A 57,286-nucleotide genomic window follows, 5' to 3' on the forward strand; every position below is an offset into this window, starting at 1 on the left:
ATTTTCACTTGTTTCATATAAAAAATGTGGTATAATAAAAATAACCAACACGGAGGTGTGATTGATGCAGTACGAAAACGAGCGCATGGAATATAAATCTCAACTGACGGACGACATTTACAAGGAAGTCATCGCCTTTACGAATACTGACGGCGGTGTGATCTATATCGGCATTGACGATCAGGGAAATGTGACCGGCATTGACAATGTGGACGAGACCTACACGCGGCTGACGAACGGTATCCGCGACGCCATTCAGCCGGATGTGACAATGTTCGTGCGCTATGTGCTGCAGGAGAACAAGGTCATCCGCATTGAAGTCGGTGAGGGCAGCTATAAGCCGTATTATCTGAAGGGCAAAGGACTGAAGCCCGCTGGCGTTTACGTCCGGCAGGGCGCGACGAGTGTGCAGGCGTCGCCGGAACAGATCCGGCAGATGATCAAAGATTCGGACGGCGACGTGTTCGAAGAAATGCGCTCCGTACAGCAGAATCTGACCTTTGATGAAGCTGCGGCTGCGTTCAAGCGGTACAAGGTGGATTTTTCAGAGGACAAGTATATTGAGCTGGGGCTTCGGAACATCCACGACGATCAGTACACCAATCTGGCGCTGCTTCTGTCCGATCAGTGCCAGCACACGACAAAAATCGCCGCATTCAACGATGAATCCTGCACAGAGTTCCGGGACAGCAAGGAGTTTGGCGGCTCGATCTTCAAGCAGTTTGAAAACTCGATCAACTATCTGGCGCTGTGCAACAGGACAGTCTCCACCATCAAGGGCGTCATCCGCACGGATAAACAGGACTATCCCGAGGAAGCCATCCGCGAAGCGCTGCTCAATGCGCTGGTGCATCGGGACTACAGCTTCAGCGGCAGCATTATCATCAACGTGAACGACAGCAAAATGGAATTTATTTCTCTGGGCGGCCTCCTGCCCGGCCTTTCCACGGAGGATATCCGCCTCGGCGTTTCTCAGCCGAGGAATAAGAAGCTGGCGGAGATCTTTCATCGTCTGCGCCTGATTGAAAGCTACGGCACCGGCATCCGCCGCATTTTCAAGCTCTATGCAAACTGCCCCGCCCAGCCCAGCATTGAGGCAACGACAAATGCATTTAGAATCGTGCTGCCGAACATGAACGCTGTTTCTGCGGGCGCAGAAATTGCGGCAGAATCAAAGCCCGCCGCGCCGGTCATTACGTCGCAGATGAAAATCGTTCTGGACTACCTCAAGGAATACGGTGAAATGCGCGACGAGGAGTTGCAGGAGCTGCTGCATATCAAAAAGACCAGAGCCTATCTGCTGACCCGCCAGATGAGCGAGGAAGGGCTGATCGAGGTCGTCGGCAGAGGGGCGGAAAAGAAGTATAGATTGAAGTAACGAGGAGGTGCGCTATGGCACTGGAAAATAAATTGGGGCTGACGAGTTCTGCAGACCTTGCGCGGGAGGAGGAACGGATCAGCAAGAAAAAGGCCGTGTGGCTGTTTGAAAGCGGCACGCTGGACAAGCTGCCTGTCGGCACGTTCGCGTCGCTCAAGGCAATTCATAAGTACCTTTTTGATGACATTTATGACTTTGCGGGTGAGCTTCGCACTGTAAATTTGGCGAAAGGCAATTTCCGCTTCGCGCCGCTCATGTATCTGGAAGCGGCGCTGACCAACATCGAGAAAATGCCGCAGAGTACATTCGATGAAATCATCGAAAAGTATGTGGAAATGAACGTCGCTCACCCGTTCCGCGAGGGTAATGGGCGCAGTATGCGCATCTGGCTCGATTTGATGCTGAAAAACGGTATCGGACAGGTCGTGGATTGGAGCAAGGTCGATAAGGAGGACTATTTGCTTGCGATGGAGCGCAGTCCAATTAAGGATGTGGAGATTAAAGTGCTGCTGAAAGCCGCACTGACGGATGACGTGGATAGCCGTGAGGTCTTTATGAAGGGCATCGACCACAGCTATTATTACGAGGGGTATACGACGTTCAAGACAGAAGAACTGTAGGTCAATCTAAAGAGTCAGCACGAACAGCGGATGACGTTCCGCTTGTTCGTGCTGACTTTCTTATACGCTGATCCGCACTATGTACCGCACCGCCTGTATATGCCCCTCCATGATCCGGTTATTTCTTGTAAATCTCGCGGTTCGTATGGGGCACACGTTCTTGACCATCTGGCCGCCGACGGAGCCGGCCTCACGGGAGGTCAGGTGACCGTTGTAGCCCTGCTTCAGGTTGACGCCGACTTCGTTGGCGGCTTCCATCTTGAACTTGTCCATGGCCTCGCGAGCTTCCGGGATATTGATCTGGTTCGTATTTTTCATTGCGTACATCTCCTTGAAATGTGATTTTGGGTACCGCAGTCATAGCATTGCCCGAAAAAGATCGAATATGCCGGAAGTCTGTCAGGGAATTTCCGGCCGTTCTTCTGAAAATTGGGCGGCGGAAAATGCTGTCAAAAGCAATTGACAAATTCCGGACGGCTCTCTATAATGAATTAAAGTGATGAACAAAGGCGCGGCTTGCGCAGTGTTTGCCGCGGCGGGCCGATACTCTGTTTCAGAGCACAAGGATACCGGCAAGACTGGCAGCGATTTCTGCTCGCTGAAAACAGGAGAGTGAATCATGAAAGCAGTACGATTAAAAACGGAATATCTGCAGGACCCTTTGGGCATTGATATTCCGCATCCGCGGCTGTTCTGGACTTGTGAGGACGGGATCACGCAGAGCGCATTCCAGATCCTTGCAGCGACGGACGGCCGTACGGTATGGGACAGCGGGAAGGTGCCCTCCGGCTCCATGCACGCGGATTATCCAAACGCGCTTGCTTCCCGGCAGCGCGTCAGCTGGCGCGTGCGGCTCTGGGATGAGAACGACGATCCCGGCGCGTGGTCGAGCGAGGCCTTTTTCGAAATGGGGCTTCTGAATGCTTCGGACTGGAGCGCCCTGTGGATCGCGGGGGACTATCCCGTCCGTAAAAAGCAGCGCTACCCGGTGGATTGCTTCCGCAAGGTGTTTTCCGCGGGACAGGTTCAAAAGGCCCGGCTGTATCTTACGGCCTGCGGCCTGTATGAGGCGCGGCTCAACGGCCGGCGCGTCGGGGACGCGCTGCTGACGCCCGGCTCCACGGACTACCGCAAGCGCATCCAGTATCAGGTCTACGATGTGACGGACCTGCTGCGGGGCGGCGAAAACGCCCTGACCGTCGAGCTGGCGGACGGCTGGTACCGCGGCTCCAACGGCGGCGCAGGGCAGACGAACACCTTCGGCACGCAGACAAAGCTGCTGGCGCAGCTGGAGCTGACGCTGGCGGACGGAACGACGCAGACCGTCTGCAGCGACGGGAGCTGGGCGTGGAGCAATGACGGCCCCATCCGCTTTGCCGACCTCAAGGACGGCGAGATCGTGGATGCAAATTGCGAGCCCTCCTATTCCGGCAGTGTCCGCGTCGTGGAGGAGCATGCGCCGCTGACGGCATCCGACAACGTACCGGTCCTCGAGCGCGAGCGCTTTGCCCCGGTCGAACGGATCACAACGCCGTCCGGCAAGACTGTCCTCAAATATGCGCAGAATCTTTCGGGCTATGTGTCCTTCCGTGTGACGGCACACAAGGGCCAGCGAGTCCACATCACGATGGGCGAAACGCTCGATGACAGCGGCGAACTGACGCTCCGGAACATCCAGTGCATTACCAAAGGAAGACCCTCACCGCTGCAGGAGCTGGATTACACCTGCAGGGAGGGCGTGAACGAATACACGCCGAAATTCTATTACGGCGGCTTCCAGTATGCGCAGGTCGACACGGACGTCGAATTCCGGACAGAGGATTTTACGGCAGTTGCCGTCTACAGCGCCTTTGAGGAAACTTCAAAATTCGAGTGCTCCAATCGCCTGATCAACCAATTTTACCACAACACTCTGTGGTCCCTGAAGAGCAACTCCACCGACGTGCCGACGGACTGCCCGACGCGTGAGCGCATGGGCTGGACGGGCGACAGTCAGGTCTTCTTCAACACGGCGTCCTATCTCACGGACTATGCGGCCTTTGCCCGCAAGCATGTGCGCGACATTTTTGACCGCCAGTGGCGCAGCGGCCGCCTGCCGCAGATCGCGCCGTTTGCAAACGAGTCGCCGAGCATCAACAAAATGAACGGCTCCGTCGGCTGGGCGTGCGCAGGTGTCTATATCCCGTACTATTTCTATCAGAAATACGGCGACGACCGCCTGCTGCGTGCGTATTACGACAACATGCTGCGCTATGCGGACTTTATGATCCGCCGCGCGGGGAAATGGGGCGGGATCTTCGCCAAGCCCATGCATCTTTCCCACAAAAATCGAAAGTATGCTGTTAACTGCGGCAAGTCCTACGGCGAGTGGGCCGAGCCGAATGACGTCATGGCCTTCCACGGGATCGACTTTTTCATTCCGCACCCGGAGGAATCCACGGCCTATACATATTTTACGCTCAAGCGTGTGCTGGAGATCGCCTCGATCCTCGGCAAGCCGGAAACGCCGCAGCTGGCGCGCATCCGGGAATACAGCGAGGGCGCGAAACGCGCCTATCAGGAACTCGTTACGAAGGACGGCTACTCGCTGGATACCGACCGGCAGGCCAAGCTCGTCCGGCCCTTGTATATGGGGCTGCTGACGCCGGAGCAGGAGGCCTTTGCCAGAAAGCGCCTCATTGCCGCGCTGGACCACTATGGCTGGCGTCTCGGGACCGGCTTCCTCTCCACGCCGATGATCCTGGACGTTCTGGCGGGGCTGGATATCAGCTATGCCTACCGTCTGCTGGAAAACGAGGAAATGCCCGGCTGGCTCTTTATGCCGAAGTCCGGCGCAACAACGATCTGGGAGGCCTGGGAGGGCAACCAGAAGGACAAATGGATCGCCTCGCTGAACCACTATTCCAAAGGCGCGGTCTGCGAGTGGCTGATGAACACGATGTGCGGCATCCGGATCACCGGAGAAAACCATGTTACAATTGCACCGAAGCCCGGCGGGGACATCACCTTCGCACGGGCTAGTTATTGGAGCATTTGTGGAAACGTTACGACAAGCTGGGAGCGGACGGAGAACGGCTATCGGCTGACCGTGGGCATCCCTGCGAACACAACGGCGGAGATCCTCCTGCCGGACGGAACGGGCCGGACCGTCGGAGCCGGACAGCATCGGTATGAATGGAAATGAAACGATATTACCTTGCCATTGACATCGGCGCGTCCTCCGGGCGGCACATTGTGGGCTGGCGGGAGGACGGCGAAATCAAAGCAAGAGAGGTCTACCGCTTCCCCAACGGCGTACAGGAGCAGAACGGCCATCTCGTCTGGGACGTGGATGCGCTGCTTTCCCATGTGAAGGCGGGCATCGCGGCGGCGAAGGCCGAGTTCCCGGAGATCGTCAGCCTGTCTGTCGATACCTGGGCCGTGGACTATGTGCTGCTGCGCGGCGAGGAAGAAGTCCGTCCCGTCTATGCCTACCGCGACAGCCGCACGGAGGCGGCCATTCCCAAGGTTCACGAAATTCTGCCGTTTGCGGAGCTGTACGCCAAAACCGGCTGCCAGTTCCAGCCCTTCAACAGCATCTACCAGCTCTATGCCGATCAGCTGGCGGGGCGGCTGGAGGGCGTGACGGATTTTCTGATGATCCCGGAGTATCTCCTCTGGAAGCTCTGCGGTGTGAAGTCCAGAGAGTACACCAACGCCACTACCACCGGCATGGTAAACGCAGAAACGGGCAAATTTGACCCGGAGATTATTTCAGCGCTCGGTCTGCCGCCCATCTTCCCCAAACTCCAAAAGCCGGGGACGGTGCTGGGCGAGTATGAGGGGATAAAGTGCGTCCTCTGTGCCACCCACGACACCGCCTCGGCGGTGGAGGGCATCCCCATGGAGGAAAACGCGCCCTATATTTCCAGCGGCACATGGTCGCTTTTGGGCGTCAAAACGCCGAAGCCCATTACAATTACCGCCAGCCGTGCCGCCAATTACTCCAACGAGGGCGGCGTGGGCTATAACCGCTATCAGAAGAACATCATGGGCATGTGGCTGGCCAACGAGCTGCAAAAGGAGCTTTGCAGCGGGCTGGGCTTTGCGGAGATCGTGAACGCCGCAAAGGAGAGCCGCTGCGATGCCCTCATCGACGCCAACGCCCCGGAATTTCTGGCTCCCAAGAGTATGAAGGCCGTCTTTGACACGGCGACCGGCGGAAAGCTCATCAGCATCGGCGATTATTTCCGCTGCGCCTATCGCAGCCTTGCAGAGAGCTATGCGAAAGCCCTTGCAGAGCTGGAGCGAAACACTGGAAAGCAATACGACAAGCTGTACATCGTGGGCGGCGGCGCGAAAAACGACTTGCTAAACCGCCTGACGGCACAGGCCACCGGCAAGCGGGTCGTTGCCCTGCCCATCGAGGCGACGGCGCTGGGGAATCTGAAAATACAAATGGAGGCAGACCTATGAGCTATACGGAAGCAAAAGAAAAATACGCCGCCCTCGGTGTGGATACCGAAGCGGCGCTTACAAAGCTGAAAACTGTGCCGCTATCCCTGCACTGCTGGCAGGGGGACGATGTGCGCGGTTTCGACACCGACCCCACCAAGCCCCTTACCGGCGGCATCCAGACCACTGGCAGCTATCCCGGCCGCGCGAGGACTCCGCAGGAGCTGATGGCGGACATCGAGGAGGTGCTCAAGCTGTGCCCCGGCACAAAAAAGCTGAACCTCCACGCAAGCTATGCCATCTTTGACGACGGCGAGTGGGTAGATCGGGACAAGCTGGAGCCCAAGCACTTCGCCCCGTGGGTGGAGTTCTGCGAAAAGCACGGCCTCGGCGCGGACTTCAACCCGACGTTCTTTTCCCATCGCAAGTGTGATCCGCTGACGCTCAGTTCCCCCAACGAGGAGACCCGCCGCTTTTGGGTGGAGCACGGCAAAGCCTGCGTGCGCATTTCGCAGTATCTGGCGGAGGCGCTGGGGCAGACCTGTACCATGAACATCTGGACAGGGGACGGCTTCAAGGACATCCCCGCCGACCGTCTGGGGCCGCGTATGCGCTACAAGCAGTCCATCGACGAAATTCTCTCGGAGCCCTTTGACTTTACCAAGGTCAAGCCATGCGTCGAAAGCAAGGTTTTCGGCATCGGCGTGGAGAGCTACACCGTGGGCAGCGCGGAATTTGCCCTGAGCTACGCCGCCATGAACAGGGATAAGTGCATCCCCCTGATGGACAACGGCCACTATCACCCCACCGAGGTGGTCAGCGACAAAATCCCGGCACTGCTGACCTTCTTCCCGGAGATCGCCCTGCACATCACCCGCCCGGTGCGCTGGGACAGCGATCATGTGGTGCTGTTCGATGACGAAACGAAGGAGCTCTGCAAGGAGATCGTCCGCTGCGGCGGCTTGGACGGCCGGGTGTATCTGGCGCTGGATTACTTCGATGCCTCTGTCAACCGCATCGCCGCGTGGGTCACGGGCTTCCGCAATGTGCAGAAGGCCCTGCTGAACGCCCTGCTGACGCCGGATATGACGGCTGAACAGAACGCGGGTAATTTTACCGATCTGCTCGTTCGGCAGGAGGAACTGAAGACCATGCCCTTCGGCGAGGTCTGGGCAGAGTATTGCCGCCGCTGCGGCGTGCCGGAGGACGGCGCGTGGCTGCCGCTGGTGTGGGCGTATGAAAAGAACATTCTGGAGGCGAGAGCATGAAAAATATTCTGACAGCCCCGTGGATGGTGGAGATGATCCGCACCGTGACGAATATGTACGACCACGGCTGGGACGAGCGCAACGGCGGAAATGTGAGCCTGCTGCTGGAGGAATCGCAGGTCAACGATTATGTGGACGGCGCGGTTCTGCGGGAGATTCCCACGGGCTTTTCCTGTCCAGAGCTGGACGGCAAGTACTTCCTCGTCACCGGCACAGGCAAGTATTTCAAGAATGTGCAGTACGCCCCGGAGGTCAATCTGGGTCTGGTGCGGCTGACAAATGGCGGCGAGACGGCACAGCTTCTGTGGGGCTTTGCGGACGGTGGGAAATTCACGTCCGAATTTCCGGCACACATGATGAGCCACGCCGAGCGTTTGAAGGTGGATCCACAGAACCGTGTGGTCATGCACTGCCATCCGGCAAACCTGCTTGCCATGACCTATGTCCACATACTCGATGAAAAGCAGTTCACCCGCACGCTCTGGCAGATGTGCACGGAGTGCATTGTGGTGTTCCCGGACGGCGTGAATGTGCTGCCGTGGATGCTCTGCGGCACGAACGAGATCGGTGAGGCCACCGCTGAGAAGATGCGCACCGCCCGGCTTGTTGTCTGGGCGCAGCATGGCATCTACGGCGCAGGCAAGGACTTGGATGAGACCTTTGGCCTCATTGAAACCGCCGAAAAGGCAGCGGAAATTTACATGAAGATCGCCCACCTGCCGCTGGTCAATACCATCACCGACGAGCAGATGCACCAGTTGGAGGCCCATTTCGGCGTGAAGGCAAGAGAGGGCTATCTGGCCTGAATCCTGTTTCTGTTATAGACCAAACCGGCAGCCGGAAACGCATCCGGCTGCCGGTTTGGCCTGTGCTCAGGCACAGAGGTCGAAGAACAGGAAGTGCTCCGGGTCGATGAGGTCGATCGCAAGGATGCTTGCCTCGGGACAGATCCTGTCGAGATCCAGCCGGGCGTCGGTCTCGTCATAGGTGGCGGGCTGCGGCTCGGCGGCGAAGATCAGGCCGTCGTAGTCCTCGGGCACATAGACGATGTAGCTCTTCGTAAAGAGCCGCCCACCGTCCGCGGTGTCCTCCCACTGCGTGGAATAGAAGAATTCGATCTCGTAGTCCGTGCCGTTCCAGCTGACGGTGTGCAGGTAGTGATTCTCGCCACGCTCTGTGTCGTCATAGGCGGAGGAGGCGGTCAGCCACATGCCCGTGTAGTAGTCATAGAGCTCGCTGCTCAGGACCGTCTGAAAATCCTGCTCGAAGTAGGGGATCGACTCGGCCGGGATGTAGCACACGGCGTCAAAGGCGATCTCGCGCATGCCGTCGTGGACATTGTCGTCCTGCTTCGTCACCTGCCACAGGCAGGGCGCGGTCTGGTAGCCGTCGCCGCCCTCTGCGTAGAAGCAGACGCCGTCCTCCAGCTCATATGGGCCGCCGCCCACGTCGCAGTTGATCATCAGATCGCCGTTTTCAAAGGCGGAGCGCAGCACGATCGCGCTGACCTGCCGCAGAACGCCGCCGTTTGCGGGATCGAGCAGTTCGCCGGACGGGGAATACTCCAGCACGAGCCTGTCGTCGGAATCCTCATAGCCCAGCTCCACGCCCGCCGCGCCGGCAGTGGCAATGCCGGATTCCAGCACGGTCTCCTCGGAATTCAGAATGTCCCATGTGCCGTCCTCGTGGATGCGGATCCAGAAATTCTGACCGACGTATTCCCAGAGGCCAACATAAGCTGCGAGGTATTGCGTGGAGTCTGAGGCGTAGGGACCGTAGGAGGCGTCCGGCTGGAACTGGAAGCAGTCCTCGCCCTCCCAGTACCAGACGAGCACCGTTTCGGTGCCGTCCTCCTGCCGGAATTCCAGCCGGATGTCGCTGCTGCCGTCGCCGGTCACATCGTCAAAGGAGATGCTCCAGTAATCGGACGCGGCGTTCGGGATTTCAACGGGATAGGTGACGCTGTCAAAGCAGATCTGTTCCGCCTCGTCGTAATAAAATGTCGCCCATTCGCTGCCGATGCAGACGCAGACCGGCGTTTCCACGCCGTCCTGCACGATCGTGCCCCGGTCGTTTACCATGCCCGTGGTGCGCCAGTCCTCGCCCGGCAGCTCCTCCGTCGGGGCCTCCTCTCTGCCGCAGGCGGCGAGGGTCAAGAGGAGTGCAAGGGCCAGAAGCAGGGAAAATGCTCTTTTCATGATTCGATCCTTCCTTTCCGTTTTCTGCCGGGTAAAAAATTCCACCGTACAGAGACATTGTACGGCGGAATGTTCAGAAAGTCTATTAACCAAAGGTTAACCAGGCTGCTTTAACAGGACTGCAAGCTCCTGCCGTTTCCGGCGGGTGTCGCCGTCGATGTGGAGCTTGGCATAGAGCTGGTTCAGATACTGCTTGACGCTGCCCTCGGAGAGGCCGAGCCGCCCGGCGATCTCGCGGTTCGTCAGGCGCTGCGCAAGCAGGTCGGCAAGCTCCAGCTCCCGCGGGGTAAGCCCGGCGAGGGCCGCAGGCCGGGTGCGGCGCGCCTCAGACAGCCTGCCCAGTTCCGCGATCGCCTGCGTGTCCGGGCGATTTTCCAGCAGCGGCGCAAGATAGCGGTAATTCTCCGCAAACGGCAGAATCAGTCCGTCCGGCGCGGCATCGGCCAGAGCCTGCTCCAGCAGCGCCTCGGCCTCGGCGCGTTTGCCGAGCTGCGCATAGGCGGCAGCCGTCTGGATGCGCACATGGAGGGCGACAAGGGCATAGGGGAATCGCGCGCAGGCGGCCAGAAGCGCCTCGCTCCGGCCGATGAGCCGGGCATACTCTCCCTGCGCCAGCCAGACCTGATTTTCGATCATGTCATACATCGGCCGTCCGGGGGCCAGAATGTGGACGGTGTCGAGCCGGTGCAGGCGGAACAGCTCCGGAATGCGCTCCGTATCTCCGCGCAGCGCATCATAATAGGCGCAGATGGCGTAAAAGATCGGGAGCCATGCGGCGTTGTGCTGCCGCACCAGCCCGGCGTTGCGCTGCTCGCGCGTGTACGGCAGGGAAACGTCCCGGAAAAGCGACAGCCGCAGCGCCAGAAGGTCGCAGCACAGGGCCATGCTCTCCTGCAGAGGCCCGGTGCTCCGGTCGCGCTCCAGCGCAATATGGGCGTCGGCAAAGCGGCACTGCAGAAGCAGCGCCTCCGCACGCATGATCTGCTCCGCCCCGCGGCCGTGGCCGTTCGTGACGCGGTAATAATGCGGCATGCACTCGTCCATCTCGGACAGCTCTGCCTCCAGCGCGCCGGGCGTCCGGTGGAACATCATCAGCACGGAGGGCGAGCCGAACGTCCAGCCGCCGCTCCGGCGGATGGTGATGGCCGGACGGGTCATTTTGCTGCTGGCGCTGCGGTGCAGGCGGCTCATGGCCGAAATATCGTTGTAGGATAGGAAGCTCAGGATGAGGTCGCATTCGCCAAGCAGATTTCCGCGCTCGTTCGGCGGCAGCTCCGGGTGCGCGTCCAGCGCGCTCTGCAGCAGCTCGCGCAGCTCCAGCATCTTCGGGATACGGCTCCAGTTGAACATGCAGCGCATCAGCACCAGAATGGCAAGCGGATGCGCCAGCAGCGCGTCTTTCGGGCATTCCTCCAGCGCAGAAAGCACCAGAGCGGGGTCCAGCGTGGAAAGCAGAATGCCGGCGTCCTGCGTCACAGCGTCCAGCAGGGAAGCATAGTCGCCGCAGCGCCGGAAGGAATCCATGGCGTGGAGCATCTGCCCGTGCGCGGCGTACCAGCGCCCATAGCGCGCCCGGCAGGCCCGCTGCCGGGGCTCCGGGAGCGTGCGGAAGACCTGCGCGGCGCAGGCCTTCATCATGTGGTGGAAGCGATAGGTCACGCCGTCCGGAAGAAGGCTGGCAAAGGCGTTCTGCGCAGTCAGCGCGCCCAGCAGCTGCTCCGTTTCCGGCTCTTCGGTGACAAAGCGCGCCATTTCCGCCGTGAATTCATCGGCAAGACCGAGCACGGCCAGAAATTCCTGTGTGCGCTGCGGCAGCGGGTCAAGCATGGCGGCCGTGAACATGGCGTAGATATCCGAATTTCCGTCGGCCAGCGTTCCGCGCTCGGCCAGCGAGCGCAGATTGAGGTAGACGGCGGAGAACCAGCCCTCCGTGGAGGTCAGAAGCGCGGTCAGCTGCGACTCGGACAGCGCGGCGCCGCAGCGGCGGGCATAGATGGCCAGCTCCTCGCGGCCAAGCCGGAGCTGCTCCGCGCCGATCCGGTGCAGGCGGATGCCCAGACGCAGCTGCGCGTCGGCAGGCAGAAAGCGGTCGCGCCCGGCAACGATGAGGTGGACGTTTTCCGGCAGGCGGTTTGCAAGCGTGCACAGGAAATCCGCGACGCGCGCATCGGCCAGCAGGTGAAAATCGTCGAGGAAGAGATAGCACGGCTCCGGCCCGGCCAGCCCGCGGCACAGGCCGTCCGCCAGAAGCCCTGCGCCCGCGGCATCGACAGGGCAGTCGTAGTCACGCAGGAACGGGAACCCGGCGTGGGCAAAGGCCTCCTGCGCGCTTCGCCAGAGAATGGCAAGGTGGGCGGAATAGACGCTGATGCGGATACAGTGTGGCGGCGCCTCTCTGGCGAGAAACCAGTTGACGGCCGTCGTCTTGCCGTAGCCCATGGGTGCAACGATCGCCGTCAGTGCGCAGTGGGAGACCGGCCGCAGGCTCTCCTGCAGCCGCCCGGAAATATAGATCGTGTTAAGATCATGCCTGATGCGCGCCATCCGCTCACCTCCGGAAATATCGTGTCTGCAGGCATTATAGCATATGTCGCATTTTGGCGCAACTGGCCGCACGATGCGGCGGGAAAACATGCATTGATTTCCGAAAAGTGATGTGCTATACTATTTAATATAGATATCAAACCAGAGGAGGGTCTCCCGAATGGAGCGTATCACAAGCAGTCACAATCCGCTCGTGCAGCACATGCGGAAGCTGCAGACCTCGCGCGCCTATCGCGAGAGCTGCGGCGAATTTGTGGCGGACGGCTGGAAGCTTCTGGAGGAGGCACTCAAGTGGTATCCCGAGGTGACGGCCGTTCTGACGAGCGAGCCGGAGCGCTGCCCGGCACTCCCATCGTCGGCACGTCTGGTCGAGGTCCCTGCGTCATTGATGCAGAGCGTTTCGAGTATGCGCACGCCGCAGGGCGTTTTATTCTCCCTGCGCCTGCCGCAGGAGGGCGCGCTCCGGGTGCAGCCCGGCATGCTCCTGCTCGACCGCATCCAGGACCCCGGAAACCTCGGCACGATCCTGCGCACGGCCGACGCCTTCGACCTGCCGGTCCTGCTGACGAACGGCTGCGCCGATCCGTTTTCCGAAAAGACGGTGCGCGCCTCCATGGGCGCGGTGTTCCGCCGTCCGCCGCAGAGCGCACCGATGGAGGACGTCCTCCGTGTCTGCCATGCCGCCGGGATCCCCATTGCGGCGACGGCGCTGTCCGACACGGCGTGCGATCTGCGCGAGGTCGATCTGAAGCGCCATCTTGTCGTCATCGGCAGCGAGGGGCAGGGCATTTGCCCGGAGCTGCTCGCCGCCTCGGACCGGCAGATCATCATTCCCATGCAGCCGCGCTGCGAGTCGCTCAATGCGGCCGTCGCGGCGGCGATCGTGCTGTGGCAGATGCGGCCGTAGCGCGGGAGAACACGGAAGGAGGGCGCGCAGATGCAGAAGCACTGGGTTTGGCTGGCAACGCGAAGCGGCATCGGGGTCCGGGGCCGCGCGGAGCTGCTGCGCCGGTTCGGCACGGCAGAGCGCATTTATGCCATGGACCGGGCCGCGCTGCAGGCGGAGGAAGGCCTGCGGCGGAGCTGGCTCGAGCCGCTGCTCGACAAAACGCTGGACGGCGCGGAGCGCATTCTGGCGCAGTGTGACCGTTTTGACATCCGCCTTCTGACCTATGCGGAGCCTGCCTATCCCGAGCGGCTGCGCAACATTGCAGACCCGCCCGCTCTTTTGTATTATCAGGGTCGTCTGCCGGATTTTGACCACGAGGCCGCGATCGCCGTTGTCGGCTCACGCCGGTGCAGCGCCTACGGCCTGCTGCACGCCAAGCAGTTCTCCCGCCTGATCGCCGCAAGCGGCGGGCTTGTGATGTCCGGCGGTGCACGCGGCATCGATACCATGGCGCTGCAGAGCGCGATGGACCTGCCGGAGCCGGTCGTTTGTGTGCTGGCCTGCGGGCTCGACATCGCCTATCCGCCGGAAAACGGCCAGCTGTTTGCGCAGATCGCGTCGAGAGGCTGCCTCCTGAGCGAATACCCGCCGGGGACGAGCCCGATGCGCGGCAATTTCCCGGTGCGCAACCGTATTCTGAGCGGCCTTTCCGTTGGCGTTCTCGTGGTCGAGGCCTCGGCGCAGAGCGGTGCGCTCATCACGGCGCGGCTGGCGCTGGAGCAGGGCAGGGACGTATTTGCCATTCCCGGCAATCTCGGCGTCGCCTCGTGCGAGGGGACGAATCGCCTGCTGCGCGAGGGTGCGCTCATGCCCGAAAACGGCTGGGAGCTGCTGCAGGAATACACGCACCTGTTTCCGGGCAAGCTGGCGGACGGTCGCCGCCGCGAGGTGATGGAGCAGCGCTTTGGGTCGCATTACGCAGCGGCCGTCCCTGCGCAGCCCCTGCCGGAGAGACCGGCAAAACCGGCCCGCCCGGCAGCGTCTTCACCGGAAAAGTCCCCAGCCCTCGACAAAAAAGACATTGACAATCCGCCTGCAAGGCCTTATAGTGACAGAAAGAAAGCACCGCCCGCCCTGTCCGGCGACGAAGCGGCGGTCTATGCCGCCCTGACGCCGGAGCCGATCCTTGCGGATCTTCTCACGGAGCATACGGGCCTTCCGCCGCAGCGCCTGCTTGCGGCCATGACCATGCTCCAGATCAAGGGGCTGGCCAAAAAGCTTCCCGGCAACCGCTATCAGCGCGCCGGAGGATAATGGATATATGGAGGTTCCCTTCATGACAAAGGGATCGAATCTGGTGATCGTCGAGTCACCGTCTAAAGCAAAGACCATTGGAAAATATCTCGGCCCGGATTATCGCGTCGAGGCCTGCATGGGCCACCTGCGCGACCTGCCCAAGAGCAAGATGGGCGTCGATCTGGAGCACGATTTTGAACCGGACTATCAGCCGCTGGCCAGCAAGGCCGCGATCATCTCCGAGCTGCGCAGCGCATCCAAGGCTGCAAAGCACATCTACCTCGCGACCGACCCGGACCGCGAGGGAGAGGCGATCTCGTGGCATCTGAAGGAGCTGCTTGAGCTGCCGGACGACAAGACGGAGCGCGTGACGTTCAACGAGATCACGAAAAACGTCGTAACGCGCAGCATTCAGGAGCCGCGCAGCATCGATTATAATCTGGTGGACGCCCAGCAGGCCCGCCGGATCCTTGACCGCATCGTCGGCTACCAGCTCAGCCCGCTGCTGTGGAAGAAGATCCGCCGCGGCCTGTCCGCCGGGCGCGTGCAGTCTGTTGCCACGCGTCTTGTCGTGGAGCGCGAGCAGGAGATTGAGGCCTTCGTGCCGAAGGAATACTGGACGATCGACGTGCTGCTGCGCTGCCTGAACAAGCCGGGCAGCTTCACGGCGCACTATTACGGCGAGGAAAAGAAGCGCGAGCTGCACAGCGAGGCCGAGGCCGACGAGGTTCTGCGCGACATCGCCGGGCAGGAATTCACCATTGCGGGCATCAAGCGCACGGAAAAGCGCCGCTCGCCGACGCCGCCGTTCATCACCTCCACGCTGCAGCAGGAGGCCTCCCGAAAGCTCAATATGACGCCGCGCCGCACGATGGCCGTTGCGCAGCAGCTCTATGAGGGCGTCGACATCAGCGGCGAGGGCACCGTCGGCCTCATCACCTATATGCGTACCGACTCCCTGCGCCTGTCCGAGGAGGCGCTGGCCGCTGCGCGTGATTTTATCACCGATCGCTACGGCCCGGCCTACTATCCCGGCCAGCCCCGCCATTTCCGCAAGAAGGAGGGCGCGCAGGACGCGCACGAGGCCATTCGCCCCAGCAATGTCCGGCTCGACCCCGAGACCATTCAGGCAGACCTGACGCGCGAGCAGTACCGGCTGTACAAGCTGATCTGGAGCCGCTTCGTCGCCTGCCAGATGTCCGATGCACGCTATGACGCCGTGCAGATCGACGCGCGATGCGCGGGCCATGCCTTCCGCGCCAGCGACCAGATCCTGAAATTCTCCGGCTTTACCGCCGTGTATGAAGAGGGCCGCGACGACGAGGCCGAGGAGCGCTCCTCCTCGCTGCCCGATCTCGACGGCTCCGAACGCCTGACTGCCGAAAAGCAGGAAAAGGCCCAGCATTTCACCCAGCCGCCCGCGCGCTACACCGAGGCGACGCTCGTCAAGGCGATGGAGGAGCGCGGCGTGGGCCGCCCGTCGACCTATGCGTCGATCGTGGCAACGATCCAGGACCGCGAGTACGTCATCAAGAAGGACAAGCGCCTCTGGCCGACGCCGCTCGGCCGTGTCGTGACCGAGCTGATGATCGAGCGCTTCCGCGACATCATCGATGTCGAGTTCACGGCGAATATGGAGCACCAGCTCGACGAGGTCGAGGCCGGAAAGGTCGGCTGGAAGACCGTCCTGCGCGATTTTTATCAGGATTTCCACCGCGAGATGGAGGATGCCGAGAAAGCTCTCGACGGTGTGCGCATCAAGGTGCCGGATGAAGAGACCGATGAGGTCTGTGAGCTGTGCGGGCGCAAAATGGTCATCAAGAGCGGCCGCTTTGGCCGGTTTTTGGCCTGCCCCGGCTTCCCGGAGTGCAAGAATACCAAGCCGCTCGTCGAGCGTATGCCGGGCCGCTGCCCGCGCTGCGGCAGTGGGATGCTCAAGCGCAAGTCAAAAAAGGGCTATGTCTACTACGCCTGCGAGCGCGGCGCGGAGTGCGGCTTTATGACGTGGGACGTGCCCACGGCGCAGGATTGCCCGAGCTGCGGGCAGACGATGTTCAAAAAGTCCGGCCGCGGCCAGATGAAGCCGTTCTGCATCAACGAAAAGTGCCCGGACTTCCTGCCGGAGGATAAGCGCGGTTATAAGCGCCGCATGCCGAAGGCCACGACGGACACCGTCGAGAATGCCGAGGAGATCGCCCCGGCTGCGGAGGAGACCGAAAAAAAGCCCGCCAAAACGGCCAAGACATCGAAGACCGGGAAGACGGCCAAGGCCGCCAAGGCCGCAAAAACTGCGAAGACCACGAAAAAAGCGGCGGAGAAAAAGCCTGCCGCACGCAAAAAGACAAAAACGGAGAGCGAAGCATGACCGAAGTACGCGTGATCGGCGCGGGACTTGCGGGCAGTGAGGCCGCATGGCAGCTTGCCGAGCGCGGCTTTGCCGTCCGCCTGTCCGAGATGAAGCCGGTAAAAATGACCCCTGCGCACCACTGCACGGATTTTGCGGAGCTTGTCTGCTCCAACTCCCTGCGCGGCGACCGGCTGGAAAATGCCGTCGGCCTGCTCAAGGAGGAGCTGCGGCGGCTCGGGAGTCTCATCCTGCAGTGCGCCGATGCCACGCGCGTCGAGGCGGGCGGCTGCCTTGCCGTCGACCGCTACGGCTTTTCTGGTATGGTGACGGAGCGCATCCGCAGCCACCCGAATATCACGGTCATCTCCGAGGAGGTGACCGAGGTCCCGGCGGGGCCGGTCATCATCGCGACGGGCCCCCTGACGTCCGACGCCATGAGCGAGGCCATCGGCCGCTATTTCGGCCAGACGGATTATCTGCATTTCTTTGACGCGGCTGCGCCGCTCGTCACGCTGGAGTCCATCGATATGACGAAGGCGTGGTACGCCTCCCGCTATGACCGCGGGAGCGCGGATTACATCAACTGCGCCATGACGCGCGAGGAATATCAGGCCTTCGTCCGGGAGCTGGCCGCCGCCGAGGAAGCGGAGGTGCACGGCTTTGAGGACAAAAACGTCTTTGAGGGCTGCATGCCGGTCGAGGTCATGGCTCGCCGCGGCGAGGACACGCTGCGCTACGGCCCTCTGAAGCCCGTCGGCCTGCGGGACCCGGCAACGGGCCGCGAGCCCTATGCCGTTGTGCAGCTCCGGCGCGACAATGCGGCCGGAAACATCTACAATCTCGTCGGGTTCCAGACGCACCTGCGTTTTCCGGAGCAGAAGCGCGTGTTCTCCATGATCCCGGCGCTGCACGATGCGGAATTCGTCCGCTACGGCGTGATGCACCGCAACACGTTTCTGAATTCACCGAAGCTGCTCGACGCGTGCTACGCAGACCGGCGCGACCCCATGGTCGCCTTTGCCGGGCAGATGACGGGCGTGGAGGGCTATGTCGAATCGTGCGCCTCCGGCTATCTTGCCGCCGTCAGCATGGCGGCGCGGCTGGAGGGAAGGCCCGTGCCGGACTTCGGCACCGTGACGGCCATCGGCGCGCTGGCGCACTATGTCAGCGACAGCACCGTGGCATCGTTCCAGCCGATGAATGTGAATTTCGGCATCATCGCCCCGCTCGAGCAGCGGGTGCGTGGAAAAGCAAACAAGAATCTGGCCATTGCCAACCGGTCGCTTGCGCACCTGGAGGCCATGGAGAAATGAGGGAACAGGCATGAAAATCATTCTGGATGCAATGGGAGGCGACAACGCCCCGGATGCCGTGGTGCGCGGTGCACTGGAGGCGGCAAAGGAGTTCGGCGTGCAGATCGTTCTGGTCGGCCGCGGCGCGGATATCCTTGCCAGCATGAAGGCCCAGGGCTGGGATACGCTCCCGGACGGCGTGGAGCTTGCCAATGCCGAGGATGTGGTGGACATGCACTGCGATCCCGCCGCGGTCGTGAAGCAGCATCCGAACTCTTCGCTCGTGCTGGGCGCAAGAATGCTGGCGCAGGGCGGCGGTGATGCGTTCATCTCGGCCGGCAATACCGGCGCGCTGCTCACGGCGGCCACGCTGCTCGTCAAGCGCATCCGCGGTATCCGCCGCGCGGCGTTCTCGCCGGTCCTTCCGACGAAGGACGGCCACGCCATTCTCATCGATGCGGGCGCGAATGCCGAGTGCACGCCGGAATTCCTGCTGCAGTTCGGCTGCATGGGCTCGTTCTACGCGCAGAAGGCGCTCGGCATCGAGTCGCCGCGCGTGGGCCTTCTGAACAACGGCGCGGAAGATACGAAGGGCGACCCGCTCCACCGCGAGGCCCATCAGCTTCTGAAGCGCGCCGCGGAGCAGGGGACCATCCACTTCGTCGGCAATGTCGAGGCGCGCGATGTGCCGTTCGGCGCGGCGGATGTTATCGTGGCGGACGGCTTCTCCGGCAACGTCCTGCTCAAGACCATGGAGGGCACGGCCATGTTCATGTCCGGCATGATGAAGCAGATGTTCTACCGCAATCCGCTGACGATGCTCGGCGCGCTGCTGTGTAAAAAGGGCCTGAACGGCATCCGCAAGACCATGGACTACCGCGAAACGGGCGGGTCCATCGTCATCGGCATCAGCCGCCCGGTCATCAAGGCGCACGGCTCGTCCGACGCCGCCGCTGTCCGCGGCGCGATCCGGCAGGCCATCCGCGCGGTCGAGAGCGGCTTCTGCGAGGAAATTCGTGCCAATATCGGGCAGATGATCCTGCCCAGGGGGGAAGAACATGCTGAATAAGCTGGAAAAGGCATTGGGCTACAAGTTCCGCGATCCGGAGCTTCTGCGCATGGCGCTGACACACACCTCCTGTGCAAACGAGATCTATCAGGACCCGCTGCGCAGCTATGAGCGGCTGGAATTCCTTGGGGATTCCATTGTCGGCTTCGTGACGGCGGAGTATCTGTACCGGACTTTCCCCAAAAAGCTCGAAGGCGATCTGACGCGCATCCGCGCGGAGCTCGTCTGCGAAAAGAGCCTTGCCGCCGTGGCGGAGCGTCTCTCGCTCGGCGAGCATCTGCTGCTCGGAAACGGCGAGGATCAAAGCGGCGGCCGCCGCCGCCCGAGCATCCTCTGCGATGTTATGGAGGCCGTTGTGGCTGCCAGCTATCTGGACGGAGGCTTTGCCGTGGCCAGCGACATCGTGACGCGGCTCATCCTGCCGCAGCTCGCCGAGGCGGAAAAGACCCACGATTATAAGACGGAGCTGCAGGAGCTCGTGCAGCGCAAAAAATCGCAGCAGCTGAGCTATGAGCTCATCTCGGAGACTGGCCCGGACCACTGCAAGGAATTTAACGTTCATGTCCTGCTCAACGGCAGGGAGGTCGGTACGGGCTCCGGCACGAGCAAAAAGCGCGCCGAGCAGGCAGCGGCGGCGCAGGCCATTGTGCGGCTCTTCCCGGAACAGAAATAAAACGATTGGGACCACCGGCGGCAGCCGATGGTCCCAATCCTGTTTTATAGCGTGCGTTCGCGGGTCGAGCGGCGCATGGCGTTGGCCAGCTCCGTGATGCACAGCAGCGTTGCCACAAGGAACACACCGGGGATGACGATGATCCACCATGCGTCCGTGAGCAGAGCCTTTTCGGACAGGGAAAGCATGCTGCCCCACGAGACGACCTCGATCGGCAGGCCGATGCCGAGGAAGCTCAGCGTTGATTCTGCCGTGATGGCGCTGCGGATGTTCATAACGACCATGAACGAGATGGACGAGAAGAAATTCGGCGCAAGGTGCTGCCGCAGGACGTGGAAGAAGCCGCCGCCCATGCAGCGCGAGGCCAGCACATATTCGCTGCTGCGCAGCCTGCGCACCTCCGTGCGAACGACCTTGGCGATGCTGGCCCAGCTCGTCAGCCCGATGACGAGCGAGAGCGTGAGCACATTTGCCGTGCCCAGAATGGCCTGCAGCAGCACGACGAGCAGCAGGTTCGGCACGCTCAGCAGAATTTCCGTCAGCCGCATCAGGAGACGGTCCAGCCAGTCCGGCGCGCAGCCGCTGACCGTGCCGAACAGAATGGCGATGGTTGTGGACAGCAGCGTGGACAGAACGCCGATGGTCAGCGAAATGCGCCCGCCGTACCAGATCATGGAGAAAATATCGCGGCCCATCGGGTCCGTCCCGAAGAGAAATTCCCGCGACGGCGCTTCATTGCAGTGCGCAAGGTCGAGATAGGTCGGATCGTGCGTCAGGAGCACCTCGCAGAACAGGCAGCCGAGCACGATGAGCGTCAGAACGGCGGCTGAAAAAATCGGCTTGCCGCGGTACCACGGCGCGCGGCGTACCGGTGCTGCGGGCGACTGCGGCCGGACGCCGACCAGACGAAAGCGGTCGTCTGTCATTTTGAAGTCACCTCCCGTTCCGTCGGGCGAAGGCGCGGGTCGAGCCGCGCGTTCATGGCCTGCGCCAGCAGACTGCATGCGATGACGACCGCGCCGGAGAGCAGGCACAGCACCATCAGCAGGTTGTAGTCCTTGTAGCGCGCGCTCTCGTAGGACAGTGTGCCGAGGCCGGGATAGGAGAACACGGCCTCCACGATATAGGTCCCGCCCATCACATGCGGCACGGAGATGGCCATGAGGCTGAGATAGGACGGAAGCACATTGCGCAGGCACTGCCGCAGCACGATGTGCGCCCGGCCCATTCCCTCGCTGCGCGCCAGCAGCACATAGTCCGCGCGCAGCTCCTCCACCAGCCGGTTGCGCACGAGGTAGGCATAGTACCACAGGTGGCTCAGCACGACAACGGACATCGGCAGGATCAGGTGCACGATCCGGTCGCCGACATCGTCCGCGTGGCCGACGCTGTAGGCCCCGGAGCTTGGCAGCCAGCGCAGCGTGACGGAGAACAGCAGGATCAGCATCAGTGACAGCCAGAATTCCGGGATGCAGCTCGTCACCGTGCCAAGCTTGCAGAGGATGCGGTCGAGCGGCCGGTCCTCCTTCCATGCGCACAGCGCGCCGAGCAGCAGAGCCAGCACGAACAGCAGCACGAAGCCGAGCCCGCCGAGCAGCAGGGTGTTGCCAATGCGGTCACCGATCAGCTCCAGCACGTCCATCTTGTATTTATAGGAGATGCCGAAATCGCCGTGCAGCGCGCGGCTGAACCAGCGGGCGTACTGCGTGGGCAGGGGATCATTCAGGCCGAGCTTGTCCTCAGCCCATTCGCGCTCGGCGGGGGACATTTTTTCCACGCGGTCGCCGTAGTAGGAGACAAGCGGGTCGCCCGGAGCGAGGCGGGAGATATAGAACGTCAGAACGGAGAGCAGCAGCACGCTCAGCACGAAAATGCCGAGGCGCGGCAGCAGCCGCAGGAAAAACCGGCGGACCTTCATACGGCGCCCCCTCCTTCCAGCAGAACGTAATGCTCCGGTGCGACCTCCGTCCATGTGCCGCCGTCCGGCAGCGGCCCCTCAAAGACGAGCGGCCTGCGGGCGCGCTCGAGGCGCGGGTCCGGGATGGGGATGGACGAGAGCAGCGCGCGCGTATAGGGGTGCTGCGGCGCGGCGAACAGCGATGCCGTCGGGGCCAGCTCCACGAGCCTTCCCTGATACAGCACGCCGACGCGGTCACAGAGGAATTCCACGACAGCCAGATCGTGGGCAATAAACAGGAAGGAGAACCCGTGCTCCTCCTGCAGATGGCGAAACAGATTGATAATCTGCGCCTGAATGGAGACGTCCAGCGAGGCGACCGGCTCGTCCGCAACGAGCAGCTCCGGCTCCATGGAAAGGGCCCGCGCGATCGCAACACGCTGGCGCTGCCCGCCGGAAAGCTCACCGGGGTATTTGTCCAGATAGCCCGCGTCCAGACCAACATAGCGCATCTGGAATTCCGCCTCGGCGCGGTAGCTGCCGCGCGGCGGGCGGACGTGCTGGATGCGCATCGGCTCTGCAATGATATCGCACACGCGCATGCGCCCGTTCAGGCTCGAGCCGGAGTCCTGAAAGATGATCTGCCGCTCTGCCTGCAGCGTGCGGCGGTTCGCGCGGAAGGCGCGGCGGTCACAGATGTCGATGCCGCGATAGAGGATCTGCCCGCTCTGCGGCCGCAGCAGATTCATCACGCAGCGCGCGATGGTCGATTTGCCGGAGCCGGATTCGCCGACGAGACCGAGAACCTCGCCGCGCCGGAGCGTGAACGAGACGTGATCCACAGCGCGGAGCATGGCCCTTCGCCCGAGCGGGAAGGCGTGCGTCAGACCGCGCACCTCGAGAAGCGGCTCAGCCATGGCGCTCGCCTCCGATCGGCGGCGTGATGTGCGGGGCCCGGGGGTCGAGCAGCCACGTCGCGGCAAAATGGGTGTCGGAAATGCGGAACATCGGCGGCTCCTCCTCATAGTCGATGGCAAGGGCATATTTGTTGCGGCAGGCGAAGGAGTCGCCCTTCGGCGGGTCGATCAGCGTGGGCGGCATGCCGGGAATGGTATGCAGCCGCGGCTTTCCACGGGACAGCGCCGGGAGCGACTGCAGCAGACCCCAGGTGTAGGGGTGGCGCGGATCGTAGAAGATATCCTCCGCCGTGCCGAGCTCCACGATCTTCCCGGCGTACATGACGGCCACACGGTCCGCCACGCGCGCCACGGCACCGAGATCGTGGGTGACGAAAACGGTCGCCGTGCCGAGCTTCTGCTGAATTTCGCGCAGAAGATCGAGAATTTGGGCCTGAATGGTCACATCCAGCGCGGTCGTCGGCTCGTCGGCAAACAGGATCGACGGGTCGCCCGCCAGCGCAATGGCCAGCACGACGCGCTGGCGCATGCCGCCGGAAAAGTGGTGCGGATACAGGCCACGCCGCTCCTCCGGCCGGTCGATGCCGACAAGGCGCATCAGCTCGAGCACGCGCTGCTCCAGAGCCGCGCCGCGCAGGCGGGGCGCATGGACGCGGACAGCGGCCGCCAGCTGCGCGCCGACGGTCATGCTGGGGTTTAGCGCAGTCATCGGGTCCTGAAATACCATGGAAAACAATGAGCCGCGCAGCTTCTGCAGCTCACGTTCCCGCAGCTGCGTGATATCACGGCCATTTACCGCGATCGTGCCGCTCTTGCGCCGCGCGCTTGGCGGCAGCAGGTGCAGGATGCTCTTGCACAGCACGCTTTTGCCGCAGCCGGATTCGCCCACGATGGCGAGGACCTCACCCGCGCGCAGCGAAAAGCTGACGTCGCGCACGGCCTGGACCTCTCCAGTCGGGGTGAAAAAGCTGACGGACAGATTTTTTACTTCCAGTAGCTCTGCCATAGGATCACCTGTTAAAACGTACATGCGGGAGGCAGCTTGCCAAAAAAGTCTTTTAGAACTTTTTTGGCAAGCTGCTTTCAAAATTGCAAAATATGATTTTGCAAGATTGTTTTGCAATTTTGCCGCTGCGGCGGGTTATTGAACGCGAAAGAGAACCCTGACGGTTCCCTTTCACACTATCCTTCCCTCCGAAATTTTCGGCCGGGCAGTTTTTTCAACAGTCTGGGAGGCTCGATCCGCGAGCCTCCCGATGCTTTTTCTTGTTATTTCTCGATCGTCCATTCCTGAACATTCCAGAAAATGCCGACGCCGTGGTGGCCGAGTACGGTATCCGCCGCGATGCCCTGCAGACCGTCGACGGCGACATAGTTCGCGTCGATGTAGCAGATGAAGGCATAGGCAGGATCGGCGGCCAGCGCCTCCTGGAACTTGGCGTAATACTGGCGGCGCTGCTCCGGGTCGGAGGTCTCGCGGGCCAGCTTCAGGTAGCTGTCCACGGCGGCATTGGAGTAGCCGGAGTAGTTTGCACCCTTGTCCGTGCCGAACACCTTATAGGTGTGGTCGTCGGCGTCGAATGGGCTGCCCCAGCCGATGAGGCAGGCCATCTGTCCGCCCCAGTCCATCTGCGCGGGAATGTCGACCGTGCAGTTGATGCCGATATCGCGCAGCTGCTGTGCGGCAGCCTGTGCAATGTCGATGCGGTCCTGCTCACCGGCCATGACGCTGATGACAAAACCGATCTCCTTGCCGTTTCGCTCGTAGAAGCCGTTTTCACTCATCGTGCAGCCCGCGTCCTCCAGAATGGTCTTTGCCTTTTCCGGGTCATAGTCGTAGTGCTCTACATTGGAGTCGTTATAAATGTTGCGCTGCAGGGGACTGTAGGCGGCCATGCCCTGCCCGAGCAGGACGGAGTCGATGATGGCCTGCCGGTCAATGCCGTAGCAGATGGCGGGGATGAGGTCGCGGTTCTCCGTCCAGTAGTCGTTCCAGAAGTTGAAGAGAATGCCGCGGTAGTCTGCCGTCGTCATGTCATAGCAGGTATAGCCCTCCTTGTCCGTAAAGTCCTTTGCGTTTTTCGGATCGAGCAGGGCCAGATCGATCTCACCGGACTTCAGCTGCAGAGCCTGTGCATTGTCGTCCGTGACGATCTTGAAGATGATGCGGTCGATCTTCGGCGCACCGAGGTAATAATCCTCGTTTTTGACCAACACGATGGACTGCCCGGCGTCCCAGCTCTCCAGCTTATACGGGCCGGTGCCGACCGGATGGCGGAAGAAGTCCGACTCCTGCATGTCCTCGCCCTGCAGCAGGTGCTGCGGCAGAATGGCCATGGTCATATAGTCGAGGAAGGCCACGTTCGGTGCGGACAGGCGGAACACGACGGTCTTGTCGTCGGGAACGGTGATCTCCTCCACGTCTTCGAAGTTCGGCGCGTTCTCCGAGCCGTTTTCGGGGTCCATGATGGCTTCGATCGTGAATTTTACGTCCGCAGCCGTGAACGGCTCGCCGTCATGCCACTTCACGCCGTCGCGCAGGTGGAAGGTGTAGGTGCAGGCGCTCTCATCGTATTCCCACGATTCAGCCAGACCGGCAACGACCTCGTTGCTGCCGTTGTGGGCGGTCAGACCGCTGAAGAGCAGCACGTTGATCTCGCCGTGCTCATCCATGGCGGGGTTGATGCGGGTGTAGTCGCCGCTGCCGTAGACGAGCGTCGTGCCTTCGTCTTTGGTCACTGCCGGGCTTTTGCTGCATGCGGCCAGCGCCAGAACGGCGCTCAGCACCAGCAGCAGTGCAAGAATTCGTTTCATTGGGGGTGGTCCTCCTGTCATTTCGGGCCCTTTCGCCCGTTCTCGTGATGCATTTTAGCATACGAAATTCGGTTCCGGAAGCTCCCCCGGGGGATATTCGATGCAAAAAGATCGAAAAAAGTTGTGCCGGCTTTGCCTCGTGAAAAAGTGGCCATAGTCGCTTTGGCCTATGTTCGGAAACAAAACCGGACCGGTATCTACCGGATCTGGTCCACACCGGGACGGTCCGCCAGCACCTGGCGCACCTGACGCCGCCGCAGAAATACCGTCAGCCAGCACACCGCCATGGTGATCAGACCGCAGACGGTCATGCAGAGACGGTAATCCAGCACCTCTCCCAGTGCGCCGATGGCCAGAGAGAGCGCCGCTCCCGCCGCTGTGCAGAGCATGGACTCATAGGCATTGAGCCGGGCGCGCAGCCGGTCGGGGATATAGCGCTGGACTGCCGCCTGACGGATGGTGGCGCTTTGAATGCCCAGAAAGCCGCAGATCGCCCGATTCACCAGCATCAGGGGATATGGCAGCCACAGCAGGCAGGTGTCCATCAACTCATAGGTCTGATATACACCGAACAGAAAGCCAAAGCGCTTTTTCTCCGGGAGAGAGTAGCGGTAGCGGATGGCTCCGCCGATGGTGCGCCCGGCAAATTCCGCAACGGAGAAAAAGGAATACATGGCGGTAGTGAAGCCCGGCGCCGTGCGGAAAAAGGCGATGAGCAAGGGAGAATAGCCCGAGGCCATGCCGTTGGTGACAGACATGTACGCATAGAGCCCGTGCAGGCCGTGCTCCTGCCGCAGATAGGCGGCTGCTTCCCGGACATCCCGCCACCATGTTTTCAGTGACAGCAGCGGCTCCTGATCCCGGCGGCTTTCCTGCACGCGAATGCGACTTTCCAGGAAGGCCGCCAGTACCGAAAGCGCGGCCTGTATCAGCAGCAGCCGTCCCACGCCCAGCTTATCGTACAGCACCGCCGCCAGCGGCATCATCAGAACCTTCAAAATGGGATAGAGCATGGCTGAGACGGTGTAGGCCCGCTCTTCCTGCCCCTTCGGCAACAGCAGGGGATAAAAGCTGTTATAGGCCAGCTCGTCAAAGGCCCCAAGGCACGACACAAGCAGGGAAAAGGCCAGATAAGCAATATAGGAAAAGGAACTGTGCAACAGAAACAGTCCTGCTCCGGCGTAGCACACACCGTTGAGCAGGTCGCCCCACACCAGAAAAGGCTTACGCGGCAGACGATCCATCATGGGAGCGACGACCAGCGGCAGCAGCACCATCGGGATCAGCTGGATGGCGACCACCAGCGCCGCTGCCAGCGTGCTGCCGGTTTCGTCAAAGACCAGAAACGATAGGGCAAACTGACTGATGATGCCGCCTGCTGCGCCCAGTGCTGTGGCGGCAGTAATGCGGGTAAATTCCCGCGTCCAGAGTGTTTGTTTCATAGTGTTCACCTCGCGGCTATCATTATCGCACAGCTCCTTACAAAAAGAAAGCATGTCATCATGGGAAAATTATTCCCAGAATGACACGCTTAGATTGGCAAAAACACTATATTACAGGAAACTCCTCCAGCAGGCGGCAAGCTTGGCGGTACTGGCGGTTCGCCTTGTACCATGCCAGCACCCACTGCAGGTGGAACCGGGTGAAGCCCATGGGGTATGTCTCCTGCAGCTGCCGGAAGCAATCCAGCAGCTGCGCGCCGTAGGCGCTGTCGTGAAGGTAATCCGCATGCTCCAGCCGATAGCGTACCAGCGCCAGCATCTGCCGCTCTGTCTCGCAGGCGGTCAGAGACTCCGCCTGTTGGACGGCTGCCAATGCCTGCTCCCGGTGCCCTAACTGTTCATGGCAGATGGCGAGCTTGTGCAGGTCCAGAAAGCTGGGATGCGGGAGGGCGGAAAAGTAGGGCAGGGCTTTTTCCGGCTGGCCGAGCTGCAGCTGCGTGGCAGCGGTATTGTAGCGGAGGGATGCCAGACTGTCCGTGTCGCCAAGAGCCTCTGCCAGATGCTCCGCTACAGAAAAATGGGTCATCATTTCCTCCATGCGGCCCAGATCCGAGTAGCAGTTTCCTATAAGAATACGGCAGGAAAGCATCATATGGGGATAACCTGCGTCTGCCGCCGAGCGGTAGGCGTCTCGCAGCACCTCAATGGCGGTTGTATACGCCCCCTTTGTGTAGAGGGCTTTCCCGTGGAGCGAGGACAGCAGCGGCAGCGGTTCCAGCCGCGCGGCCTCGTCCCACCGCCCCTGCAGAGCACGCTGCAGAGCCAACTGCCGGGTGGAGAGAAACGGCTCCCATTCCTCCGACAGGGGCTGCATGGTATCTGTGTAAAAGGCAGCCAGCAACAGGATGTCTGCCGCCAGCGGACTGCAGGCAAGTCTCTCCTGCTGGGGCAGTACCAGCTGCTCATAGCAAAGGAAAAAGCCGGGACTGCCGGAAAGCAGGGCGTTCCAGCAGGGCTTCAGATCCTCCGGCTCCGGTATCCAGACAAGGCCCAGACGACGAAGCAGAAGCTCCGTCACCTCCGGAGAGGGCTCTGCCTTGCCCTGCTCGATCTTGGACAGGTAGGAGGGAGTGCAGATGCCCAGGCACAGGCCGTCCTGACTCCAGTCCCGCCGGAGACGGGCCTGGCGAATCAGCAGCCCGGCGATCCTTGCGCCCCTCATCCGATGAGACCCCGCAGAATGCATGCAGCCGAATGGAGGGCAAAGAGTCTGCGCCCGATGTTGGCAGCAGGCCCCGCCTGCCGGATTGTTTCTTTTTTCATTTTTTGCTTCCTCCAGAAAATCAAATTGCGGATCGTCTCGACCGGAACACCGATTAGCCCCTCCCACGTCATACTTCTGGGCTTCTGCACGCGGAGCCCCGTACTCCGGAAGGAATACGGGGCCAATACGGTTCGGTCAGAGATCGAAATAGCGGTCGAACTCCGCTGGGTGCGGGATGCGGCTGATCTCCTGCGCGTCGGCGCGGAGCGTTTTGACGAGCGTCTCGAGCAGCGGCATCGGGAACACGCCGTCGCGCGTGAGATAGTCGTGATCCGCTTCCAGCGCGTCGAGCGCTTCGTCGAGGCTGGCGGGCAGGTGGCCGAGGCGCTTGCGCTCGTCTGCCGGGAGGTCGAAGAGATTGAAGTCAAACGGCCCCCAGCCACGTCCTGCCGGATCAATCTCGCGCTCAATACCGTCGAGGCCTGCCATCAGAATGGCAGCGTAGGCAAAGTACGGGTTGCACATCGCGTCCGGGTTGCGGAGCTCGAAGCGTTTCTTGTCCGGCGATTTAACATAGGCCGGGATGCGCACGACGGCGCTGCGGTTCGCCATGGCATAGCCGATGGTGACAGGAGCCTCGAATCCGGGGACGAGGCGCTTGTAGGAATTCGTGCTGGGGTTCGTGATGGCGCAGAGGCTGCGGGCGTGCTTCAGCAGGCCGCCGATGAAGTGCATGGCCGTGCGGCTGAGCTGGCCATAGCCATCCGGATCGTAGAACACGGGCTGCCCGTTCTTGCGCAGGAGCATGTGTACGTGCATGCCGTTGCCGGCCTCGCCGTAGATGGGCTTCGGCATCAGTGTGGCCGTCATGCCGTTCGCGGCGGCCGTATTGCGGATGACGTATTTCGCGGCCATCGTGGCGTCTGCCAGACGGGTCATCTCGCCCAGCTCGACCTCGATCTCCAGCTGGCCGGAGCCGCCGACCTCGTGGTGGTGATACTTGACGTCCACGCCCCACTTGGCAAGCTCCAGACAGATCTGGTTGCGCAGGTCAAACGTGCGGTCGCCGGGCAGATCGGCGTGGTAGCCATCGTGCGGGCCGGTGTGAAAGCCGTTGTTCGGGAATTCCCCGGCGGACCAGACGGACTCGCTGCACTGCAGGCGGTAGCCGACGGCATCCGGGCGCAGGGTGCGCGTCATGCCGTCAAAGACATGGAATTCATACTCCGGTCCGATGATCATCTCGTCCGCGACGCCGAGAGCCTGCATGTGGGCGATGGCGCTCTTGGCGACATTGCGCGGATACTGGTCGAACGGGCGGTTTGCCGGATGGTCGATGACCATGACATTGCCGATCATCGTGAGCGTTGGTGCCTTGACGAACGGGTCGACGACCGCCGTTGTGATGTCCGGCAGGAAGACCATGTCACTGCGCTCAACCTGGGCATAGCCGTAGTTCGAGCCGTCGAAGCCGATGCCGTGCGTCATGATGTCCTCGTTGAAGCGGGCTGCGGGGATGGACAGGTGCTTCCACCTGCCGCGAAGGTCGATCATCTTGAAATCGAGAAATGCGATGCCGTTCTGGCGGATAAAATCCTGGATCTGCTGTACATTCTGAAACATGAAGGTTCCTCCTGCTCACATAGTTTCCGCGGGGATGTTCCGAACTCGGAAAGAGTGCGATTGGTAAAAATGACGGAGATTCTGGATTTGCGCTCGCTTGCATTATAGTAAATTCACGAAAGAAAAGCAAGCCCATTCCGGGCTCTGCAGAAAATTTTGTATATCGCGATGAATATACACGGACGAATGTCCGCGGGCGGTGTAATTTCCGGAAAAACCTTGACACCGCAGGCCCTTGATGGTAATATAATAGCAATGAAATAGGCGTTATGACCGGGAAGAGTAGCCGGCCCGTCTGCCGCAGAGAGCGTCCGCCATTGGCTGAGAGCGGGCGCGGCGGACTCCGTGTGAAGCGTGCGCCCGCGAGCGCCGGGGAGACCCCGTTGGCCGCGTCAAGGCCGGAGCAACAAATCAGAGTGGAACCGCGAGCACTGCCCGCCTCTGGAGCGATCCGGGGCTGGCAGTTTTTTGTTTGGAGGCGAAAGAATGCGGTTAAAAGAAACCATAGAGGCATACCGCCGCAACGATCCCGCAGCGCGCAGCGGCTGGGAGGTCTTCTGGTTATATAACGGCCTGCACGCCACGATGTATTACCGCGTGGCGCACTGGCTCTATGAACACCGGCTGCGATTCCTTGGCCGTTGGGTCTCGCAGTTTGCGCGGCGGCGGACGGGCATTGAGATCCACCCGGCCGCCAAGATCGGCAGACGGCTCGTCATCGACCACGGCACCGGCATCGTCATCGGCGCGACAACGGAGATCGGCGACGACTGCCTGCTCTATCAGAACGTTACGCTCGGCGGCACGGGCATGACGAACGGCAAGCGCCACCCGACGCTCGGCAACAACGTCATGGTCGGCAGCGGCGCAAAGGTCCTTGGTCCGTTCAAGGTCGGCGACAATGCCCGCATTGCGGCGAACTCCGTCGTACTGCACGAGGTGCCGCCGGATTCCACCGTCGTCGGCGTGCCCGGCCGTGTCGTTCGGCGCAACGGCGAAAAGCTCGATCATATCCACACGCCAGACCCTGTCCGGCTGGAGCTGGACGCCCTGTATGCGCGTATCGAAAAATTAGAAGAAAAACTGAAACAGGAGGATCAAGATGTATCTCTATAATTCCCTGAGCCATAAGAAGGAGCTCTTCACCCCCATCGACCCGAAGCTCGTCAAAATGTATACCTGCGGCCCGACGGTCTATCACTTCGCCCACATCGGCAACCTGCGCAGCTATATTATGGAGGACGTGCTCGAAAAGAGCCTGCGCTACATGGGCTATCCCGTCAAGCGCGTTATGAACATCACGGACGTCGGCCATCTGGCCTCGGACGCCGATACCGGCGAGGACAAGATGCTCAAGGGCGCGCGCCGCGAGCACAAGACCGTCATGGAGATCGCAAAGTTCTACACCGACGCCTTCTTTGCCGACTGCGCCAAGCTGAACATCAAGCGGCCGGACGTCGTGGAGCCCGCCACGAACTGCATCCCGGAATACATTCATATGATCCAGACGCTGCTGGACAAGGGCTATGCCTATCTTGCAGGAGGCAATGTCTACTTTGACACGTCCAAGCTGGAAAAATACTATGTCTTCAACGACCATAAGGAGGAGGACCTTGCCGTCGGCGTGCGCGAGGGCGTCGAGGAGGATTCCAACAAGCGCAATCAGAATGACTTCGTTCTCTGGTTCACGAAGTCCAAGTTCGAGGATCAGGCCCTGAAGTGGGACTCCCCGTGGGGCGTCGGCTATCCCGGCTGGCACATCGAGTGCTCGTGCATCAGCATCAAGCACCTCGGCGAATATCTGGATATCCACTGCGGCGGCATCGACAATGCCTTCCCGCATCACACGAACGAGATCGCCCAGTCCGAGGCCTACCTCGGCCACAAGTGGTGCAATTACTGGTTCCATGTCCATCACCTGAACACGGAGTCCGGCAAGATGTCCAAGTCGAAGGGCGAGTTCCTCACGGTGTCCCTGCTGGAGGAGAAGGGCTACGATCCCATCGTCTACCGCCTGTTCTGCCTGCAGAGCCATTATCGCCGCAACCTCGTGTTCTCTTGGGAGAACCTCGACAACGCGGCACAGACCTACGAAAAGCTCATCGCCCGCATCGCGGCCCTGCGCCCGGAGGACGGCGCGGTCGACGCGGAGGCCTTCGAGGCGCTGAAGGAGCGCTTCCTCGGCGCGCTGAACGCCGACCTCAACACGTCGCTCGCTGTGACGGCCGTCTATGATGTGCTGAAGGCAAAGACGAACGATGCCACGAAGCTCGCAGCCCTTGCCAGCTTTGACGAGGTGCTCGGCCTGAACCTGCTCTCCGCGGCAGAGAAGGCACGCAGCGCCCGGCCGGAGGAGGAGCACGACCCGGAGATCGACGCGCTCGTCGCCGCCCGTACCGAAGCAAAGCGCGCGAAGAACTGGCCGGAGGCCGACCGCATCCGCGACGAGCTGAAGGCATGCGGCATCGAGGTCATCGATACGCCGCAGGGCGCAAAGTGGAAGCGCATCTGATCGAAGGAGATACCATATGAAGCTGATGATCCTGGACGGGAACAGCGTCATCAACCGCGCGTTTTACGGTGTGCGGCCGCTGACGACCCGGGACGGACTTTATACCAATGCGATCTACGGCTTTCTGAATATTCTGGAAAAGGAGCGCAGCGAGGAAAAACCGGACGCGCTGTGCGTGGCCTTTGACCTGCACGCGCCGACGTTCCGCCATCTGCGCTATGACGGCTACAAGGCTACGCGCCACCCCATGCCGGAGGAGCTTGCCATGCAGATGCCGGTCATGAAGCAGGTACTCGCCGCGATGAACATCCCGGTCTATGCCTGCGAGGGCTGGGAGGCGGACGATGTGCTCGGCACGGTCGGCCGTCTGTGCGAGGAGGCCGGGTGGGACTGCGCCATCCTGACGGGAGACCGCGACAGCCTGCAGCTCGTCGACGAGCACGTCTCCGTGCGCCTGGTGCACACGCAGGGCGGGCAGACGCGGACGGAGCGCTATACGCCGGACGTCTTCCGCGCGGAATACGGGCTGGAGCCGAAGCGCCTCATCGATCTGAAGGCTCTTATGGGCGACAGCTCGGACAATATCCCGGGTGTAGCGGGCGTCGGGCCGAAGACGGCAAACGACCTGCTGAAGCGCTTCGGTACGCTCGACGGCGTCTATGCCAATCTTTCCCGGGAAAACATGAAGGGAAAGCTGTTTGATAAGCTCGAAAACGGCCGCGAGTCGGCCTATCTTTCCTATGAGCTGGCGACGATCCGCTGCGATGCGCCCATCGACTTCACGCCGGAGAACAATCTCATCCGGCCGCCGAAGCGCCGGGCGCTGTATGACCTGTTCACCACGCTGGAATTCCAGCGCCTCATCGACCGCTACGGCCTGCGCAGCGCCGCTTTGGAGCAGGACGAGTCGGAGGAACCGGCGCAGCCCGTGACAGGCTCCTGTACGCTTCTGGACGTGCAGACCCCGGAGCAGGCGCAGCCGCTGTTATCAGGCGTGACGCTCAGCATTGCTGCGGCGGACGATCTCTCGATGCTCGTGGCCGCGCCGCACATGGATGGCCCGGACCAGACGGCCTATGTGCTGCGCCGCGAAACGCTCGGAACGGACTTCGTGCCGCTGCTGCAGCGCCTGTTTGCGGCGGACGTGCCGAAGACCGTGCACGACAGCAAGCCGCTGCTGCGTGCGCTGCTGGCTCTCGGCGTGGAGCCTGCGGGGATTGTGTTCGACACGGCTGTGGCGGCCTATCTGCTCGATGCGACGCGCGGGGCCTACGCCCTGCCGCAGCTGGCGCAGGACTATCTGCACATCCCGCCTGCGGACGAGGCCTCGCTCCCGCAGGAAAGCGTCCTTGCCATCCGGACGGCCTGCATCGACGGCCTGACGGAGGAGCTCGGCAAGCGCCTGCGCGAGCAGGGCATGCAGCCGCTGTTCGAGAACATCGAGCTGCCGCTGTGCCCGGTGCTGGCGCAGATGGAGCACGACGGCATCCTCGTCGACGCGCAGGCCCTGCATGACTTCGGCGAGATGCTCTCCGAGCGCATCGACGCCTGCGAGAGCCTGATCTTCGGCTATGCCGGAGAGACGTTCAATCTCAATTCCACGCGCCAGCTCGGCGTGTTCCTGTTTGAAACGCTCGGCCTGCCGCCCGTCAAAAAGACGAAGAGCGGCTATTCCACGAATGCCGAGGTACTGGAAAAGCTCCGTGACCGCCATCCGGCCGTGCAGGCCATCATGGACTACCGCATGCTCACGAAGCTGAAGTCCACCTATGCCGACGGCCTGCAGAAGGTCATCGGGCCGGACGGCCGCATCCGCACGACGTTTCAGAACACGGTCACGGCGACGGGCCGCCTGTCCTCCACGGACCCGAACCTGCAGAACATCCCCGTGCGCACGGAGCTCGGCAGCGAAATTCGCCGCATGTTCGTCCCGCGCCCCGGCTGGGTGTTGGTCGACGCGGACTACAGCCAGATCGAGCTGCGCGTGCTGGCGCATATCGCGGACGATACGCGCATGCAGGAGGCGTTCCGCTCCGGTGAGGACTTCCATGCCGTGACGGCCTCGCAGGTGTTCGGCGTGCCGCTGGAATCCGTCACGCCGCTCATGCGCCGCCATGCCAAGGCCGTGAACTTCGGCATCGTCTACGGCATCTCGGAGTTCTCCCTGGCGCAGGACATCGGCGTGTCCCGTGCGGAGGCCAAGGCCTATATCGACAGCTATCTCGAAAAATACAGCGGCGTGCGCGCCTATATGCACGATATCAAGGAGACGGCGCGCGAGAAGGGCTATGTGGAGACGATCTTTGGCCGCCGCCGCGCCATTCCGGAGATCAAAAGCTCGAATTTCAACGTCCGCTCCGGTGCGGAGCGCATCGCGCTCAACACGCCCGTGCAGGGCAGCGCGGCGGACATCATCAAGCTGGCCATGGTGCGTGTGTTCCATGCGCTCGAGGGGCTGCAGGCCCGGCTGCTGCTGCAGGTGCATGATGAGCTGATCGTCGAGTGCCCGCAGGAAGAGGCGCAGCAGGTCATGCAGATCGTCACGAATGAGATGGAGCACGCCGCTGCGCTGCGGGTCCCGCTCGTGGCCGAGGCCAAGCAGGGAGAAAGCTGGTACGCTGCCAAATGATCGAAATTCAGGAAATGACCGCCGCCGATGTGGCGGACATCGCCGCGCTGGAGCGTCTGTGCTTCTCCGCGCCTTGGAGCGAAAACTCCATTGCGGAGGAGCTGGAAACCGGCTTCAGCCTCTGGCTCGTTGCGCGGCTGGGCGGCGCATTTGCGGGCTATGTCGGCGCGCAGCTCGTGCCGCCGGAGGCCGATATGATGAATCTGGCCGTCGTGCCGGAGCTGCGCCGCCGCGGTACGGCACAGGCGCTTCTGCAGGCGCTGCAGGAAAGGCTGGCTGCGCGCGGCATCGGCTCTCTGACGCTGGAGGTCCGTGCCTCCAATCTCCCGGCCCAGCGGCTCTATACCGCAGCGGGCTTTGCCTGCATCGGGCGCAGGCCCAATTACTATCTCGCGCCCCGAGAGGACGCGCTGATCCTCAGAAAGGAGCTCGATCATGCGGATCCTTGCCATTGAATCCTCCTGCGACGAGACCGCCGTCGCCATTGTGGAGGACGGAAGACGCATCCTGACGGACTGCATCGCCTCGCAGGTCGCGCTGCACCGCGAATACGGCGGCGTTGTGCCGGAGATCGCCTCGCGCAAGCATATTGAGGCCATCTACGGTCTTGCCGAGCAGGCGCTGGCGAACACCGGCCTGACGCGCGGCGAGCTGGACGCCGTCGCCGTGACCTATGCGCCCGGCCTTATCGGCGCGCTGCTCGTCGGCGTGAATTTTGCCAAGGCGGCTGCTCTGGCGCTCGATGTGCCGCTCATTCCGGTCCACCACATCAAGGGCCATATCGCGGCCAACTATCTGGCCTACCCGGACCTGGAGCCGCCGTTTCTGTGCCTTGTCGTCTCCGGCGGGCACACCATGTTCGTCGATGTCGAGGACTATACGAAGCTGCGCATTCTCGGCGGCACGCGCGACGACGCGGCAGGGGAGTGCTTCGACAAGGTCGCACGGCTGCTCGGCATGCCATACCCCGGCGGTGCGGCCCTTGACCGCGCGGCGCAGGGCGGAGACCCGTCGCGCTATCCCATGCCCCGGCCGCACCTGAGCGGCAATCCGCTAGACCTGTCGTTCTCCGGCCTGAAGACTTCGGCCGTGAATCTCATCCATAACGCCGGGCAGAAGGGCGAGCAGATCGTTATCCCGGACCTCTGTGCCGCCTTCTCGGAGGCTGTGTGCGGCATGCTCGTGCCGCGCGCCATGCTGGCGCTGGAACAGACGGGACGGAAGACGCTGGCCGTGGCGGGCGGCGTGGCCGCCAACAGCCGCATTCGCGCTGCGCTGCAGCGGGAGACGGCCGCCCGCGGCGTGCGCCTTTGCATGCCGCCGCTGTCGCTGTGCGGCGACAACGGCGCGATGATCGGCGCGCAGGCGTATTATGAGTATCTCGCTGGCAACATCGCCGACCAGACGCTCAACGCCTATGCCACGCGCTCCATGGAGGGCGAGGCCTTATAAGACCCAAAAAATCAATGCAGGATGTCGATCGGCATCCTGCATTTTAATTTCCTGTTACCTGTCTGTAAATTTTTGTCACAAACGGGGTTATGTCAACTCCGGAACATGGCACTGCTGTGCAGAGGCGTTTTTACAGGCCTGTGCACAACTGCCCGAAATCCCCGCGAAAGCCCGCTAAATCAGGGGTCCTGCTGTGCACAACCTTGTGCAGAATGTGAATAACTCCTGTGGATGGCAGTTTTGCCCTTCATTATTGTCAACTTCCGACCGGATCGGCCTGCGGGCAGAAAAGGAAATGATTCCTGCATTTTTGTCACTGCGCAGGAACGGCAAACGGCTTCCCGGCCAGCACGACCTCGCGCAGGAAGCGGAACGTCTCCTTTTCGCCGCGGTCGCGCAGCATGGTCAGCACATAGAGAAGCTCGCGGCGCGTGTCCGGGTGCATCATCGAGCCATCGCGGACCTCCTCGGCGTGGACGAGATAGTTGAGGGCATCGGCGTCCGTGTAGGCGCTGCCGTGGTAGATCTTGCAGGCAGCGATGCGGTCCATGACCATCTCCACAAAGAATTTGCGCGGCATCGGCACGGCGCGGTAGACCTTCGTCTTCGGGTCGATGTCCGTCCAGTATTCGTAGTGGTGGCGGTTGCGGCCCTTGTGGTGCATCCATGCGGCGGAGTAGCCATAGAGCTCGCGCTCATAGGAGTTCGGGCTGCGCGTCCCCTGATAGTATTTCGCGCCGGTCCAGAACTCTGTGGGGGAGTATTTGGACAGGTCGTGCGTCAGGCCGCGCCAATACAGCCCGACGCGGAAGCAGTGACTGCGCACCTTCCAGCGGTGGTGCGTGATGGTACAGAAATGTTTCCATGGATGCATTTGTGATCGTTCCCTTCAGGTTTCTTTTGTCAGTGCGTCCTCCAGCTTCTGCAGGGCGCGTTTTTCGATGCGGCTGACGTAGCTGCGGCTGATGCCGCACTGCACGGCGATCTCCCGCTGTGTCAGCGGCTTGCGGTTGCCCAGCCCGTAGCGCAGCAGAATGATGCGCTGCTCGCGCGGGGTCAGGCAGGTGTTCACGGCGGCGTGGAGCCTGCCGTAGATCTCTTTTTCGGACAGCTGCTCGAACAGATCCTCCTCCGAGCAGATCACGTCCATCAGCGACAGCGCGTTGCCATCCCGCCCGGTCTCGATGCATTCCGAGAGCGAAACGTCTGACGCGCTCTTCCGCTGCCCGCGGAAGTACATGAGGATCTCATTTGCAATCCACCCGGCGGAGCGTCACGCACAGCGTTTCGCCGTCCCAGCGGAGTTGCTCCGTCAGGGCCTCAAGGACGCGCTGCGTCCGGCGGATGGTGTCCAGGCAATCGCGGAGCACGAGAGGGATACGGTCCGGCGGCGCAGGGGAGGATTCAGGCAGGCCGCGCCGCAGCCCCCGGAGTGCGGCCGCCAGCGCGGCATGGTCCTCCGGCAGGGCGCAGAGCATGGCACGCACGGCGGCGTCTGCTGCAGTGCCAGGGACGTTCGGGCAGCTGCATTGTTCCCGTCCGCCGGTCGATTTCGCACGACAGACATAGGAAAAGCGCTCGCCGTCTGCCGCGCGGCGGTATTTGGCATACATCGGTCTGCCGCAGCGGCACTGCAGCAGACCGGCTAACAGGGCGGGCGTCTCGTGCTCCGTACGCGGCGTGCGGCAGTCCGTCCGCCGGAGCCGCTCCTGCACGGCGGCCCACTGTGAGCCGGGGATGAGGCCGGGGTGCTGCCCAACCGCGACGATCCAGGCCTCCGGCGGCAGGGCGACGGCGGTGCGGCCGCGGGACTGATCCGTGCGGTGATAGGCAAGGACGCCGTGCCGCCCGTCAAATTCTTCCTGCGCAGCGGAGAGCTCCGTGCCTGCCGCCCGGAGCCAGACAAGCATATCCGCATCCGCCCGCGCATAGACCGGGTTGTGCAGGATATCGCGCACGGCGTGGCGCGTGAACGCGTTGCCGTTTTTTGTGGTAATACCGCGCTCCTGCAGTCCCTTTACAACGGCTGTCAGAGAGCCGAGGCGTGCGAACAGGCTGTACATGGCCTTGACGGTCTCCGCCTCCTCCGGAAGAAGCCGCAGGCGGCAGGCACGCTTTGTTCGCCCGTCGATGGTGACGGCCTGCACGGCCTCCGAGGCAAAGCCGGTCGGCGTGATGCCGCCGAGCCAGCGGCCGGTCTTGGCCAGCTCACGGAGGTTGTCACGGATGCGCTCGGCAATGGTCTCGCGCTCAAGCTGCGAGAAGACGGATGCAATGTACATCATGGCCCGGCCCATGGGCGTGGACGTGTCGAACTGCTCCCGAATGGAAACGAACGCCACGTTCAGCTGCGCCAGCCGCTCGATGAGGGCGGTGAAGTCTCCGATGCTGCGGCTGATCCGGTCGAGCCGGTAGACGATGAGCATACGGAAGCGCCCGGCCTCGGCCGCGCGCATCATCCGCCGGAAGGCGGGGCGGTTCAGGTCCCCGCCGGAGAAGCCGTCATCTTCAAAAATTTCCGGCTCCGGCGCGTCCGGCTCGTGCGCGCGGAGATACTGGCGGCATAGCTCGATCTGGTTGCCCACGCTTTCACCCTTGCCGGTGAAGCGGGATTTTCGGGAGTAGATCGCAATGCCTTGTTCGTGCAATGGCAGCACCACCCTGCTATGTGATGTGCTCTCCTTCATGATAGCATAAGGAGGCAGGAAAGTAAATGCCGCCCGGCTGGAATTTATGCCCGGCAGCGGCAGACATCTTTGTACAATGCAAACAAAATCCGGAAAAATTTTGGAATAATTGTTGACAAAACCGTGTAGAAAATGGTATTGTAAGTAGGGCGCGGGAAGGACCGCGCCGGGATAACACCGGAACTGAATAAGTGTCGGATGATTGGTCCGGGAGAGACCGCGCGCTGCGCGGCGCCGAAGGGGAATGCAGAAGCTCTCAGGCAAAAGGGTCGGGCGATGACGACACTCCGAAGAGTGCGGCGGCAGCCGCACGCCGAAGGTGCAACCTGCCGGAAACGGCGGGGAATCTCTCAGGTAATGGACGGAGGCACGAAGCCAAGGGGCCGTGTGTCTCAGACTGTCAAAAAACCTGCCAAGCCAAAAGCTTCGGAGGGAAGAAAAGTGTGAAAGGAAACCGTCAGGGTGTCCTTTCGCGTTTGATCACCCGCCGCAGCGGCAGAATTGCAAAATATTACTACAAAATTTTATTTTGCAATTCTGAATGCAGCTTGGCGAAAAGCCCCGAAGGGACATTTTGACAAGCTGAGGCACGAAGCCATGGGGCTTTGTGTCTTTTTTCATATCCGGCGGCCGCAGAACGCGGCGAAATCATAAAGGAGGAACCCAGTAATGAGCGAACTCAAGCGCACCCAGCTCTATGACGTCCATGTAGCGGCAGGCGCCTCTATGGTGGATTTCGGCGGATGGGAGATGCCCATCCAGTACCCCAGCGGCATTGTGGCGGAGCACCTGTATACCCGCCATGCCTGCAGCCTCTTTGACGTCTCCCATATGGGCCGCGTGCTCGTCGAGGGCCCGGACCGCGTTGCCTTTCTGCAGCATGTGCTCAGCAGCAACGTCGAGAGTCTGGACCTCAACATGGCGCAGTACTGCATCATCCCCACCGAGAACGGCTCCGCCGTCGACGACGCCTATCTCTACCGCTTTGAAGAGGAACGGTTCCTGCTTGTCGTAAATGCGGCGAACACGGAAAAGGACCTTGCGCACCTGCGCGAGGCAATGAAGAACTATAACTGTACCATGACGGAGATCACGAAGGACTGGGCGGCCATTGCCGTGCAGGGCCCGAAGTGCAAGGACATCCTCATGACGCTCTCCGGCGGCGTGCAGCTCACCGAGCCGATGAAGAACGCGCTCGGCACCGTCACGCTCGAGGGCCGTCTGGTCCGCGTGGCCAAGACGGGCTACACGGGCGAGCCGCTCGGCTTTGAAGTTTACTGCCGCAGCGAGGACGCTGCCTGGCTGTGGAACCGCCTTGTGGAGCTCGGCGCAAAGCCCGCCGGTCTCGGCGCGCGCGACACGCTCCGCCTCGAGGCTGCTCTGCCGCTGTACGGCCATGAGATGGGCCTTGATCCCGCCGGGAACGAGATGCCGATCTTCGCCGTGCCGCTGGCCAAGTTTGCCGTCAGCTTTGCGCCCCAGAAGGGCGACTTTATCGGCCGCAAGCCGCTCGAGCAGCAGTTTGCCGCCTTCAAGCGCATCATGAACCGCGACTTCAGCGATCTGTCTGTGCTGCCGCGCCGCATCCAGCCCATCACGCTGCTCGACCGCGGCGTCATGCGCGCCGGTATGCCCGTCTACCGTGGTGAGAAGCAGGTCGGCTGGGTGACGAGCGGCACGATGGTTCCGTATTACGTCGCCGAGGGCGAGGGCCTGCAGACCGTCATCACCGACGAGACGGCCAAGCGCGCCATCGGCCTGTGCTACATCGACAGCGACATCCTCACGGATGACACCGTGGAGGTCGATATCCGCGGCAAGCGGCTCAAGGCCGTCATTCCCGCGAACCATATGAGCGTCAGCGCGCCGCCGTTCGCGCGTCCGCTGCTGTATCGCCCGGAGGAGAAGGATCCCGTCGGCTCTCTCGAGAACCTGCCCGGCAAGGCCTTCGAGCTGCTGAAGAAGGCCGAGGAGAACCACTTGTGGCGCCAGAAACAGTGCATCAACCTCATTCCGTCCGAGAATACGCCGAGCCACGCCGTGCAGATGCTCAGCGCCAGCGACCCCAGCTGCCGCTATGCCGAGCACAAGAAGGTCCTGTCGTTCTATGACAAGGATATCTTCTATTATCAGGGCACGAAGTTCATCGACGAGGTCGAGCGCCTGCTCGTCGAGCAGATGCGCCTGTACCTCGGCTGTGCGCAGGTCGAAACGCGCGTCGTCAGCGGCCAGATGAGCAATATGGCCACGTTCTCCGCCCTCATGGACTGGAAGAACCGCCTCGACCGCAAGCACACGCCGCAGCGCCTCGGCTATGTCATGAACAACCACATCATCAAGGGCGGCCACCTGTCGGCCCAGCCCATGGGCGCGCTGCGCGATTACGTTGCCGTCGATCCGAAGACGGAGCGCACGGCCGTCGTGAACTTCCCGGTATGCCGCGACAACATCTACAAGATCGACGTCGAGGGCACGAAGAAGCTCATCGACGAGTATCGCCCCGAGCTCATCATCTTCGGCAAGAGCATGGTCCTGCACCGCGAGCCGGTCGCAGAGATCCGCGCCTTTGTCGATGCGCAGAACATCCCCACGACGATCATGTACGATATGGCCCATGTGCTCGGCCTCATCGGCGACCACTTCCAGAACCCGTTCGCGGACGGCGCGGAGATCGTTACCGGCTCGACGCACAAGACGTTCTTCGGCCCGCAGCGCGGCGTCATCGGCGTGAATTATCAGCGCGAGGACCTCAAGTGGGGCCTGTGGGAGGCCATTGAGAGCCGCACGTTCCCGGGCAGCGTCTCGAACCACCACCTCGGCACGCAGCTCGGCATGCTGATGGCCGCCTATGAGATGAACCACTTCAAGGATGCCTATCAGAGCGCCATCATCGCCAATGCAAAGCACTTCGCCCGCGCGCTCAAGGCGCAGGGCCTCGATGTGCAGGGCGATCCCGCCATCGACTACACCGAAACGCATCAGGTCATCGTCTCCGTCGGCTACGGCACCGGCCCCGAGGTCGCAGAACGGCTCGAGGAGAACAACATCATCGTGAACTATCAGGCCACGCCGGAGGAAGAGGGCTTCACCGCCAGCGGCGCGCTGCGTATGGGCGTCAGCGAGATGACGCGCTTCGGCTTCGGCCCGGCGGAGTTCGACGAGCTGGCTTCCCTGATGGCAGACTGCATCCTGCGCGGCAAGGACATCTCGGAGGATGTCGTCCGCCTGCGCAGCCGCTTCACGAAGATGCACTACTGCTTCAACGACGCGGAGTTCAACGCCGCGCTCGATCGCTTCGCCGGAGAGATCGGCTTCTGAGATCAACAAAGTCCGCCCCGCGGAAGCGGGGCGGAAAACCGACATGAAAAATACTGAAAAATTTATCTGGGAGGAACTACCATGAATTATCCTGTTGAGCTGCAGTACACGAAGTCCCACGAGTGGGTGAAGACCGAGGGCGACGTCACGGTCGTCGGCATTTCCGACTTCGCGCAGGATGCGCTGGGCGACGTCGTGTTTGTGAATCTGCCCGGCGTCGGTGACGAGGTCACGGCAGAAGAGGCCTTCGGCGATGTCGAGTCCGTCAAGGCCGTCAGCGATCTCGTCAGCCCGGTCACCGGCGTGGTGCTCGAGGTCAACGAGGAGCTGCTGGACCATCCCGAGCTGCTGAACAGCGATCCATACGGCAACTGGCTCATCAAGGTCGAGCAGGTGACCGATACGGAAGAGCTGCTGGATGCCGCCGCCTACGAGGCCTTCTGCGCGCAGGAGGGCTGACATGGGCAGCTATGTTCCCAACACCCCCGAAGAGCGGCAGGAGATGCTGCGGGCCATCGGCCTGCACGACTTCCGCGAGCTCTACGGCGATGTGCCCGCGTCCATGTATCTGGACCGGCCGCTTGATCTGCCGTCCGGCATGAGCGAGCTGGAGGTGTGGCGGACCATGACGGAGCTGGCAGGGGAGAACAAGGTGTTTTCCACCATTCTCCGCGGCGCCGGAGCCTATGACCACTACATCCCCTCCATCGTGAAGTATATCCCGGCAAAAGAGGAGTTCCTGACGGCCTACACGCCCTATCAGGCGGAGCTGAGCCAGGGCATCCTCCAGTCCATCTTTGAATATCAGACCATGATCTGCGAGCTGACGGGCATGGATGTCTCCAATGCGTCCGTCTATGACGGCGCGACAGCCGCCGCCGAGGCAGCAGCCATGTGCCGCGACCGTAAGCGCCGCGTGACGCTGATCTCCGGCGCGGCCCATCCCGACGTTATCAACACCGTCCGTACCTACTGCTACGGCACGGGCGACGAGCTGCGCGTCATCCCCGTCAAGGACGGAAAGACCGATCCGGACGCCCTGCGCGAGCTTCTGACGGCCGGAGACGTCTCCGGTGTGTGCGTCCAGCAGCCGAACTTCTTCGGCCAGCTCGAGGATGCCGAGGCACTCGGTGAGATCATCCATGCAGCGGGCGCGCTGTATATCCTCAGCTGCAACCCCATCGCCCTCGGCATCCTGAAGACGCCGAAGGAATGCGGCGCGGATATCGCAGTCGGCGAGGGCCAGCCGCTCGGTATGCCCCTCGGCTGGGGCGGCCCGTATCTCGGTTTTATGGCCTCCACGTCGAAGCACATGCGCAAGCTGCCGGGCCGCATCGTCGGCCAGACGGTCGATTCGCACGGCGAGCGCTGCTTTGTCCTGTCGCTGCAGGCGCGCGAGCAGCACATCCGCCGCGAGAAGGCCAGCAGCAACATCTGCTCGAATGAGGCGCTGTGCGCGCTGACGGCGGGCGTTTATCTCTCCGCCATGGGTCCGGAGGGCCTTGCCGAGGCTGCGCGCCAGAGCATGGCCAAGGCGCACTATCTTGCCCGCGGCCTTGCGGCCATCGAGGGCGTGACGCTGCGCTATTCCGGCGAATTCTTCCATGAGTTCGTCACGGATCTGCCGAAGCAGGACGAGATCCTTGCTGCGCTGGAGCAGGCCGATATCCTCGGCGGTCTTCCGCTGGAGGGCGGCATCCTGTGGTGCGCCACGGAGAAGGTCCCGCGCGAAGCGCTGGACCGCACCATCGCCATCGTGAAGGAGGTGCTGAGCAAATGAAGCTGATCTTTGAGCGAAGCGTTCCCGGCCGCCGCTGCAGCATCCTCCCGGCGTGTGACGTCGAGGAGACACCGCTGCCGGAGTCCCTGCGCCGCGCGGAGGCTCCCGTTCTGCCGGAGCTGAGCGAGCAGGACCTCAGCCGCCACTATACGGAACTGAACCACCACGTCCACGGCGTGAACTGCGGCTTCTATCCGCTCGGCTCCTGCACCATGAAGTATAATCCCCGGATCAACGAGGAAATGGCCGCGCTGCCCGGCTTTACGGGCATCCATCCGCTGGCCCCCGCCCACACGGTGCAGGGCTGCCGTCGTGTGCTGGAGCTTGCGCAGCAGTATCTGTGCGAAATCACGGGCATGGACGGCATGACGTTCCAGCCCGCAGCCGGTGCGCACGGCGAGTTCACGGGCGTTCTGCTCATCAAGCAGTATCACGATGCCCGCGGCGACAAGAAGCGCACGAAGATCATCGTTCCGGACTCCGCGCATGGCACGAACCCGGCTACAGCTGCCATGTGCGGCTATCAGGTCGTGAATATCCCGTCCGCGCCGAACGGCTGCGTCGATCTCGAGGCGCTCAAGGCCGTGCTCGGCGACGACACCGCCGGACTGATGCTGACGAACCCGAACACCGTCGGCATTTTTGACGAAAACATTCTGGAGATCACGCGTCTTGTCCACGAGGCGGGCGGCCTGTGCTACTATGACGGCGCGAATCTGAACGCCGTCATGGGCGTTGTGCGCCCCGGCGACATGGGCTTTGACTGCATCCACCTGAACCTGCACAAGACGTTCTCCACGCCGCACGGCGGCGGCGGCCCCGGCGCGGGCGCGGTCGGCTGCAAGGACTTCCTGAAGCCCTATCTGCCGCACTCCGTCACGCTGGACGGCGTGGGCCACATCCAGGTGCGCGCGTTTGCGGGCAACTTCCTCGTCGTGGTGCGCGCACTGGCCTATCTGCTCACGCTCGGACGCGAGGGCGTTCCCGAGGCGGCACAGAATGCCGTTCTGAACGCGAACTATCTCATGCGCCGCATGGCGGGCACGTTCCGCCCGGCGTTTGACCGCATCTGCATGCATGAATTCGTTCTCGATCTGAGCGAGTTCAAGAAGGAGACCGGCGTCTCCGCGCTGGATGTCGCCAAGACGCTCATCGACTATGGCATGCATCCGCCCACAATGTACTTCCCGCTCATCGTGCATGAGGCCCTCATGCTCGAGCCGACGGAGACGGAGAGTCGGGAAACGCTCGACGAGGCGGCGGAAATTTTCCGCAAGCTCTATGAGCTTGGCCACAAGGACCCGGAATACATGCACGCTGCGCCGCATCATGCGCAGATCGGCCGTCCGGATGAGGTGCAGGCTGCCCGCAATCCCATCCTGAGGTGGACGCGCGCATGATCCGGAAGCTGCTGTACCTCTGCACGGACAACACCGATCCGTATCATAACCTCGCGCTGGAGCAATACCTGACCGATACGGTCCCGGCGGATACCTGCATCCTCTATCTGTGGCAGAACCGCCATACCGTGGTCATCGGCCGGAATCAGAATGCCTGGCAGGAGTGCCGCACGGCGCTTCTGGAGCAGGACGGCGGGAAGCTCTCCCGCCGCCTCTCCGGCGGCGGCGCTGTGTATCACGATATGGGAAATCTGAATTTCACGTTCAGCCTGCCCACGGCGGAGTACGATCTGCACCGGCAGCAGCGTGTGATCGTCGAGGCCTGCCGCTCCCTCGGCATCGAGGCGAGCTTCTCCGGGCGCAACGACATTCTGGCCGCCGGGCGGAAATTCTCCGGCAATTCGTTCTATCACCACAACGGCTGCTCGTTCCACAACGGCACGCTGCTCGTCTCGGTCGATATGGCCAACCTCGGCAAATACCTGACGCCGTCGCAGCGCAAGCTGCAGAGCAAGGGCGTCGCGTCCGTGCCGTCGCGCGTTGTGAACCTGTCCGAGCTGCATCCGGGTCTGCGCATTTCGCAGATGCAGCAGGCCATGGCGCAGGCGTTTGCGGATGTCTACGGTCTGCCGGTCACCACGATCACGGAATCGCAGCTCGATGCCTCGGAGATCGAGGCCCGCCGCATGCGCTTTGCCTCCTATGACTGGATCTACGGCAGAGCGCAGCCGTTCCCCTTCTCCTGCGGGGCGCGCTACCCCTGGGGCGAGATCACGCTGGAGCTGCAGGTCGAGGAGGGCGTCTGCCGCGATGCGGCCGTCTACACCGATTCGATGGACGCGGAGTTTGCCGCGCCGCTGGCGGAGGCCCTGCGCGGCTGCCGCTTCCGCGTGGCGGACCTGTGCGGCCGCGTGCGCGAGGTGCCCGCCTGCTGTCAGATCGCGGACGACCTGTGCGCCCTGCTCGGCGAGCAGGAAATTTGAAAGGAGTGCCTATGGCAGACTATCAACTCATCGTCATCGGCGCGGGCCCCGGCGGCTATACCGCCGCGCTGCGCGCCGCGAAGCTTGGCCTGCATACGGCTGTTATTGAGGACCGCGAGTGCGGCGGCACCTGCCTGAACCGCGGCTGTGTGCCGACGAAGGCTCTGCTGCACGCCTCGCAGGTCTGGAGCGATGCGCACCACTGCGCGGGCATCTGCGCAGATGGCGCGAGCCTCGACCTTCCGGCGCTGTACCGCCACAAGGACGAAATTTCGCAGACGCTCAGCAGCGGCATCGAGGGCCTGTTCCGCAGCGCGAAGGTCACGCTACTGCGCGGCCGCGCCCGCATCACAGCTCCCGGCTGCGTCGAGATCACCGGGCAGGATGCCGGGACCGTCACGGCGGATCATATCCTCATCGCCACCGGCTCCGTTCCGGCCCGCCCGCCCATTCCCGGCCTGGAGCTTGCCATGACCTCGGACGAGCTGCTTAAGGGAACGGACCGCCTCTACCGCTCCATCGTCATCATGGGCGGCGGCGTCATCGGCGTGGAATTTGCCACGTTCTACAGCGACCTCGGCTGCGAGGTCACCGTGATCGAGGGCCTTGACCGCCTGCTGCCCGGCATGGACCGCGAGCTCGGTCAGAATCTTGCACAGCTGCTCAAGAAGCAGGGCGTGCGCGTGTTTGCCAACTCCATGGTCCAGCGCGTCGAGCAGGGCGAGGACGGTCTGACCGTCCACTTTACCACCCGCGGCAAGGAGGACTTCGTCACGGGCGAGGCCGTGCTCTCGGCCTTCGGCCGCAGCCCGAACTGGAAGGGCCTGTTCGCAGACGGCCTCCAGCCGGAGACGGACGGCCGCCGCATCCATACGGATGAAAACGGGCAGACGAGCATTCCCGGCATCTATGCCATCGGCGATGTTTCGTCCCCGGTGCAGCTGGCCCACGTCGCGGCGGCGCAGGGAACGGCTTGCGTGGAGCGGCTTGCGGGCCGCACGCCGAGCGTCCGGCTGGACCTCGTCCCCGGCTGCGTCTATTGCCGCCCGGAGATCGCCTCCGTCGGCCTGACCGAGGCCGACGGCAAGGCGCGCGACATCCCGGTCAAGGTCGGCAAGTGCACGCTTTTTGCCAACGCCCGCACCATGATCGCAGGCACCGGCCGCAGCTTTATGAAGGTCGTCGCCCACGCGCAGACCGGCGTGCTGCTCGGCGCGCAGCTCATGTGCGAGCATGCGACCGATATGATCGGCCAGCTCAGTCAGGCCATTGCCAACGGCATGACGGCCCGCCAGCTGCTGGCAGCCATGCGCCCGCACCCGACGTTTGAAGAGGCGCTCGGCGAGGCGCTCGAGGAGCTCGTCGCGAAGCTGCCGGAATAAGCCCCGCCGCCCCGGCATAGGATGCCCGCGGGGGGGATCGTATGGAAGGGGAGCTTCGCATTCGCGTGCTCCGGCCGGACCAGCCGGAGGCGCTTCTGGCGCGCCGCGTGGCGCAGGTGCATGCCGCTCTGCTTGAGGAACTGCTGCCTGAGCTGGCACCGACGCCGGAGGAGCAGGCTGCGCTGCTGGATGCCATGCTGGCTGCGCTTTCTGAAACTTAAAAAACGGGATCGCTGCTTGCGCAGCGGTCCCGTTTTGTGAGTCGGAAGGGGAAATGACGCCCCGGTGGATGTATTGCATTTTCAACACACCTTGCCGCATATGTTGCGAGGCGCGCGCCCTTTTTCGGGTCGAAAGTCGAGATGCCCTTGATGAGTCCAATGGTGCCGATGGAGATCAGGTCCTCCTGATCGGAGGTCTGCGTGTAGTATTTCTTCATAATGTGCGCCACGAGGCGAAGATTGCGCTCGATGAGCACATTGCGCGCCTCCAGATCGCCCTGTGCGGCGCGCTCGAGATACTCCCGCTCCTCCCGCGCCGTCAGCGGCTTCGGAAAGGAACCGCCGTTCGACAGGCGCAGGGAATACAGCATGCTGCTGATGATGAGCCATACGGCCAGCATAAGAAACCACCCCCTGCCACTGTATTCCCGAGCGGCAAGTCCATATTCTTGCTGGGCAGCATACCTATCGGCATATCCTGAAACGATACAAAAAACCTCTCCCGGAGACCCGGAAGAGGTTTTTGCGGATAAACTCAGACCTTCTCCTTGACCTTGGCGGCCTTGCCGAGACGGTTGCGGAGGTAGTAGAGCTTCGCACGGCGGACCTTGCCGCGGCGAACGGTCTCGACCTTCACGATGCTCGGAGAATGAACGGGGAAAACCTTCTCGCAGCCGACGCCGTAGCTCAGGCGGCGGACGGTGATGGACTCCTCAATGCCGCCATGCTTGCGGGCAATGATCGTTCCCTCGAACACCTGCACTCTCTCACGAGCGCCTTCCTTGATTTTCACATGAACGCGAACGGTGTCGCCGACATTCATCTGCGGCAGTTCTTCCTTCATGTACTGGCTGGTCAGAGCCTTCATCAGATCCATAATGTTTGTCCTCCTCATTTATTAGGCGTTCGTGCAAGTGTTGACATCACCGCAGAGGACCGCCCATTCACAGACTTGATTAGTTTACCACAAAACCGTGCAGAATGCAAGCAAAACTTTCATTTTTTCTTCGGAAAACGAATGGGAACGCGGAATGTGATTTTTTTGTGAATTTCTGTCGGACTGGGTGCTTTTTCACGGGAGCTGTGCTATAATGACCGGAGAAAATGCTGATTTGAGGGACTGTTATGAAACAAAAATCCAAGCAGCCGCATCCGCGCGTCTATCGCCAGATCCCGATGCTGCAGGCAGACCCGGCAGAGGGCCTTTCTCCGCAGGAGACCAAGCTCCGGCAGAGCAACGGCCTGAGCAACATTATGCCGCCGTCCAATACGAAGTCCGAGGGGCAGATCATCAAGGAGAACGTCCTGACGTTCTTCAATCTGATCTTCCTGGTGCTGGCGCTGTGCCTGTGCCTTGTCGGCTCGTTCAAGAATCTGATGTTTCTGCTCGTCGCTGTGGCTAACACAGTCGTCGGCAGCTTTCAGGAGATCCGCGCTAAGCGCGCCGTCGATAAGCTGACGCTCGTCGCGGCGGGAACGGCGAAGGCCATCCGCTCCGGCCAGCGCGTCTCCGTGCGGACGGATCAGCTTGTCCGCGATGACATCGTGGAATTTGCGGCGGGCGACCAGATCTGCGCGGATGCCGTCGTGCGTGACGGACAGCTGCAGGTCAATGAGTCTCTGCTGACTGGCGAGGCCGATGCCATTCTGAAAAATCCGGGCGACACGCTGAAGTCCGGCAGCTTTGTGATCTCCGGCCGCGCCCGCGTGCAGCTGACGCATGTCGGCTCGGAGAGCTATGCGGCAAAGCTGGCGGCCGAGGCGCGGCGCAATGTCCGCTCTACAAAGTCCGAGATGATGCTCTCCCTGACAAAGCTCATCACGGTTGTCGGCATCGCGCTCATCCCGCTCGGCATCATCCTGTTCCTGCGTCATTTCCTGTCCGTGTTCCAGGGCCTGCCGCTGCGCGACTCCGTGGAATCCACGGTCTCTGCCCTGATCGGCATGATCCCGGAGGGCCTTTACCTGCTGACGAGCGTCGCCATCGCGGCCAGCTGCCTGAAGCTCTCGCGCAAGCGCGTGCTCGTGCAGGATATGAACTGCATCGAAACGCTTGCCCATGTGGACGTGCTCTGCGTGGATAAGACCGGCACGATCACGGAGCCGACCATGGAGGTCACGGACGTCTATCCGCTGAACTCCGAGCGCTTCAGCTACGACGATATCGAGAAAATTCTCGCAGCGTTCTACCACGGCGAAGAGCCGGATAACGAGACGGCCCGCGCCATGGGCCAACAGTTCGCGGGCGAGACGACTTGGCGCGCCGTCAAGCGCATGGCCTTCTCGTCCTCCACAAAGTGGTCGGGCGCCGATTTCGGTGAAAATGGCCGCTATGTGGTCGGCGCGCCGGAATTCATCATGGGCGACCGCTATGATTCCATCCGAAGTGAGGCGGAGCCGTGGTCCGAGCGCGGCTGCCGTGTGCTGCTGCTCGCGGCCTATGACACGGCCTTTGACGACGGCCCGCTGCAGAGCGCTCACGTCGCGCCCATTGCACTTGTCTTCCTGTCAAACCTGCTGCGCCCCGACGCGCAGGAGACGTTCCGCTATTTTGCCAGTCAGGGGGTGTCTGTCCGTGTTATCTCGGGCGATAACCCGATCACGGTCGCGCAGGTCGCAGCCCGTGCCGGCATTGAAAATGCCGATCGTTATGTCGATGCAATGACCCTCTCCACGGAGCAGGACTTCGAGGAGGCTGTCAAGTATTACACCGTCTTCGGCCGCGTCACGCCGGAGCAGAAGCGCTATCTTGTCCGCGCCTTCCAGAAGCAGGGCCATACGGTCGCCATGACGGGCGATGGCGTCAATGACGTGCTGGCGCTGAAGGATGCCAACTGCGGAATCGCCATGGCCTCCGGCAGTCAGGCCGCCTCGCAGGTGGCGCAGATCGTGCTGCTCAATTCGCAGTTCAGCGCGATGCCCGCCATTGTGGCGGAGGGCCGCCGCGTCATCAATAACATCCAGCGCGCGGCCTCGCTGTTCCTCGTGAAGAATATCTTCTCGTTCGCGCTGACGCTCCTGCTGCTGTTCATCGACATGCCCTATCCGCTGCTGCCTATCCAGCTGTCGCTCATCAGCACGTTTACCATCGGCATCCCGTCGTTTTTCCTCGCGCTGGAGCCGAATTACGCGCGCGTGGAGGGCAAATTCATGCGCAACGTCATTCGGCGGGCCATGCCGGGCGGCCTGACGAACCTGACGATCGTGCTGCTGGCCGGGTTCTTTACCTCGACGTTCGGCCTGAGCAATGAGCAGCTCAACACGATCTGCGTCTGGGTCATGTCCGCCGTCGGCCTCGTTACGCTGTATCATGTCTCCGTCCCGTTCACGCGCCTGCGCCTCGCTGTGCTGGCTGCCATGACGGCGGCGATGCTGTTCAGTCTGCTCGTCATCCCGGCGTTCTTCGACCTCCCGGCGCTCAATGCCAGCTCGGCCCTCATCCTCGTCACGCTCCTGCTGGCCTGCCCGACCGTGATGCGCTTCTTCCGCGTCATCTTCGATAAGCGCGTCGCCAAGCTCGACCTGGCTCCGGCTAAGAAGCAGAAAAAACGTCATCGTTTTGAAAAGTAAAAGAACGCTCCGCAGGTGGCTGTACCGGCCTCCTGCGGAGCGATTTTTCTGTCTCAATAATTCTCGGCGTGGAGCTCAAAATAGCTCTGCGGATGATTGCACACGGGGCAGACCTCCGGAGCGGCCGTGCCGACAACGATGTGGCCACAGTTTCGGCACTCCCAGATCTTGACCTCGCTCTTGGCGAAGACAGCGCCGGTTTCCACATTGTGAAGCAGGGCGCGATAGCGCTCCTCATGATGGCGCTCAACCTCACCGACCATGCGGAAGCGGGCTGCCAGCTCCGGGAAGCCCTCTGCCTCGGCCGTTTTGGCAAAGCCTGCATACATGTCCGTCCACTCGTAGTTCTCGCCCTCTGCGGCCGCTGCGAGGTTCTCGGCCGTGCTACCGATGCCGGCCAGCTCCTTGAACCACAGCTTGGCGTGCTCCTTCTCGTTGTCCGCCGTCTTCAGGAACAGCGCCGCGATCTGCTCGTAGCCCTGCTTCTTTGCTACGGAGGCAAAGAAGGTGTATTTGCTGCGGGCCTGCGATTCGCCTGCGAAGGCGGCCTGCAGGTTCTTTTCCGTCTGCGTGCCGGCGTATTTTGTGGTTTTTGCCATGATGATCGTCTCCTGTTATTGATTTGTTATTGTCTCGGCCGGGGCTGCGTCCGGTGCAGCCTCAGCGGCCTTGATGCGCTGATACATGTCCTGCATCTGCCGGTCGATTTCGGCTATCTTCCCGGCACAGGCAAGCATTTCTTCATTGATCCCCGCGGGCAGGCGGCTGCGGTCAGCCTTGTAGCGGATATCGTGCTCCAGACTGGCCCAGAAGTCCATGGCGATGGTACGGATCTGAACCTCCGCCAGCACCTGCTCTGTCCGGTCCGAAAGGTAGACCGGCACGCGCAGGTCCAGATGCAGGGAGCGGTAGCCATTGTAGTTCGGCGTTTTGATATAGTCCTGCCGCTTGACGATCTCCAGATCCTGCTGGCGCTCGACCATCTCCGCCACGCGGTAGACGTCGTCGATGTAGCTGCACACGACGCGCACGCCCGCAATATCGTTGACATTCTGCATGGCGGACTCCAGCGTCAGGGGCAGGCCCTTCTTCAGGAGCTTTGCCGCGATGCTCTCGGGGGATTTTACGCGGCTCTCGATATGGTGGATGGGGTTGCGTGCATACAGCACGTTGAATTCACTGTTCAGAACCTCAAACTTCAAGGTGAGCTGCCGCCCTGCAGCGGCGTAGAGATTCCGCATGACAAGAAACGCATGCGCGTTTTCCAGCAGCGGCGCGGTGGAACAATCCATAACGCATCCCTCCTGTAAATGGCTTTAACGGGCCTCCAGACGGTCCAGCTCGGCCTGCCAGACTGCGGCGCAGGCATCGCTCGGCATGCGCCAGTCGCCGCGCGGGGAGAGCGTGACCGAGCCGACCTTCGGGCCGTCGGGCAGGCAGCTGCGCTTGAACTGCTGGATGAAGAAGCGGCGGTAGAAGTTTTTCAGCCAGTGCAGCAGCGTCTCTGCGGGGTATTTCCCGGCAAATGCGGCCTGCGCCAGCCGGTAAATTTTTTCCGGCCCGAAGCCGAAGCGAAGCACATAGTAGAGGTAGAAGTCGTGCAGCTCATAGGGACCGACAAGGGACTCCGTCTGCTGCGCGATCTCGCCGGTCTCCGTCGCGGGGAGCAGCTCCGGGCTGACGGGCGTGTCAAGAATGTCGAGCAGCACGCGGCGCAGGGCGAGGCTTTGGGCCGTGTCCGCCTCATAGCGCACGATGTGGCGCACGAGCGTCTTCGGAACGCCCGCGTTCACGCCGTACATGCTCATATGGTCGCCGTTGTACGTTGCCCAGCCGAGCGCCAGCTCGCTCAGGTCGCCCGTGCCGACGACAAGGCCGCCCGTGCGGTTGGCAAGGTCCATCAGCTCCAGTGTGCGCACGCGCGCCTGCCCATTTTCAAATGTGACGTCAAGCACGGACTCACTCTGGCCGATGTCGGCAAAGTGGCTGCGTACCGTGTTCGTAATGGAGATTTCCGTGAACTGTACGCCCAGCTCCTGACACAGAATTTCTGCGTTGGAGCGCGTCCGCTTCGTCGTGCCGAAGCAGGGCATGGTGACGGCAAGAATGTCCTGCATGGGACGCTGCAGGCGCTTCATGGCGCGCACGGCAACGAGCAGAGCAAGGCAGCTGTCCAGACCGCCGGAGATGCCGAGCACGGCCGTTCTGGCGTGCGCATGCTCCAGCCGCTTTGCAAGGCCGTCTGCTTGGATCTCGAGGATCAGCTCGCAGCGCTCGGCGCGGGCGGCCGCATCGCTGGGGACGAACGGAGTGGGGGAGACGGGGCGGGTGAGTGCCGTCTCGTGCAGCGGCATGGAGAACGGAACGGTGGTATGGCCTGCGGCATTCGGGCAGAATGTCGTACTGCGGCGGCGCTCGCACTGCATGCGTCCGAGGTCCAGCACGGCCTCGGCGCGGCCGGTGCCGAAGGGCTTTGCCTCGGCCAGCAGCGCGCCGTTTTCACAGATGAGATCATGCGCGGCAAAGACCATATCCGTCGTGGATTCGCCGTGCCCGGCATCCGCATAGAGATAGGCGCTCAGCAAGCGTGCGGATTGCTGGCCGACGAGCTGGCGGCGGTATTCCGCCTTGCCGACGGTTTCGTCACTTGCCGAGAGATTGGCAAGCACCGTTGCCCCGGCCAGCGCATGGCGGGTGCTGGGCGGCAGCGGGGCCCAGAGGTCCTCGCAGATCTCCACACCGAGGCAGAAGTCCGGCATTTCGCGGCAGCGGAACAGCAGGTCCGTGCCGAAGGGAACGGACGCGCCGCACAGTGTGACGCTGCGCGTTTCGGCAGGTGCGGGGGTGAAGTGACGCAGCTCATAGAACTCTGCGTAGTTCGGCAGATGGGTCTTCGGCACAAGGCCGAGCAGCGCCCCATGGCAGACCACGGCGGCGCAGTTATAGAGTGCGCCGTCCACGCGGACCGGCAAGCCGACGACGGCGACGAGCTCGAGCGTTTCGCTTGCGCGGAGAATGTCCCGCAGGCCCTGCTCGGCGGCATCCAGCAGCGGCTGCTGCAGAAACAGGTCCGAGCAGGTATAGCCGGTGAGCCCAAGCTCCGGGAAAACGGCAAGCGCCGCGCCGTCCTGCGCGGCCTCCTGCATGGCGGCGATCGTTTCCTGCGTATTATAGGCGCAGTCTGCCACGCGCAGTGCGGGGGAGAGCGTGCAGACCTTCAGAAATCCGTTTTTCATAAAGGCGTTGTCCTTTCTGTTGCGGTACTTATCCCAATTATCATACCACAGACGGCCGCCCGAAACAAGGGCGGCTTTGGGGGAAAGTCCGAAGAGACTTTTTCGACAAGCAGACGTTATTGCAGCTCCTGCTCCAGCGCATCGAATTCCGGCGTGGAGAAGAATTCACCGAGTGTGATGCCGAGACCGTCGCAGAGCAGCTTGATCGTCAGAATTTTCGGGTTCTGGCTCTTGCCGTAGAGAATGTTCTTCAGGCTTGAGGGCGGCAGCGCGCTGAGCGAGGCGAGACGGTTGATGGAAATGCCGCGCTCTGCGCACAGCTGCAGAATGCGGTCGCGGACAGCGGTGACAGTGTTCATGGTGATGCCTGCCTTCCAAGTTTTTCCTTTAGCATAACGAAAAACACTGGACAATATAGGCTATGCATGCTACTATTAGGCTATCCATAGACTTTTTGGGAGAGCAAAACCATGGCGGACTATCAAAAAATGTTTGCCATCCTCTGCGGAGCGGTGGACGATGCCCTGATGGGGCTGGAGCAGGGCAGCAGCGCGGCCTGCATCGCGCTCCGTCTCCGGCTGGCGCTGGAGCGCGCGGAGGAGATCTATCTGGAGACCAGTATGTGCGCGGAACGGCGCGGCGATACGAACCTGATCGAGCTGCGTCGCGAAACGCCGGAGGCGTGGGAGCAATAGAAAAAACCGGGAGCAGGCATTTGCCTGCTCCTGAAATCATTTCAGTCCTTCTGTTCTTCCGGGACGCGGACGCTGACGCCGTTGAGCTCCATACCCTCATCGACATTGATGAGCAGGTACTTCGCGCCGCCGAGCACGCGCGTCTGCACGAGGTCCTGCCGGTCCGGATTCACGCGGATGACGACATCCGGCGTGCGGTACTCCAGCTGGGCCGCGCCGAGCAGATTCTGCGGGGGGACTTCGCTGCCGCCGCCGAAGGCCTCGTCATATTTGACATTGAAGGCGGCCATCTTCGGCTCGGACACGCCGCAGTGCTCCAGCACCGCACCGACCTCCTGCCGCGTGACGGCCAGCGGCTCCTCGGCGCGGGTCTCCTTGTGCGTCAGAACGAGCTCTCGCAGGGCGGTATGGACGTTCTGGACGACGTTCACGCTGCATTCGTCCTCCAGCGCATCCGTCAGCACCTCGCGGAACGTCTCGCGCTGTGTGCCCGCGGGCATGGGCGGCTGCAGATTGAACACGGCGGAGACAAACTCCTCATAGCTGTTGTCCGTGTTCTTCGTATAATACAGCGCGCCGTAGAGGTTCGTCGCGCGGTCGTCAAAGGCAGGGAACAGGAAGCCAACCTCCGGCGCGGCGGCGACCCAGTCCGTGCCGCGCTCATGGAATTTCCCCTCTGTGGAGTCATAGCGCAGGACGGGCTTCGTCTCCTTCACGGGGCAGATGCTGCAGAGTATATAGGAAAACTGCTGCTCGCTGCCCTCTTCCTGCCGGAAGCCGTCTCGGGAACGGAACGGCACGTCATATCGGTCCGCGGCCAGCAGGATCAGGTAGTTGTCCGCCAGATGCAGAGAGCCTGCGATCTTTTCATACAGGGTCTGCACGGCCTCCTCGTCCTCCAGGCCGGAGTCGCGCAGCCGCATGAGCAGGCGGTGCTCGTCGCTGTCCGCGACCTGCGCCGTCGAGAAGCTCAGGTCGGAGAGGGTTTTGCCCATTCGGCCGGAGATGCCTTTTTTCAGCAGCTCCAGATATTTTTCCTGCTCCCCCTCCGGCAGCAGGCCCATGGAAAGGGTGAAGGCGGAGACGAGCTCGCCGTGCACGTTGACATAGCAGCCATGGATTTTTGTGATATTGCTCCGATCCTGGCGATAACGGCGGCGGAGCTCCGCCACTTCCTTGTCGATCATGTGGGATACCTCTCAAATTGGATTCCGGAATATTATAGCACAGACCGCTGCACATTTCCAGCGCGGAAGGCTAGAAAAGCCTAACAGACTTTTGCGAGAAACAACGGAGAGGGCCAAAACCCTCTCCGTTGTGCTGTGTTCAGTTTTCCGTTCCGGAAACGAGCTTCGTGTAGCGCATGATGATCGTTGCGACCTCGGCGCGCGTAGCGGAGTTCTGCGGAGCGATCGTGTTGTCCGGCATGCCGTTGATGATGCCGACGGCGACCGCC

The 57,286-nt window shown here is 62.0% G+C and carries 48 protein-coding genes and 1 riboswitch (1 of these 49 cut by a window edge); of the genes, 26 read left to right on the top strand and 22 right to left on the bottom strand.

The window, feature by feature from the left end:
* Positions 1–64 precede the first annotated feature (64 nt).
* Together ACMKFF_RS02995 and fic are read left to right on the top strand one after the other, a co-directional pair.
* The gene (locus tag ACMKFF_RS02995) at positions 65–1,378 is read left to right on the top strand and encodes an RNA-binding domain-containing protein (RefSeq protein ID WP_419495979.1); all 1,314 of its coding nucleotides are present in this window, start codon (positions 65–67) and stop codon (positions 1,376–1,378) included.
* Positions 1,379–1,392: 14 nt separating this feature from the next.
* Positions 1,393–1,998: a protein adenylyltransferase Fic gene (gene fic / locus ACMKFF_RS03000; protein WP_419495980.1), complete on the top strand. Its 606-nt coding sequence runs from the start codon at positions 1,393–1,395 to the stop codon at positions 1,996–1,998.
* Positions 1,999–2,058: 60 nt separating this feature from the next.
* Here the strand turns inward: fic and ACMKFF_RS03005 are convergent, their stop codons facing one another.
* Entirely contained in the window at positions 2,059–2,316 is a 258-nt protein-coding gene (locus ACMKFF_RS03005; protein ID WP_419495981.1) for an alpha/beta-type small acid-soluble spore protein, read from the bottom strand.
* Between the two features lie 301 nt (positions 2,317–2,617).
* On the opposite strand from ACMKFF_RS03005, the gene ACMKFF_RS03010 reads away from it, so the two are divergent.
* The 4 genes from ACMKFF_RS03010 to rhaD are packed head-to-tail and all read left to right on the top strand — an operon-like array spanning position 2,618 to position 8,506.
* The gene (locus ACMKFF_RS03010; protein WP_419495982.1) at positions 2,618–5,182 is read left to right on the top strand and encodes a family 78 glycoside hydrolase catalytic domain; all 2,565 of its coding nucleotides are present in this window, start codon (positions 2,618–2,620) and stop codon (positions 5,180–5,182) included.
* Entirely contained in the window at positions 5,173–6,453 is a 1,281-nt protein-coding gene (locus ACMKFF_RS03015; protein ID WP_419495983.1) for a rhamnulokinase, read from the top strand. The genes ACMKFF_RS03010 and ACMKFF_RS03015 overlap by 10 nt, the downstream gene beginning before the upstream one ends.
* Positions 6,450–7,700 (top strand): L-rhamnose isomerase, encoded by a 1,251-nt coding sequence (locus ACMKFF_RS03020; RefSeq protein ID WP_419495984.1) that lies wholly within the window; start codon positions 6,450–6,452, stop codon positions 7,698–7,700. Before ACMKFF_RS03015 ends, ACMKFF_RS03020 begins: the two co-directional genes overlap by 4 nt.
* A complete protein-coding gene (rhaD, locus tag ACMKFF_RS03025) occupies positions 7,697–8,506 on the top strand; it encodes a rhamnulose-1-phosphate aldolase (RefSeq protein WP_419495985.1) in 810 nt (269 codons plus the stop codon). Before ACMKFF_RS03020 ends, rhaD begins: the two co-directional genes overlap by 4 nt.
* A gap of 66 nt (positions 8,507–8,572) precedes the next feature.
* Here rhaD and ACMKFF_RS03030 read toward each other — a convergent pair whose 3' ends face one another.
* Both ACMKFF_RS03030 and ACMKFF_RS03035 read right to left on the bottom strand, forming a co-directional pair.
* On the bottom strand, positions 8,573–9,898 hold the full coding sequence (locus ACMKFF_RS03030; protein ID WP_419495986.1) for a hypothetical protein: 1,326 nt from the start codon (positions 9,896–9,898) through the stop codon (positions 8,573–8,575).
* 96 nt (positions 9,899–9,994) lie between these two features.
* Entirely contained in the window at positions 9,995–12,442 is a 2,448-nt protein-coding gene (locus tag ACMKFF_RS03035) for a LuxR C-terminal-related transcriptional regulator (RefSeq protein WP_419495987.1), read from the bottom strand.
* A 160-nt stretch (positions 12,443–12,602) separates the two neighbouring features.
* On the opposite strand from ACMKFF_RS03035, the gene ACMKFF_RS03040 reads away from it, so the two are divergent.
* Genes ACMKFF_RS03040 through rnc form a run of 6 tightly spaced genes read left to right on the top strand, consistent with a single transcriptional unit; the run spans position 12,603 to position 20,008 of the window.
* Positions 12,603–13,349 carry a TrmH family RNA methyltransferase gene (locus tag ACMKFF_RS03040; protein WP_417323790.1) on the top strand — a complete coding sequence of 249 codons (747 nt, stop codon included), beginning with the start codon at positions 12,603–12,605 and terminating at the stop codon, positions 13,347–13,349.
* 30 nt (positions 13,350–13,379) lie between these two features.
* Entirely contained in the window at positions 13,380–14,645 is a 1,266-nt protein-coding gene (gene dprA, locus ACMKFF_RS03045; RefSeq protein ID WP_419495988.1) for a DNA-processing protein DprA, read from the top strand.
* A 22-nt stretch (positions 14,646–14,667) separates the two neighbouring features.
* Positions 14,668–16,992: a type I DNA topoisomerase gene (gene topA, locus ACMKFF_RS03050; protein ID WP_419495989.1), complete on the top strand. Its 2,325-nt coding sequence runs from the start codon at positions 14,668–14,670 to the stop codon at positions 16,990–16,992.
* The gene (trmFO, locus tag ACMKFF_RS03055) at positions 16,989–18,287 is read left to right on the top strand and encodes a methylenetetrahydrofolate--tRNA-(uracil(54)-C(5))-methyltransferase (FADH(2)-oxidizing) TrmFO (RefSeq protein ID WP_419495990.1); all 1,299 of its coding nucleotides are present in this window, start codon (positions 16,989–16,991) and stop codon (positions 18,285–18,287) included. The genes topA and trmFO overlap by 4 nt, the downstream gene beginning before the upstream one ends.
* Positions 18,288–18,297: 10 nt before the next feature.
* Positions 18,298–19,335: a phosphate acyltransferase PlsX gene (plsX, locus tag ACMKFF_RS03060; protein ID WP_419495991.1), complete on the top strand. Its 1,038-nt coding sequence runs from the start codon at positions 18,298–18,300 to the stop codon at positions 19,333–19,335.
* The gene (gene rnc / locus ACMKFF_RS03065; RefSeq protein WP_349136571.1) at positions 19,325–20,008 is read left to right on the top strand and encodes a ribonuclease III; all 684 of its coding nucleotides are present in this window, start codon (positions 19,325–19,327) and stop codon (positions 20,006–20,008) included. The genes plsX and rnc overlap by 11 nt, the downstream gene beginning before the upstream one ends.
* Before the next feature lie 44 nt (positions 20,009–20,052).
* Here rnc and ACMKFF_RS03070 read toward each other — a convergent pair whose 3' ends face one another.
* From ACMKFF_RS03070 to glnA, 8 genes are all read right to left on the bottom strand, one after another.
* The gene (locus ACMKFF_RS03070; protein ID WP_419495992.1) at positions 20,053–20,934 is read right to left on the bottom strand and encodes an ABC transporter permease; all 882 of its coding nucleotides are present in this window, start codon (positions 20,932–20,934) and stop codon (positions 20,053–20,055) included.
* Positions 20,931–21,926 carry an ABC transporter permease gene (locus ACMKFF_RS03075; RefSeq protein ID WP_419495993.1) on the bottom strand — a complete coding sequence of 332 codons (996 nt, stop codon included), beginning with the start codon at positions 21,924–21,926 and terminating at the stop codon, positions 20,931–20,933. Before ACMKFF_RS03075 ends, ACMKFF_RS03070 begins: the two co-directional genes overlap by 4 nt.
* Entirely contained in the window at positions 21,923–22,822 is a 900-nt protein-coding gene (locus ACMKFF_RS03080; protein WP_419495994.1) for an ATP-binding cassette domain-containing protein, read from the bottom strand. The genes ACMKFF_RS03075 and ACMKFF_RS03080 overlap by 4 nt, the downstream gene beginning before the upstream one ends.
* Positions 22,815–23,828, bottom strand: a complete 1,014-nt coding sequence (locus tag ACMKFF_RS03085) for an ABC transporter ATP-binding protein (protein WP_419495995.1) — start codon at positions 23,826–23,828, stop codon at positions 22,815–22,817. The genes ACMKFF_RS03080 and ACMKFF_RS03085 overlap by 8 nt, the downstream gene beginning before the upstream one ends.
* A 263-nt stretch (positions 23,829–24,091) precedes the next feature.
* Complete coding sequence (locus ACMKFF_RS03090) at positions 24,092–25,636, bottom strand: ABC transporter substrate-binding protein (protein ID WP_419495996.1); 1,545 nt, start codon at positions 25,634–25,636, stop codon at positions 24,092–24,094.
* Between the two features lie 197 nt (positions 25,637–25,833).
* Positions 25,834–27,078 carry an MFS transporter gene (locus ACMKFF_RS03095; RefSeq protein ID WP_419495997.1) on the bottom strand — a complete coding sequence of 415 codons (1,245 nt, stop codon included), beginning with the start codon at positions 27,076–27,078 and terminating at the stop codon, positions 25,834–25,836.
* Between the two features lie 106 nt (positions 27,079–27,184).
* Positions 27,185–28,300, bottom strand: coding sequence for a helix-turn-helix domain-containing protein (locus ACMKFF_RS03100; protein ID WP_419495998.1), 1,116 nt, complete (start codon positions 28,298–28,300; stop codon positions 27,185–27,187).
* 237 nt (positions 28,301–28,537) lie between these two features.
* Positions 28,538–29,965, bottom strand: coding sequence for a type I glutamate--ammonia ligase (gene glnA, locus ACMKFF_RS03105; RefSeq protein ID WP_419495999.1), 1,428 nt, complete (start codon positions 29,963–29,965; stop codon positions 28,538–28,540).
* 486 nt (positions 29,966–30,451) lie between these two features.
* Between glnA and cysE the strand changes: the two genes are divergently transcribed.
* Genes cysE through tsaD form a run of 5 tightly spaced genes read left to right on the top strand, consistent with a single transcriptional unit; the run spans position 30,452 to position 36,558 of the window.
* Positions 30,452–31,081 (top strand): serine O-acetyltransferase, encoded by a 630-nt coding sequence (gene cysE, locus ACMKFF_RS03110; RefSeq protein WP_418464854.1) that lies wholly within the window; start codon positions 30,452–30,454, stop codon positions 31,079–31,081.
* Positions 31,068–32,477 (top strand): cysteine--tRNA ligase, encoded by a 1,410-nt coding sequence (gene cysS / locus ACMKFF_RS03115; protein WP_419496000.1) that lies wholly within the window; start codon positions 31,068–31,070, stop codon positions 32,475–32,477. Before cysE ends, cysS begins: the two co-directional genes overlap by 14 nt.
* A gap of 16 nt (positions 32,478–32,493) precedes the next feature.
* Positions 32,494–35,106, top strand: coding sequence for a DNA polymerase I (gene polA / locus ACMKFF_RS03120; RefSeq protein ID WP_419496001.1), 2,613 nt, complete (start codon positions 32,494–32,496; stop codon positions 35,104–35,106).
* Positions 35,103–35,561, top strand: coding sequence for a ribosomal protein S18-alanine N-acetyltransferase (gene rimI / locus ACMKFF_RS03125; protein ID WP_419496002.1), 459 nt, complete (start codon positions 35,103–35,105; stop codon positions 35,559–35,561). Before polA ends, rimI begins: the two co-directional genes overlap by 4 nt.
* Positions 35,542–36,558 carry a tRNA (adenosine(37)-N6)-threonylcarbamoyltransferase complex transferase subunit TsaD gene (gene tsaD / locus ACMKFF_RS03130; RefSeq protein ID WP_419496003.1) on the top strand — a complete coding sequence of 339 codons (1,017 nt, stop codon included), beginning with the start codon at positions 35,542–35,544 and terminating at the stop codon, positions 36,556–36,558. The genes rimI and tsaD overlap by 20 nt, the downstream gene beginning before the upstream one ends.
* Positions 36,559–36,871: 313 nt before the next feature.
* Here the strand turns inward: tsaD and ACMKFF_RS03135 are convergent, their stop codons facing one another.
* Genes ACMKFF_RS03135 through ACMKFF_RS03145 form a run of 3 tightly spaced genes read right to left on the bottom strand, consistent with a single transcriptional unit; the run spans position 36,872 to position 39,206 of the window.
* Positions 36,872–37,432, bottom strand: coding sequence for a DUF5662 family protein (locus ACMKFF_RS03135; protein ID WP_419496004.1), 561 nt, complete (start codon positions 37,430–37,432; stop codon positions 36,872–36,874).
* A gap of 15 nt (positions 37,433–37,447) precedes the next feature.
* Positions 37,448–37,798: a sigma-70 family RNA polymerase sigma factor gene (locus ACMKFF_RS03140; protein ID WP_349136587.1), complete on the bottom strand. Its 351-nt coding sequence runs from the start codon at positions 37,796–37,798 to the stop codon at positions 37,448–37,450.
* A gap of 7 nt (positions 37,799–37,805) precedes the next feature.
* Positions 37,806–39,206 carry a recombinase family protein gene (locus tag ACMKFF_RS03145; RefSeq protein ID WP_419496005.1) on the bottom strand — a complete coding sequence of 467 codons (1,401 nt, stop codon included), beginning with the start codon at positions 39,204–39,206 and terminating at the stop codon, positions 37,806–37,808.
* Between the two features lie 237 nt (positions 39,207–39,443).
* A riboswitch (glycine riboswitch) is annotated at positions 39,444–39,527 on the top strand.
* Between the two features lie 387 nt (positions 39,528–39,914).
* On the opposite strand from ACMKFF_RS03145, the gene gcvT reads away from it, so the two are divergent.
* The 7 genes from gcvT to ACMKFF_RS03180 all read left to right on the top strand — a co-directional run bounded on the left by gcvT (position 39,915) and on the right by ACMKFF_RS03180 (position 48,329).
* Positions 39,915–42,563 carry a glycine cleavage system aminomethyltransferase GcvT gene (gcvT, locus tag ACMKFF_RS03150; protein WP_419496006.1) on the top strand — a complete coding sequence of 883 codons (2,649 nt, stop codon included), beginning with the start codon at positions 39,915–39,917 and terminating at the stop codon, positions 42,561–42,563.
* 81 nt (positions 42,564–42,644) lie between these two features.
* Positions 42,645–43,022, top strand: coding sequence for a glycine cleavage system protein GcvH (gcvH, locus tag ACMKFF_RS03155; RefSeq protein WP_349136590.1), 378 nt, complete (start codon positions 42,645–42,647; stop codon positions 43,020–43,022).
* A gap of 1 nt (position 43,023) precedes the next feature.
* Positions 43,024–44,343, top strand: a complete 1,320-nt coding sequence (gene gcvPA, locus ACMKFF_RS03160; RefSeq protein ID WP_419496007.1) for an aminomethyl-transferring glycine dehydrogenase subunit GcvPA — start codon at positions 43,024–43,026, stop codon at positions 44,341–44,343.
* Entirely contained in the window at positions 44,340–45,743 is a 1,404-nt protein-coding gene (gene gcvPB, locus ACMKFF_RS03165) for an aminomethyl-transferring glycine dehydrogenase subunit GcvPB (RefSeq protein ID WP_419496008.1), read from the top strand. Before gcvPA ends, gcvPB begins: the two co-directional genes overlap by 4 nt.
* Positions 45,740–46,726 (top strand): lipoate--protein ligase, encoded by a 987-nt coding sequence (locus tag ACMKFF_RS03170; RefSeq protein WP_417323813.1) that lies wholly within the window; start codon positions 45,740–45,742, stop codon positions 46,724–46,726. Before gcvPB ends, ACMKFF_RS03170 begins: the two co-directional genes overlap by 4 nt.
* Positions 46,727–46,737: 11 nt before the next feature.
* On the top strand, positions 46,738–48,108 hold the full coding sequence (gene lpdA, locus ACMKFF_RS03175; RefSeq protein WP_419496009.1) for a dihydrolipoyl dehydrogenase: 1,371 nt from the start codon (positions 46,738–46,740) through the stop codon (positions 48,106–48,108).
* Positions 48,109–48,149: 41 nt separating this feature from the next.
* Positions 48,150–48,329 carry a hypothetical protein gene (locus ACMKFF_RS03180; RefSeq protein WP_419496010.1) on the top strand — a complete coding sequence of 60 codons (180 nt, stop codon included), beginning with the start codon at positions 48,150–48,152 and terminating at the stop codon, positions 48,327–48,329.
* Here the strand turns inward: ACMKFF_RS03180 and ACMKFF_RS03185 are convergent.
* A complete protein-coding gene (locus ACMKFF_RS03185; RefSeq protein WP_419496011.1) occupies positions 48,326–48,730 on the bottom strand; it encodes a sigma-70 family RNA polymerase sigma factor in 405 nt (134 codons plus the stop codon). The two genes, ACMKFF_RS03180 and ACMKFF_RS03185, sit on opposite strands and share 4 nt — an antisense overlap.
* Positions 48,731–48,864: 134 nt before the next feature.
* The gene (gene rplS / locus ACMKFF_RS03190; protein WP_349136596.1) at positions 48,865–49,206 is read right to left on the bottom strand and encodes a 50S ribosomal protein L19; all 342 of its coding nucleotides are present in this window, start codon (positions 49,204–49,206) and stop codon (positions 48,865–48,867) included.
* 248 nt (positions 49,207–49,454) lie between these two features.
* Between rplS and ACMKFF_RS03195 the strand changes: the two genes are divergently transcribed.
* Positions 49,455–51,899: a cation-translocating P-type ATPase gene (locus ACMKFF_RS03195; RefSeq protein WP_419496012.1), complete on the top strand. Its 2,445-nt coding sequence runs from the start codon at positions 49,455–49,457 to the stop codon at positions 51,897–51,899.
* Positions 51,900–51,952: 53 nt separating this feature from the next.
* Here the strand turns inward: ACMKFF_RS03195 and rbr are convergent, their stop codons facing one another.
* From rbr to ACMKFF_RS03215, 4 genes are all read right to left on the bottom strand, one after another.
* Positions 51,953–52,498 (bottom strand): rubrerythrin, encoded by a 546-nt coding sequence (rbr, locus tag ACMKFF_RS03200; protein WP_419496013.1) that lies wholly within the window; start codon positions 52,496–52,498, stop codon positions 51,953–51,955.
* Positions 52,499–52,513: 15 nt separating this feature from the next.
* The gene (locus ACMKFF_RS03205; RefSeq protein WP_349136599.1) at positions 52,514–53,191 is read right to left on the bottom strand and encodes a GTP pyrophosphokinase; all 678 of its coding nucleotides are present in this window, start codon (positions 53,189–53,191) and stop codon (positions 52,514–52,516) included.
* Positions 53,192–53,215: 24 nt separating this feature from the next.
* Positions 53,216–55,135 (bottom strand): NAD(+) synthase, encoded by a 1,920-nt coding sequence (locus tag ACMKFF_RS03210; protein WP_419496014.1) that lies wholly within the window; start codon positions 55,133–55,135, stop codon positions 53,216–53,218.
* Positions 55,136–55,251: 116 nt separating this feature from the next.
* A complete protein-coding gene (locus ACMKFF_RS03215) occupies positions 55,252–55,494 on the bottom strand; it encodes a helix-turn-helix domain-containing protein (protein WP_349136601.1) in 243 nt (80 codons plus the stop codon).
* Between the two features lie 111 nt (positions 55,495–55,605).
* On the opposite strand from ACMKFF_RS03215, the gene ACMKFF_RS03220 reads away from it, so the two are divergent.
* Positions 55,606–55,830: a hypothetical protein gene (locus tag ACMKFF_RS03220; protein ID WP_419496015.1), complete on the top strand. Its 225-nt coding sequence runs from the start codon at positions 55,606–55,608 to the stop codon at positions 55,828–55,830.
* A gap of 41 nt (positions 55,831–55,871) precedes the next feature.
* Here the strand turns inward: ACMKFF_RS03220 and ACMKFF_RS03225 are convergent, their stop codons facing one another.
* Both ACMKFF_RS03225 and ACMKFF_RS03230 read right to left on the bottom strand, forming a co-directional pair.
* Complete coding sequence (locus ACMKFF_RS03225; RefSeq protein ID WP_419496016.1) at positions 55,872–57,017, bottom strand: DUF4317 domain-containing protein; 1,146 nt, start codon at positions 57,015–57,017, stop codon at positions 55,872–55,874.
* A gap of 139 nt (positions 57,018–57,156) precedes the next feature.
* On the bottom strand, positions 57,157–57,286 hold the 3' portion of the coding sequence (locus tag ACMKFF_RS03230) for a phosphodiester glycosidase family protein (protein ID WP_419496017.1). It continues 5,339 nt past the right edge of the window; the window shows 130 of its 5,469 coding nt (coding positions 5,340–5,469); its start codon lies beyond the right edge, outside the window; it ends in the stop codon at positions 57,157–57,159.

It is taken from the genome of Faecousia sp., from assembly GCF_048519415.1.
In the GTDB taxonomy this organism is placed as follows: Bacteria; Bacillota; Clostridia; order Oscillospirales; family Oscillospiraceae; genus JAZOXB01.

Coding starts and splice junctions, on each gene's coding strand:
- ACMKFF_RS02995 (WP_419495979.1), top strand. CDS start 65: ATGCAGTACGAAAACGAGCGCATGGAATATAAATCTCAACTGACGGAC.
- fic (WP_419495980.1), top strand. CDS start 1,393: ATGGCACTGGAAAATAAATTGGGGCTGACGAGTTCTGCAGACCTTGCG.
- ACMKFF_RS03005 (WP_419495981.1), bottom strand. CDS start 2,316: ATGAAAAATACGAACCAGATCAATATCCCGGAAGCTCGCGAGGCCATG.
- ACMKFF_RS03010 (WP_419495982.1), top strand. CDS start 2,618: ATGAAAGCAGTACGATTAAAAACGGAATATCTGCAGGACCCTTTGGGC.
- ACMKFF_RS03015 (WP_419495983.1), top strand. CDS start 5,173: ATGGAAATGAAACGATATTACCTTGCCATTGACATCGGCGCGTCCTCC.
- ACMKFF_RS03020 (WP_419495984.1), top strand. CDS start 6,450: ATGAGCTATACGGAAGCAAAAGAAAAATACGCCGCCCTCGGTGTGGAT.
- rhaD (WP_419495985.1), top strand. CDS start 7,697: ATGAAAAATATTCTGACAGCCCCGTGGATGGTGGAGATGATCCGCACC.
- ACMKFF_RS03030 (WP_419495986.1), bottom strand. CDS start 9,898: ATGAAAAGAGCATTTTCCCTGCTTCTGGCCCTTGCACTCCTCTTGACC.
- ACMKFF_RS03035 (WP_419495987.1), bottom strand. CDS start 12,442: ATGGCGCGCATCAGGCATGATCTTAACACGATCTATATTTCCGGGCGG.
- ACMKFF_RS03040 (WP_417323790.1), top strand. CDS start 12,603: ATGGAGCGTATCACAAGCAGTCACAATCCGCTCGTGCAGCACATGCGG.
- dprA (WP_419495988.1), top strand. CDS start 13,380: ATGCAGAAGCACTGGGTTTGGCTGGCAACGCGAAGCGGCATCGGGGTC.
- topA (WP_419495989.1), top strand. CDS start 14,668: ATGACAAAGGGATCGAATCTGGTGATCGTCGAGTCACCGTCTAAAGCA.
- trmFO (WP_419495990.1), top strand. CDS start 16,989: ATGACCGAAGTACGCGTGATCGGCGCGGGACTTGCGGGCAGTGAGGCC.
- plsX (WP_419495991.1), top strand. CDS start 18,298: ATGAAAATCATTCTGGATGCAATGGGAGGCGACAACGCCCCGGATGCC.
- rnc (WP_349136571.1), top strand. CDS start 19,325: ATGCTGAATAAGCTGGAAAAGGCATTGGGCTACAAGTTCCGCGATCCG.
- ACMKFF_RS03070 (WP_419495992.1), bottom strand. CDS start 20,934: ATGACAGACGACCGCTTTCGTCTGGTCGGCGTCCGGCCGCAGTCGCCC.
- ACMKFF_RS03075 (WP_419495993.1), bottom strand. CDS start 21,926: ATGAAGGTCCGCCGGTTTTTCCTGCGGCTGCTGCCGCGCCTCGGCATT.
- ACMKFF_RS03080 (WP_419495994.1), bottom strand. CDS start 22,822: ATGGCTGAGCCGCTTCTCGAGGTGCGCGGTCTGACGCACGCCTTCCCG.
- ACMKFF_RS03085 (WP_419495995.1), bottom strand. CDS start 23,828: ATGGCAGAGCTACTGGAAGTAAAAAATCTGTCCGTCAGCTTTTTCACC.
- ACMKFF_RS03090 (WP_419495996.1), bottom strand. CDS start 25,636: ATGAAACGAATTCTTGCACTGCTGCTGGTGCTGAGCGCCGTTCTGGCG.
- ACMKFF_RS03095 (WP_419495997.1), bottom strand. CDS start 27,078: ATGAAACAAACACTCTGGACGCGGGAATTTACCCGCATTACTGCCGCC.
- ACMKFF_RS03100 (WP_419495998.1), bottom strand. CDS start 28,300: ATGAGGGGCGCAAGGATCGCCGGGCTGCTGATTCGCCAGGCCCGTCTC.
- glnA (WP_419495999.1), bottom strand. CDS start 29,965: ATGTTTCAGAATGTACAGCAGATCCAGGATTTTATCCGCCAGAACGGC.
- cysE (WP_418464854.1), top strand. CDS start 30,452: ATGCGGTTAAAAGAAACCATAGAGGCATACCGCCGCAACGATCCCGCA.
- cysS (WP_419496000.1), top strand. CDS start 31,068: ATGTATCTCTATAATTCCCTGAGCCATAAGAAGGAGCTCTTCACCCCC.
- polA (WP_419496001.1), top strand. CDS start 32,494: ATGAAGCTGATGATCCTGGACGGGAACAGCGTCATCAACCGCGCGTTT.
- rimI (WP_419496002.1), top strand. CDS start 35,103: ATGATCGAAATTCAGGAAATGACCGCCGCCGATGTGGCGGACATCGCC.
- tsaD (WP_419496003.1), top strand. CDS start 35,542: ATGCGGATCCTTGCCATTGAATCCTCCTGCGACGAGACCGCCGTCGCC.
- ACMKFF_RS03135 (WP_419496004.1), bottom strand. CDS start 37,432: ATGCATCCATGGAAACATTTCTGTACCATCACGCACCACCGCTGGAAG.
- ACMKFF_RS03140 (WP_349136587.1), bottom strand. CDS start 37,798: ATGTACTTCCGCGGGCAGCGGAAGAGCGCGTCAGACGTTTCGCTCTCG.
- gcvT (WP_419496006.1), top strand. CDS start 39,915: ATGAGCGAACTCAAGCGCACCCAGCTCTATGACGTCCATGTAGCGGCA.
- gcvH (WP_349136590.1), top strand. CDS start 42,645: ATGAATTATCCTGTTGAGCTGCAGTACACGAAGTCCCACGAGTGGGTG.
- gcvPA (WP_419496007.1), top strand. CDS start 43,024: ATGGGCAGCTATGTTCCCAACACCCCCGAAGAGCGGCAGGAGATGCTG.
- gcvPB (WP_419496008.1), top strand. CDS start 44,340: ATGAAGCTGATCTTTGAGCGAAGCGTTCCCGGCCGCCGCTGCAGCATC.
- ACMKFF_RS03170 (WP_417323813.1), top strand. CDS start 45,740: ATGATCCGGAAGCTGCTGTACCTCTGCACGGACAACACCGATCCGTAT.
- lpdA (WP_419496009.1), top strand. CDS start 46,738: ATGGCAGACTATCAACTCATCGTCATCGGCGCGGGCCCCGGCGGCTAT.
- ACMKFF_RS03180 (WP_419496010.1), top strand. CDS start 48,150: ATGGAAGGGGAGCTTCGCATTCGCGTGCTCCGGCCGGACCAGCCGGAG.
- ACMKFF_RS03185 (WP_419496011.1), bottom strand. CDS start 48,730: ATGCTGGCCGTATGGCTCATCATCAGCAGCATGCTGTATTCCCTGCGC.
- rplS (WP_349136596.1), bottom strand. CDS start 49,206: ATGGATCTGATGAAGGCTCTGACCAGCCAGTACATGAAGGAAGAACTG.
- ACMKFF_RS03195 (WP_419496012.1), top strand. CDS start 49,455: ATGAAACAAAAATCCAAGCAGCCGCATCCGCGCGTCTATCGCCAGATC.
- rbr (WP_419496013.1), bottom strand. CDS start 52,498: ATGGCAAAAACCACAAAATACGCCGGCACGCAGACGGAAAAGAACCTG.
- ACMKFF_RS03205 (WP_349136599.1), bottom strand. CDS start 53,191: ATGGATTGTTCCACCGCGCCGCTGCTGGAAAACGCGCATGCGTTTCTT.
- ACMKFF_RS03210 (WP_419496014.1), bottom strand. CDS start 55,135: ATGAAAAACGGATTTCTGAAGGTCTGCACGCTCTCCCCCGCACTGCGC.
- ACMKFF_RS03215 (WP_349136601.1), bottom strand. CDS start 55,494: ATGAACACTGTCACCGCTGTCCGCGACCGCATTCTGCAGCTGTGCGCA.
- ACMKFF_RS03220 (WP_419496015.1), top strand. CDS start 55,606: ATGGCGGACTATCAAAAAATGTTTGCCATCCTCTGCGGAGCGGTGGAC.
- ACMKFF_RS03225 (WP_419496016.1), bottom strand. CDS start 57,017: ATGATCGACAAGGAAGTGGCGGAGCTCCGCCGCCGTTATCGCCAGGAT.